Below are 56,519 nucleotides of genomic sequence, written 5' to 3'. Positions count from 1 at the left end.
CCGAGTAGCGGCCGCCGTGCAGCAGTTCCTGCCACTGGCGGACCATGCCCATGTACTGGTTGTTCAGGATGAAGACCTTGACCGGCAGGCGGTACTGCAGGGCGGTCGCCATTTCCTGGATGTTCATCAGGATGCTGGCCTCGCCCGCCACGTCGATGCACAGGGCGTCGGGATGGGCCACCTGGGCGCCGATGGCCGCCGGCAGGCCATAGCCCATGGTGCCGAGACCGCCGGAGGTCATCCAGTGGTTGGGCTTGTCGAAGGGCAGGAACTGCGCCGCCCACATCTGGTGCTGCCCGACCTCGGTCGTGATGTAGACGTCGTCCCGGCCGGAGATGGCGGCGCGCAGGCGTTCCAGCGCGTACTGCGGCTTGATGATCTTGGGCGTCTTGTCGTAGCGCAGGCAGTCGCGCGCCCGCCAGAACTCGATCTGCTCCCACCACTCGGCCAGGGCCGCCTTGTCCGGCTGCTTGCCGCGCGCCTTCCAGATGCGGATCATGTCCTCCAGCACATGGGCGGCATCGCCGATGATAGGCACGTCCACCCGGACGTTCTTGTTGATGCTGGACGGGTCGATGTCGACGTGGATCTTGACCGAATTGGGCGAGAATTCCGAAACCTTGCCGGTGACGCGGTCGTCGAAGCGGGCACCGATGCAGACCATGACGTCGCAGCCGTGCATGGCGAGGTTCGCCTCGTACGTGCCGTGCATGCCCAGCATGCCCAGCCACTGCCGGTCGGACGCGGGATAGGCACCCAGCCCCATCAGGGTGGTGGTGCAGGGATAGCCCGTCATGCGCACGAACTGGGTCAGCAACTGGCTAGCCACGGGGCCGGCGTTGATGACGCCGCCGCCAACGTAGAATATGGGCCGCTTGGCCTTGGCCAGCAGGTCGATGGCCTCTTCCACCCGGTTCAGGTCCGGCTTCACCTGCGGGCGATAGCTCTTGGGCATGCTGTCGGCCGGGGAGCGGTAAGCCCCTTCCGCGAACTGCACGTCCTTGGGGATGTCGATGACGACGGGACCCGGGCGGCCGTTCTTGGCCACGTAGAAGGCCTCGTGCAGCGTACGCGCCAGGTTGTTGACATCCTTCACCAGGTAGTTGTGCTTGGTGCAGGGGCGGGTGATGCCCGTGGTGTCGCATTCCTGGAAGGCGTCGTTGCCGATCAGGTGCGTGGCGACCTGGCCCGACAGGCAGACGATGGGAATGCTGTCCATCAGCGCATCGGCCAAGCCGGTGACGGCGTTGGTGGCGCCGGGGCCGCTGGTGACCAGCACGACGCCGACCTTGCCCGTGGACCGGGCATAGCCCTCGGCCGCGTGCAAGGCCGCCTGTTCATGGCGGACCAGGATGTGGCGGATATCGTTCTGCTGGAAAAGCGCGTCATAGATGGGAAGTACCGCACCGCCCGGATAACCGAAAATGACCTCTACGCCCTGGTCCCGCAACGCCTTCAGGACGATGTCGGCACCGGTCAGACTGGTCTCGTTCGTGGCAGCACTCATTTCCCAAAAATCCTGGTTTCCAGTCACCCCGTCAGGCCCGCTCACCGGACCCGCTCGGGAATACCCCAGCCCCCTTCGCAAACGCGAAAGCCGGGCGGATCGGGACCGTAGACGGAACTGTACCTAGGGTCAACCGGTTTTGCGAATTATCGCAAAGATTTCACTCAACAGACTTTCGATTAATTTCTCATAACCGGTATGCGTCTGACTGAAACCGGGATCAACCCGGCGGGCTTCCGCCATTTGGTGACGGAACCACGTGGTCTGTCGCTTGGCGTAATTGCGCGTGTGGCGCTGCGCCAAGGCCACCGCCTCATCCAACGACAGCGCACCGGAAAGATGGGCCGCCAGCTCCGGCACGCCCAGCGCCTTCATGGCCGGCAGGTCGGGACCGAGGCCCAGATCCAGCAGGGCCCGCACCTCGTCCAACGCCCCCCGCTCCATCATGCCCAGGAAGCGCGCGTCGCCATTGGCGTAGAGCCGGTCGCGCGGTGGGTCGACGACGATGGTGTGGAAGGCCAGGTCGGCCGGCGCCGTGGCTTCCGCCGCGCGCTGCCACTCCCCCAGGGTGCGGCCCGTGCCCACCACCACCTCCCACGCCCGTACCAGGCGCTGGGTGTCGCCGGGGGCCAGCCGGGCCGCCCCCTCCGGATCCCTGGTCGCCAAATCCTGGTGGAAGGCGGGGCCGCCCAGTTCCGCATGCAGGGCCTTGGCCCGGTCCCGCACCGCGCCGTCGATGGCGGGGATGTCGGCGATGCCGCTCATGAGGGTGCGCAGGTAGAGGCCGGTGCCGCCCACCAGGATGGGCCGCTCGGCCGCCCGCACCTCCGCCAGCGCCAGGTCGCGCCAATGCGCGGCGGACATGCGCAGCGACGGCGGCACGGCGCCATAGAGGCGGTGGGGCGCCTGGGCCAGGTCGTCCGGGCCGGGCTGGGCGGTCAGCAGGGCGAGACCCCGGTACACCTGCATGCTGTCGGCGTTGATGACGGTGCCGCCCAGGCGCACCGCCAGGTCCAGGGCCAGGCGCGACTTGCCCGAAGCTGTCGGCCCACCGATCACCACAACGAGTTTGGGCGCCCCCTCGGGTTCATTTGTTACAAGATCCGGGGCCGCAACAGCACTGATCGCAGGGGCCGGATGCCCCACTGCGTCTTGCCTGCCGCCTCCGCCCCCCGTATCAAGACCGGCGGAAGCCCCCTCAAACCCTTCGGACATGCCATGACCCATGTGGTGACCCTGATCGCCGGCGCCCCCCTGACAGAGGCGGAGGCCGCGGCGGCGACGCTGGACGATAGCATGGTCCGGGCGGCGCGCGCCGCCCTGCAGGCGCTGGGGGCGGAGACCAGCACGCCCGATTGGCTGGCCCCGGGCCGCGCCTGCGACATCGCCTTCGCCGGCTTGCATCCCGACCAGGCACAGGCGGCCTGCGCCCAGGCCCTGTTGGGTCAGCCGGTGGACGCCATCACGCAGGAGTCGGCCGGCCGGCGCAAGGCCGTGCTGGTGGCCGACATGGAATCGACCATCATCCACCAGGAGATGCTGGACGAGCTGGGCGCCCTGATCGGGCGGCGCGACACCATCGCCGAGATCACCCGCCGCGCCATGAACGGCGAGATCGACTTCAAGGGCGCGTTGCGTGAGCGCGTGGCACTGCTGGCCGGCATGGACGCCACGGTGATCGAGGACCTGAAGGGCATCGTCACCCTGATGCCGGGGGCCAGGTCCCTGGTCGCCACCATGCGCAAGCACGGCGCCCATTGCGCCCTGGTGTCCGGCGGCTTCAAGCCGTTTACCGCGTATGTGCGCGGCATCCTGGGCTTTGACGAGGACCAGGCCAACGACCTGGTGATCCAGGAGGGCAAGCTGACCGGCCAGCCGGTGGAACCTATCCTGGACAAGGATTCCAAGGCCGCGGCCCTGACCCGCATCTGCGCCCAGCGGCGCGTGCCCTTGACCGCCGCCGTCACCGTGGGTGACGGCGCCAACGACCTGCCCATGCTGCTGGCCGCCGGCCTCGGCATCGCCTTCCACGCCAAGCCGGCGGTGGCGGCGGCCGCGCGGGCCAAGGTGGACCACGGCGACCTGACGGCCCTGCTCTACGCCCAGGGCTACCGCGAGAGCGAGATCGTGGCCGGCTGACGTCCGGCGCGGCTTATTCCAGCGGCAGGGCCACGAACAGCAGGTCGCCGGCCCGCTCCACCAGCAGCAGCACCGCCTTCTGGCCGTTGTCCTTGGCCTTGGCCACGCGGGTCGCAACGTCGTTGGGGGTGCTGACCTCCTCTTGGCCGACCTCGACAATCAGGTCGCCGGCCTTGATCTCGCGCTTGGCGGCCGGGCTGTTGGGGGCGACGCGCACCACGGCCACGCCCTGGGCATCGTCGCGCACGCTGAACTTCTGCCGGACCTTGGGGCTGAGCGCGTCCAGGGTCAGGCCCACGCTGTCGATGGTGCCCTCGGCCTCGGCCGGCCCGTTGCCGGTGGCCGCGGTCGCCGCCCCGCCCTCGGTATCCTCCTTCAGCTCACCCAGCGACACGGTCACGTTGGTCTTGCCGCCCTTGCGCAGCACCACCAGGGCCGCCTTATGGCCCACCGGCTCCTCCGCCACGATGCGGGGCAGCATGCGGCCGTTGGTGACGTCCTTGCCGTCGATGCTGATGATGACGTCGCCCTGTTTCAGGCCGGCCTGCTCGCCCGGCCCGCCGGGGCTGACCACGGCCACCAGGGCCCCGCGCTGCTGCTTCAGGTTCAGGGTGTCGGCGATGTCGGGCGTCACGTCCTGGATCTGCACGCCCAGCCAGCCGCGCCGCACCTTGCCGGTCTCACGCAGCTGCTGCACCACGTTCTTGATCACCACCGCCGGGATGGCGAAGCCGATACCGACCGACCCGGCCTCCCCCTCGTTGGAACCCGGGGAGAAGATGGCGGTGTTCATGCCGATGACCTCGCCGTTGAGGTTGATCAGCGGGCCGCCCGAATTGCCGAGATTGATGGAGGCGTCGGTCTGCAGGAAGTCGTCGTACTTGCCGGCGCCGATGTCGCGGCCGCGGGCGGAAATGATGCCCGCGGTCACCGTGCCGCCCAGGCCGAAGGGGTTGCCGATGGCCACCACCCAGTCGCCCACCTTCAGCGCGTCGCTGTTGCCCCACACCATGGCGGGCAGCTTGGACGACGGTTCCACCTTCAGCAGGGCGATGTCGGTGGCCTTGTCGGTGCCCACCAGCGTCGCCTTCATCTGGGTGTCGTCCTGCAGACGCACCGTGATCTCGTCGGCGCCCTCGATGACGTGGTTGTTGGTCACCACATAGCCGGAAGCGTCGATGACGAAGCCGGAGCCCAGCGAGGTGGCGCCGCCCTTGTCGTCACCGCCGCCCTGGTCATTCTCCTTCTGCCGCTGCTGATAGTCGCGGAAGAAGTCGCCGAAGGGCGAGCCGGGCGGGAACTCAGGCATGGGCAACTGCCCCTGCTTCTTGTTCTTCACCGTCTGGGTGGTGGAGATGTTCACCACCGCCGGCAGCATCTTTTCCACCAGGGGCGCGAAGCTGTGGGGGGGCGGCTCCGCCCGGGCGGGGGCGGGGTCACCGCAGGCCGTGGGCAGCAGCAGGACGCCCAGCACCATCAATGACCGGCGCAGGGCCGGGAACCGGCGGAGCCCTTCCTTCTTGGCAGAGGAAGCCGTCGGCGAAGATGCTGTGAAGGCGGGGGACGTCACTGTGGGGCCACTCCTGGCAGGGGGACGCCTTAAAAATGGCATCCGCCCGTCATCATTCCATGTTCCCGTTTCGGGGCCCCCACTATAGGGGGGTGAAGTCGCGCCTGTTAAGGGGAATGGCTCGTGTTATCGCAAGGGGATAGGGCAATGGGCCGCCGATTTGTCCCCTTAGCGGCGCGCCAGCCACACCAGGCCGACGCCGATGCAGGCCCCCGCCAGCCCCGCCCAGCGCAGGCGCTCCGCCGATGTCTCGGCCATACGCGCCGCCAGCCGGCGCATGGTCCCGGGCATGAGGGCATAGCACACGCCCTCCAGCACCAGGGCCAGCGCGGCCCCCGTCCATAAATCATTCAAAAGCTTAGGTTCCCTGCCATCGCGCGTCTTATTTGTCCGGCCGGCGGCGATCACCGGCTCCCCCATTGGCGCCCAGGTACTTGAAGAAGTCGGCGCCGGGCGACAGCACCAGGGTGGTGTCGTCGGGTTTCAGCGTGTCGCGGTAAGCCTGGAGGCTGCGATAGAAGCTGTAGAATTCGGGGTTGCGGCCGATCGCCTCATTCATGATGCGAATCGCCTGGTTGTCGCCTTCGCCCCGGGTGATCTGGGCCTGGCGCTGCGCCTCGGCCAGCAGCACGGTGCGGTCGCGGTCGGCGCGGCTCTTGATCTGCTGCGACAGTTCCTGGCCCTGGGCGCGGGCCTCCGCCGCCTCGCGCTCGCGTTCGGAGCGCATGCGGGCGAACACCGCCTGGCTGGTCTGCTCCGGCAGATCGGCCCGGCGCAGGCGCACGTCCACGATCTCGATGCCCAGGCGCTGCGCTTCCTGGTTCACCTGGCCCTTGATGTCGGCCATGACCTTCTCACGCTCCTGCGACAGCACGGCCGGCAGGGCGACGTTACCCAGGACACGGCGCATGGCGGAGTTCACGATGACCGACAGGCGCAGGCGGGCCTGCTGCTCATTGCCCAGGGTCTGGAAGAACATCAGCGGGTCGGCGATGCGGTAGCGGGCGTAGGCGTCCACCTCCAGCCGCTTCTGGTCGGCCAGGATGGCGCTTTCCACCGGCGGGTCGATGTCCAGCACCCGGCGGTCCAGCACCACGACGTTCTGCACGAAGGGGATTTTCGCCCACAGGCCGGGCTCGCGGATCACGCGCTTGGGCTCGCCGAACTGCAGCACCAGGGCCTGCTGTGTCTGGTTGAGGGTGAAGAAGCTGCCCTGCAGCAGGATGGCGGCCAGCACCAGCAGGCCCAGGGGAAGGATCCAGCGTTTTTCCATGATGCCGTCCCCCTCACTTGGCCGACGCGGCCGGGGCGGCCGTCGGGGTGGCGGGATGCGTGGGCGTCTTCAGCATGTCGTTCAGGGGCAGATAGGGCACGGCGCCGCCGCCGGCCTTGTCGTCCAGCAGGATCTTGTGGGTGCCCTTCAGGATCTGCTCCATGGTCTCGATGTACAGGCGCCGGCTGGCGGCGTCGGGGGCCTGGGCATAGGCCTCCAGCACCTGCTGGAAGCGCTTGGCGTCGCCCTGGGCCAGGTCCACCACCTGGTCGCGGTAGGCCTGCGCCTCCTGGTTCAGGCGCTCCGCCTCGCCGCGGGCGCGGGGGATGATGTCGTTGCGGTAGGTTTCCGCCTCGTTGCGCAGGCGTTCACGGTCCTGGCGGGCGCGCTGCACGTCGTTGAAGGCCTCCACCACCGCCGGCGGCGGCTCCACCCTTTGCAACTGCACCTGGGTGATCTCGATACCCGCCTGGTACTGGTCCAGAATGGTCTGCAGCAACTGGCGGCTGTCGTTCTCGATACGCTGGCGGGCATCGGTCAGGGCCGGCTGGATCTCGGTGCGCCCGATGATCTCGCGCATGGCGCTTTCCGCCACCTTCTTCACCGTCTCTTCCGGTTCGCGGATGTTGAACAGGAACTTGGCCGGATCCTTGATGACCCAGAAGACGGCGAAGTCGATGTCGACGATGTTCTCGTCGCCGGTCAGCATGGTGCTTTCGTCGGCCACGTCGCGGTCGCTGACGCTGCGCCGGCCGTCGCCCTGGCTGCGGTAGCCAATCTCGATGCGGTTCACGCGCGTGACCTGGGGCAGCAGCACCTGCTCGATGGGGGCCGGCAGGTGATAGCGCAGGCCCGGCTGTTCCACCCGCACCGGCTTGCCGAAGCGCAGGACCACGCCCTGCTCATCCGCCGCCACGCGGTAGACACCTGTGGCCAGCCACAGCGCCGCCACCGCCGCCACACCCACGCCGATGACGCGGCCGGTGCTCCAACCGTTCAAGGTGAAGGGACTGCCCGAGGGAGCGCCGCCTCGCGGCCGGCCATTCCCGCCTGGGCCACCGGCGCCGTTCCGCCCCCCGCCACCGCCCAGCAGGACGCGCAGGCGCTCTCCGCTCTGGCGCACGGCGTCCTCCAGCCCCGGTTGGGGGCGGGAGCCGGGCTTGCCGGCGGATGATTTGGACGACGACGAGCCGCCGGCGATGCCCTCGCTCTGGCCCCAGGGGTTGTGGGGGGCGGATCCGCCCGAGGCGGGCTTATCCGAGGATTTGTCCTTGGGGGCGTCCTTGCCGGGACCATCCCCCGATCCGTTGTTGCCGCCGTTCGACCCTTGATTGGACCAGGGCATGTTCGCCTTTCCCGCTTCCCACAAGATCTGTTTGGAAGATCTGATTATTCGGAAACCGATACCCTATATGAAGGGCACCCTAGACAGAGGGCGGCGGCCTCATGGCCGCCATGGCGGCCATCTCTCCCCCGGGCTTCCCCCCATTTCGGCGGCACCGTATATAGTCGGGCGTTCGCAGGGAAGCCCGACACGGGCGATATGACCCCCCGCCCCCCACTTTACAAGATGAAGGCGTTTGATCATGGCGGTTACCGAGTCCCAGGTGTTGGAGGCCCTCCGGCAGGTGGCGGACCCCGATCGCGGGTCTGACATCGTCAGCCTCAAGATGGTTTCCGGCGTCGCGGTGAAGGACGGCCATGTCCACTTCACCCTGGAGGTCGACCCGGCACGGGGTGCCGCGCTGGAGCCGCTGCGCCAGGCCGCGGAGAAGGCGGTGGACCGCCTGCCCGGCGTGCTGTCGGTGACGGCGGTACTGACCGCCCACCGCCCCGCCCCCAAGGCCGTTTCCGGCGGCGGCGCCCCGGGAACGGGTGCGCCGGGTGCCGGCAAGCAGCCCAAGGCCGGGGTTCCCGGCGTAGCCGCCATCATCGCCGTCGCCTCAGGAAAAGGTGGGGTGGGCAAGTCCACCACCTCCACCAACCTGGCGCTGGCCATGGCCGCCAATGGCCTGAAGGTGGGCCTGCTGGACGCCGACATCTACGGCCCCTCCATGCCGCGCATGATGGGCCTCAGCGGCAAGCCGGACAGCGCCGACGGCAAGCGCCTGGACCCGCTGGTCAACTACGGCATCAAGGTCATGTCCATGGGCTTCCTGGTGGCCGAGGACACGCCCATGATCTGGCGCGGCCCGATGGTGATGAGCGCCCTGACCCAGATGCTGCGCGACGTGAACTGGGGCGAGCTGGACGTGCTGGTGGTCGATATGCCGCCGGGCACGGGCGACGCCCAGCTGACCATGGCGCAGAGCGTGCCGCTGGCCGGCGCCGTCATCGTCTCCACCCCGCAGGACATCGCCCTGCTGGATGCCCGCAAGGGCCTGAACATGTTCCGCCGCGTTGACGTGCCCGTCCTGGGCATCATCGAGAACATGAGCTATTTCTGCTGCCCCAACTGCGGCCACCGCAGCGACATCTTCAGCCACGGCGGTGCCAGGGCCGAAGCGGACAAGCTGGGCATCGACTTCCTGGGCGAGGTGCCGCTGGACATCGCCATCCGCGAGACCAGCGATGCCGGCACGCCCATCACCATCCACCAGCCGGACGGCGTGCACGCCCGCACATATCGCGCCATCGCCGCCCGCGTGGCGGAGAAGATCAAGGCCGGCGGCGGCCGGGCAGCCCCCCGCTTCGTGATCGAATAACTCTATCGCCTCATAGGTAAACCCTTGGAAAAACAGCGGGACGCGGGTGCCGCAGGGCGAACGGAATGCGAAAACGACGTTCTGTTGCGTCATTTCTGTGTCCGCTGTTTTTTCCTTTCCAATGTCACGCCCCCATGATACATAAAGTTCCGTTTTGCGAAGCCGAGTGGAAATCATGCGTCGGGTTGACACGGTTCAGGTTGCCTATGCGTTCCGGAACGGGGCCCATTCCTTCCAGGTGGAGGATCCGGCCACGGGTGCCATCGCGGTATCCCACGGCGTCCCGGAAGTGGCGTACGAGCAGGTGACCCGTACCCTTTCCGAACGCGCGACCGGCCTGTCCGGCCGCCGGGTGGTGGCGCGTCCCGCCCTACCCTTCGATGATTTCTTCAACTGGCTGCGCCAGAACCCCATCGCCAGCGTCGCCGGCGCCCCGGTGAAGGTTGAATTCGCCTGGGAACTGCGCTGACCCGTCTTAGAATTCGAACGGCCCCACCGGCCGTTCCAGTGAGAGTGCCGCCCGCAAATCCGGGAAAACACCGGACGGGCGAACAGGGATAGAGGAAACACCAAGCAACGCGTGGCCCCGAAGGGGCCGAAGCGAAACGCCCGGAAGGCCATCCTTCCGGGCGTTGTCGTTTTGGATCATCGGCCACATTGGCCGCATGAGAAGGCTCTATTCCAATATTATCCCATTCAGAAGTCTACAGTCATTTCTGGCTATATAAACTCGGAACACGTCATCCTCTATCGAGGAACCTGCCCATTCAAGAACGGAACGGCCATTCGCAAGCCCATTCTCAGATAAATATTGCCTGACTGTGGAGGCATAAGGCCCCTTTCCTTGCTTTAGTCGGAAATTGAGCAGTTCCCCTTCGACGTTTGTACAAATCCAGAAACTGGGGTAAATTGGATCTGCCTCATCGTTATTTATGAAATCAAAATCTTGAAGAGAAACCATCACTAAGCAATTATCAATTCCAGCCAAAGAAATATGTTTGATGATGCTGTCGAGATGCCTTGTTGCATGCAGAGTCAGAAACTCAGATTTCTGCTTGACGGGCAAATGAGACAAAAAAGATAATTTTTTATACCTGGAATACAAAGGAACTTCGTCTAATGATCGCCGCCGGATGAGGCGTTCAAAATCAAAAAGACGCTCCGATTCCATCATATTTTTAAGACTATCATTAATATCAATGACCATATAGCCCTCCATCGCCCCAAACTTTCGATAGGCCCAATGTCATCGAAGCGACCTCACAGGGATGAGGTCGAGACAGGGTTGACGCAAAAGCCGCTCACCGCCGGCCGAACAGCCTCTCGATGTCCGCCAGCTTCAGCTCAACATAGGTGGGGCGGCCGTGGTTGCATTGGCCGCTGTGGGGCGTGGCCTCCATCTCGCGCAGCAGGGCGTCCATCTCCCCCACCGTCAGCACGCGGCCGGCGCGGACGGAGCCGTGGCAGGCCATGGAGGAACACACCTCCTCCAGCCTTTCCTTCAGCGCGTGCTGGTCACCCAGTTCCGCCAGCTCATCGGCGATGTCGGTGACCAGGGCCTTGATGTCGGCCTTGGCCCCCAGCAAGGCCGGAATCTCGCGCACCACCACGGCGCCGGTGCCGAAGGATTCCAGGCACAGGCCCAGTTCCGCCAGCTCGTCCGAGCGTTCGGCCAGGCGGGCGGCCGCGGCCTCCTCCAGCTCCACCACCTCGGGGATCAGCAGCATCTGCCGCTTCACGCCCTGGGCCACCATGGACTGCTTGATGCGCTCATAGACCAGGCGCTCATGCGCCGCGTGCTGATCGACGATGACCATGCCGTCGCGGGTCTGCGAGACGATATAGGTCTGGTGCACCTGGGCACGGGCGATACCCAGGGGAAAGTCGGGCACGTCGTCGGCATCGGTCTGTGCCAGGGCCGCCACCGCCGTGGCCAAGCCGGGGCTAAGAGGGCCGGGACTGATGGCGCCGGGGACCGCGTCGGCGTAAGCCGGCGCCTCCGCCAGGACCGACGACGGATAAGCGGGCGCTGCCGGCGCTGGGCCCTCCCACGCGGTGACAGGCGCCTGGAAGGCGCGCGCGGCCTCGACCTGCCCGGCTGTGGGCCGGGTGATGCCGGGCCAGCTACCGCCACCGCCGGAATGGGGTTGCGGCTGCCACTGGAAGGCGGTCTGGGGGATGGGCTTGGCGCCGTCGGCGCGGAAGCTGGCCAATGCTGCCTGGCCCACGGTGGTGGAGGCGCGGTGGCCGGCGCCGGCGAGCGCATGCTTCAGCGCCCCCACGATCAGGCCGCGCACCAGACCCTGGTCGCGGAAGCGCACCTCCGTCTTGGCCGGGTGGACGTTGACGTCCACATCCTCGCACGGGATGTCCAGGAACAGGGCCAGCAGGGGATGGCGGTCGCGGGCCAGGAAGTCGGCATAGGCGCCGCGCACGGCGCCCAGCAGCAGCTTGTCGCGCACCGGCCGGCCGTTCACGAACAGGTACTGGCCGGCGGCGGTGTTCTTATTCAGGGTGGGCAGGCCGATGTGGCCGTACAGCCGCACGCCCTCGCGCCGCGCGTCGATGGGCAGGGCGTTCTCCTGGAATTCCCGCCCCATGATGGCGCCCAGGCGGGCCAGCAGCGGATCCTCACCGTTGAGCGTAGCGGTTTGGGCCGGCAGGCGCAGGGGTGTGCGCCCCTCGTCCGCCACGGTGAAGGCGACGTCGGGATGGGCCATGGCCAGGCGCTGCACCACGTCGACGGCGTGGTCCGTCTCCGTCCGCGTGGTCTTCAGGAACTTCAGCCGCGCCGGGGTGGCGTAGAACAGGTCCCGCACCTCGATGCGGGTGCCCACCGGGTGGGCCGCCGGCACCGGCCGGCCCTTGGCCCCACCCTCCACCGTCAGGGCCCAGGCGCTGTCGCTGCCCGGCTGGCGGCTGGTGATGGTCAGGCGGCTGACGGCGCCGATGGAGGGCAGCGCCTCCCCCCGGAAGCCCAGGGTATGGATGTTTAGCAGGTCGTCGCCCGGCAGCTTGGAGGTGGCGTGGCGTTCCACCGCCAGCGACAGTTCCTCGGCCGTCATGCCGCCGCCGTCGTCCACCACCTGGATCAGGGCCTTGCCGCCATCGCGCAGGGTGACGTCGATGCGGCGGGCGCCGGCGTCCAGCGCGTTCTCCACCAGCTCCTTCACGGCGGCGGCAGGACGCTCCACCACCTCGCCGGCGGCGATGCGGTTGACCAGGGTTTCAGGAAGCAGGCGGATAGGCATGATGGTGGCATTGTAGCGGGGGGCCGGGCCGGCGGGCAATGCGCGCGGTCACTTGCTCCGTCCCTCAATCGCCGGTGCGCTCACTCATCCGCCACATAGCGCACGTGCCAGGTGCGGGGCAGGCCGCGGGCGCCGGTGAAGTCCACGGCCCGCATCTGTTCCTCCTGCACCAGGGCACCGCTGAGGTTGGCGCCGCGCAAGTCCGCCTCGCGGAGGTCGGCGCCCCGCAAGTCGGCGTGGCTGAGGTCGGCCTGGGCCAGGCGGATGCGGCGCAGGCGGGCGCCGCCGAGGTCGGCGTTGCGCAGGATGGCACCGGTCAGGTTGGTGCGCACATGCCGCTCGGCATCGATCTGCAGGTAATCCAAGGTGGCGTGGCGCAGGTTGGCGGCGTTGAAGTTGGCGCCCTGGAAGCTGCCGCCGCGCAAGTCCGCCTCCGCCAGGATGGCGGTGCGGAAGTCGGCGTTGTCGAACTGGCCCACCTGCATCTGGATACCGGTGAGGTCCATGCCGTAAAATACGGCGCCGCGACCCACGCCCCGGGTCAGCATGGCCCGCGACAGGATGCCGGACCCGCGCAGGTCGACGCCGCTGAGGTCCAGGGCCATGCCCTCCTTGGCCGCTGTGCACACCCAGGTGGCGTGCAGGTTCAGCAGCTCGGCCATGGAGCGGCCCAGCTCCGCCGCCGGGCGGCCCTGCGGCTTTTCCGTCAGCACGCCGGTCATGTCGGCGCCGCCCAGCTCCGTCAGGTTCATGACGGTGCCGATCAGCACCGCACCGCGCAGGCTGGCGCCGCGCACGTCGGCGCCCGACAGATCCGCCCCCTCCAGATTGGTCCCGTCCAGCTTGGCGTGGCGCAGGTTGGCGCGCACCAGCTTGGCATTGCGCATGATGGCGTCGGTGAAGTCGGTATGCATGGCGACCGAGCCCGACAGCTTGGCATTGGTCAGGTTGGACCCGCGCAGATTGGCCTCGGCCAGGTCGGCATTGGTGGGGTCCACGCTCATGATCTGCAGGCTGCCGTCGCGGGCGCGGGCGGCCAGGGTGCCGTCGCGCAGGTCGGCGTCGAACAGGTCCGCACCCGACAGGTCGGCCCCGCGCAGGCAGGCGCCGCGCAGATCGGCCTTCACCAGCCGCGCGTTGCGCAGGTTGGCGCCGCGCAGGTCGGTGACGAACAGCGTGGCGCATTCCAGCAAGGCACCGCTGAGGTCGACATCGCGCAGGATGGCGTGGGTGAAGTCGGCATGGCTGAGGTCGCGGCCGGCCATGGTGAGGCCCGACAGGTCCATGCGGGCCAGCACGGCACGGGCCCCACCCACCTTGGCGTTACGGAACATGGCGTGGCGCTTCAGCACCAGGTCCAGCTGTTCCTGGGTCAGGCGCACCGCCCCCGGTCGGTCGGAGGCGGTTCCACCAAGGCCACGCGTGCCGCTTTCCATGTCATCAACCTTGCCGGCGGACGATACCAGGGAGTCTGGATACGCCGCCGTTCCTCGGCAAGCTTACGCCTGTAGGAAAAAAGTGGTTACGGGAAAGCCCGGACGCCCCCGGGCACCTCCAGGGGGACGTCCGGCCTTCCCTTCCCGCACGGCGGTCAGCGCAGACCCTCGCGCACCACGCGGATGAGACCGGCAGTGGAGCAGTCATGGCCCCGGCGGGCGCCCCCCTCCAGCTCCGGCAGGATGGCCTTGGCCAGCTGCTTGCCCAGCTCCACCCCCCACTGGTCGAAGGAGTTCAGGTTCCACAGGATGCCCTGCACGAAGATCTTGTGCTCATAAAGGGCGATCAGCATGCCCAGGGTGTGCGGATCCAGCTTCTGGAACAGCAGGCTGTTGGTTGGGCGGTTGCCCGTGAACACCTTGTGCGGCACCAGGGCTTCCAGCTCCTCGCCATCCAGGCCCTGGCCGGCCAGCTCGGCCCGCGCCTCATCCTCGGTCTTGCCCAGCAGCAGGGCCTCGGTCTGGGCCAGGAAGTTGGCCAGCAGCAGGGTGTGATGGCGGCCCACCGGGTTCTGCGTCTCGACGGGTGCCAGGAAATCCGCCGGGATCAGCGGCGTGCCCTGGTGGATCAGCTGGTAGAAGGCGTGCTGGCCATTGGTGCCGGGCTCGCCGAACAGCGCCGGGCCGGTGGCATAGTCCACCGGCCGGCCGTCGCGGTCCACACCCTTGCCGTTGCTTTCCATGTCGGCCTGTTGCAGATAGGCCGGCAGGCGGGCCAGGTACTGGTCATAGGGCAGCACGGCGTAGGACTGGGCGTCCCAGAAGTTCACGTACCACAGGCCGATCAGACCCATCAGCACGGGCATGTTGGCGGCCAGGGGCGCGGTGCGGAAATGCTCGTCCATCGCGTGGGCGCCGGCCAGCAGCTCGGCAAAGCGGCCGGGGCCGACCATGAGCATGATGGGCAGGCCGATGGCCGACCACAGGCTGTAGCGGCCGCCCACCCAGTCCCAGAAGCCGAACATGTTGTCGGTATCGATGCCGAAGGCCGCCACCTCCTTGGCGTTGGTCGACACGGCCACGAAGTGCTTGGCCACCGCCTCCGCCGGCGCCCCTTGGGCCAACAGCCAGTCGCGCGCCGTGTGGGCGTTGGCCAGCGTCTCCTGCGTGGTGAAGGTCTTGGAGGCGATGATGAACAGCGTCGTCTCCGCGTCTACCTTCTTCAGCACCTCTGCGATGTGGGTGCCGTCGACGTTGGAGACGAAATGGGCCTGCAGATGCGGGTGGTGGTACGGGGTCAGCGCCTGGGTCACCATGACGGGGCCCAGGTCGGACCCGCCGATGCCGATGTTGACGATGTCGGTGATGGGCTGGCCGGTCCAGCCGCGCCATTCCCCGTCCCGCACGGCGGTGGCGAAGGCGCCCATGCGGTCCAGCACGGCGTGCACGTCCGGCACCACGTTATGGCCGTCGACCAGCACGGTGGCGCCCTTGGGCTGGCGCAGGGCCGTGTGCAGCACGGCGCGGCCTTCCGTCAGGTTGATGGGCGATCCTGCAAACATACGGTCGCGCCAGCCTTCCAGGTCGCGGGCGCGGGCAAAGCCCAGCAGCAGGGGCAGGGTCTCGTCGGTCAGCCGGTTCTTGGAATAGTCCAGCAGCAGGGTGCCCAGCTTCAGGGAGTATTTGTCGAACCGCTCCGGATCGGCGGCGAACAGGTCGCGCATGTGCACGCCATCCAGCGCCTGGCGATGCCGGGCCAGCGCCTGCCAGGCGGGTGTCTCAACCAGAGGCGTGTCCACGGGGGTCGCGTCCTGGGTGGGGGTCTGCGTGGCGGACATCGTTCTCTCCTGACCTGTGGCCAGGGGCGACCGGATCCCATTATCCCGCCCCTGGAAAGCCCCAGGGGTGTAACACGGCTGAGGATGGTTAAGCAGCGTTTCGGATGGGGATTTCGTCCATTTGACGCGAATTTGTCTTCGTTTTTGACGTCTGGCGCGGCGGGCCCGGCCGGACCGCATGGGGCCACTTGGCGCGCGGCGGCCGCCCGGACCGGTTCCATCGCCCGCTACGTCCTTGATCGCCACAGCGGCGCGGTGACAATGGGGACAATGCCGCAACCATAGACGAGTCCGGTCCCATGTCCCGTTCCCGCCGCATCGCCCTCGCCCTGCCCCTGTCGCTCGCGGCATTCGCTGCCGCGGGCGCCGCCTCAGGCACCGCCTGGGCGGGGGAGCGCAGCTGGGCCTTGGAGGGGCAGGCACTGCGGATAACCACGCCCTGCGCCCGCACTGTGGACATCACCGCGTCGTCCAGCGCGCGCGATGTGCGCATCCAGGCCACGGCGGATGATCCCAATGAACTGGACCAGCTGACGGCCAGTGGTGGCCAGACGGCCCAGTTGGGCATCAGCGGCCGCCGCTGCTACCGCGAGAGGGACGATTGGAAGCGCTGGCAGCCGACGCTGCGCATCGCCATCACCGTGCCGGCCGGCGTGCCCCTGGAGGTGCAGGAGGGTGGATCGACCGATTACCAGGCCAGCGGCGGCTTCGGCGCCCTGGCGCTGACGATCGACGGTTCCGGCAATTTCAAGGCCGACCGGGTGGCCGGCGGCGCCCAGGTCCGCATCCACGGGTCGGGCGACACCCAGCTGGACCGTCTGGAGGGCGCGCTGAAGGTGCGGGTCGCCGGATCGGGCAACGTCGGCATCATCCAGATGACAGGCCCGTCCATCGATCTGGACAGCAGCGGCAGCGGCACCATCACCATCGGTGGGGGCAGCGGCGGCAGCACCCAGGCCAAGCTCAGCGGGTCGGGCAACGTCACCCTGCCGGCCGTGCAGGACCTGCGTCTGACCATCGACGGGTCGGGTGACCTGGTGGTGGCCAAGGCCCAAGGGGCGCTGTCGGCCCACCTGGGCGGCTCGGGCGCGTTGACCATCCACGCGGTGTCGGCCACCACCGCCCAGCTGAAGCAGTCGGGCAACGGCGACATCACCATCGATGGCGGGGAGATCGGTACCCTGTCGTCCGCCATCAGCGGCAGCGGCGACCAGATGCTGCGCGTCAAGGTCACCGACGCCACCCTCTCGCTGAGCGGCAGCGGCGACGTGAAGATCGACCAGGTGACCGGCCGGCTGGACCAGTCGCACAGCGGCAGCGGCAGCGTCCACGTGGGCGGACGCTGATCAGGGCGGACGCTGACCCGCTGGGCCCCTTCCTACCGCGCCTGACGACGGGCGGGACGCACCATGGTCCGGGACCGGGGCAGGCGCACCGGTTCCGCCTTGGCGGCCGGTTCATCCTCATCCACGTCGAACAGGCTGTCCTTGGCCCCCACCGCCGCTATCTCGGGAGCCGGCACGGGCGCCCGCAGGGCGTTGGGCATGACGGTCAGGGGCAGGCCGATGGCGCTGCCCAGGGCCTCCGCCATCTCCTTGGGCAGAGGACCGCCCGCCATGGTCTTGGCCGCCAGGGAGGGAGTGACGCCCTGGGGCAGGATGGCGTCGTCACTGAGGGCGCGGTATTCCCGCACCAGTTCCTGCAGCGTGGCCCATACGGAACGGATTTCCCCCTCGAGCACCTCGCGGCGGCGGTGCAGGGCGGCAGGATCCGCCTTGATGGCGGCAAGGATTGCCGCGATGGGAATGCCGTCGATGTGATCGGGCGCGGGGGCGGCGCGGGAACCGCCACGGCGCCGGTCTAGGCCGTTGGGCACCGGGTTGTCCTGCAAAGCCACAGGCGCGGGGCTTTCCGAAGCGGCGCGGCCCGTGAGGGCGGCGGCCGGGAAGAAGCGTGCCTTGAAATCCTCGAACGTGAACGTCATCGGAAACCCCCAGCTGCCAAGATCGCGGACGGGGATACCTCAGCAACTCCTATGCCAAAGGTTAGCCGGCGAACCGTTGCTCAACGCAGCGGGCCGGTGGCCCCGCCGACCACCACCGTGGCCATGGCATCGGGACGCAACAGCCGCGCCGCCACTCGCCGGATATCGGCCAGTGTCACCCGGCGCAGCAGCGCGTCGCGATGGTCGAGGAAGCCGGCGGGGTAGCCATCGCGGCGAATATCCAGCAAAAGCGCGGCGATGGCGCGGTCGTTGGTGAATTGCAAGGGAAAGGAGCCGGTCAAATAGGTCTGGGCGTCGCGCAGTTCCCGCGCGGTCACCCCGTGGGCGGCCACCTCCGCCAGGGTGTGGCGCACCAGACCCAAGGCCTGCCCCACCGTGGCGTTGGCGGTGGAGCCGGTGACGATGAACAAGTCGGCACGGGCGTAGGATTGCAAATTGCATTGCACATCGTAAGACAACCCCCGCCGAGTCCGCACCGCCTCCGCCAGACGCGATTCCAGACCCTCTCCGCCCAGGATATGGCTCAGGAGCAGGGCGGCGGGCCAGTCGGGGTCGCCGGGGGGAATGCCCGCGCCCGCCTGCACAAACAGGCTCTGCGGCCCCGGCCAGGGCACGGCGACCGGCCGCAGGTCAGCAGAGGGAAGCGCGTTGGGGAGCGCGTCAGGATAGGCGGCGGGCGCGGGCTCGGCCGGCAGGGCGCCGAAGATCCAATCCACCGCCGCCGCCAGCTCCGCCGGGTCGATGTCGCCCGCCGCCGTCACCAGCAGGCCATTGCGCGCCAGACGCCGGGCGGCGAAGCCCCGCAAGTCGCCGATGGTGATGGCGGCCAGCGTGTCGGTCGTGCCGCGCAGGGGGCGGCCATAGGGGTGGTCCGGGAACAGCTGGCGGGCCAGGGCGTGATAGGCGACCGTAACGGGATCCGCCTCCTCCCGCCGCACCGCCACCTGCAACTGCCCCCGGATGCGCGCGACCGCGTCGGCGTCGAAGCGCGGCGCGGTCAGGGCCAGCCGGGCCAGGGTGAACGCCTCCTGGCGATTCTCCCGCAGGGTCAGCAGCGCGCCGGAGAACCAGTCGCGGCTGGCGTTGAAGGCCAGGCCGACGGAGTGGTCGGCCAAGCGATCCTGGAAGGCGGCGGAGTCCAGCTCGGCCGCCCCCTCGTCCAGCAAGCCCGCCGCCATGGCGGCCAGACCCAGCCGATCGATGGGATCGGTGGCGGCCCCGCCGCGAAAGGACCAGTCCAGCGCGATGATGGGGTTCTTGGCATCGCGCACCAGCCAGACCTCGATGCCGCCGGGGCTGACCACGCGCTCCACCAAAGAGGCCTTGGCCGTGGATGCCTTGGCCACCGCGGCGGCCCGCGCCGGCTGGCCGAGCACCACCAGCGCCAACAACAGCGCCCACTGGAACGCCCACTGGAACGCCCACTGGAACGCCCATGGGGCCTTCATCGGACGGCCCCCCGCGCCATGCCTTGCGCTGCCGCCACATCCTCCAATTCCTCCTCCGGCGTCGGCGCGTCGGGGTCGGGCAGCAGCAGGGCGGTGACGGAACCCTGGCCGCCCAGCACATCGCGCAGGACGCGGTCCACATCCTCCACCGTCACAGCGGCGATGCGGTCAGGCCAGGCCTCGACATCGGCCACGCTTTGCCCCGTGGTCAGCGCCACGCCGAATTCCGAGGCGGGACCCTGCAGGCTGTCGCGGGCGTAGATGGCGCCGACCTGCAGGCGCCGGATGGCGGCCGCCACCTCCGCCGCGCTTACCCCGTCATGCAGCAGGCGGGCCAGCTCGGCGTTCAGGCCGGCCTCGGCGTCCGCCACCGCCACGTCCGGCCCCGGCACAACGCCCAGGCTGAACTGCCCCGGCCCCAGCGCATCGGCCAGGTAATCGACGCTGACCCCGGCCGCCAGGCCCTGGCGCACCACCAGCGCCTGGTAGAGGCGGCCGGTTGCGCCACCGCCCAGGATGGTCTGCAACACCTCCAGCGCGTAGACCTGCGCCGGCTCGGCGGCCCAGCCGTGAGAGGGCGCCACCCACACCCGGCTCAGGGATGGCTGGCGCACCTGGGCATCTTTCAGTTCGATGCGACGATCCTGATCGCTGGCCAACGCCGCCCCCCGTGCCACCACCCGGTCGGGCACCGGGCGGGCGGGGATGCGGCCGAAGGTGGCCTCCGCCAGGGGGCGCAGGGTCCCGGCGCTGATGTCGCCCGCCACCACCAGCACGGCGTTGTTGGGGGCGTACCAAGCCAGGTAATAGGCCCGGGCGTCGGCGGGGGCCAGGGCCGCCAGCTCCGCCGGCCGGCCCACCACCGGCCGGGCATAGGGATAGGCCTGGAACAGGGCCGCCTGCACCTGTTCCCGCAGGCGGGCGGCGGGGCTGGCCTCCGTCCGCTGCCGCCGCTCGTTCAGCACCACCGCCAGTTCCGGCGCCGCCGTTTCCGGCCGGATGCGCAGGTTGGCCATGCGGTCGGCCTCCAACCGCAGGGTCAGGGGCAGCTGGTCGCGGGCGATGGTCTGGAAATAGACCGTCTGGTCCTGGTTGGTGTAGGCGTTTTCAACCCCGCCGTGCGCCGCGACCTCGCGGGAAAAGGCGCCGGAGGGGACGGTTGCCGTGCCCCGGAACATCAGGTGCTCCAGGTAATGCGCGACACCGGACTTGCCTGCCGGCTCATCCGCGGCACCGGCCTTATAAAACAGCATCTGAGTGACGACCGGGGCGCGGTGGTTGGGCACCACCACCACCTGCAGGCCATTGGCCAGCGTGAAGGTCTCGGGATCGAAGACCCGGGCCGAGGCCGCCGCCGGCACCATGAGGGCAAGCGCCAGGGCCGCGAACCGCACCCCCCAGAAAGGCCGCCAAAAGACGCCCAAGCCCCCGCCACTCCCGCTACATGCCGCCCCGTATCCCAAAGGAATAACATGGGTACGGCGGGGCCCCAAGGGAAGCTGGCCGTTGGGATGGGCGCGCGCCGGCATCGCCTTGCCACCCCGCGCTCACGCCCATGATAAAAGGCCCGGGCGGGAGGGCATCCCGTCCGGGCCTTTGAATCCTGGTCCCTTAGCGGGAACCGGCCGAGCTGCTGTCGCGCTGCACGGTCGGGCCGTTCGCTGCCGGCTTGTCATCGCCCTTCCAGAACATCAGGCCGTCCAGGAAGCCGCGGTCGCCGACCACGGTGCCCGGCCATTCCTTGTCGATGATCCTGCGGATCTGGGGATCGGCCTGATCGCCGCCGGCCTTGGCCACCAGGGCGGCCTCGCCCTTGCTTTGGTTCGCGGTGGCGGAAGCCACGGCCGTCGCCTCGGTGGTGGCGGCGCCGAACACGGTGCTGGTGGCCCGCGTCTCCTTCACGATTTCCTGCGGGCGCGGGCTGCCCGGCTGCGGCGGACGCAGGTTGAAATCGGGCGGCACCTCCAGCGGCGCGCGCGCCAGCACCCGAAACTCGTCCGGAGTCGGCCGCGACCCGCCGAACAGGTAGTCCAGGCTGTCACACCCCGTCAGGGCTGCCAAACCGGCCGCCGCGAGCATCAGCCGCGCGCTAAACACCTTAGAATTCTCGCCCATATCCTCGTCCGTCGAATGTAGGCCCCGAACCTCGGGACCCCCGTGAACCTGACCCAAAAACGGAACCAACCCCATCGCCGGGCGCCGCCCCCCACGGCGGCGTCCCCAATGACGGCGACACCCTACCGCGTCGCGGGCTTGACGAACAGCCCATCCACGACCAGCACCAGCATGCCGACGACGATGCCGCTATCGGCAACGTTGAATGCCGGCCAATGCCACGCCGCGATGTGGAAGTCCAGAAAATCAACGACGGCGCCCAGGCGCAGCCGGTCGATCACGTTCCCCAAAGCCCCGCCGATCACCATGCCGGCGCATACCGCCTCGATCAGGCGGGCCGCGCGGCGCATCCACACCGCCATGGCGGCGGTGATGACCAGGGCTAACACGATCAACAGGGCCGTGCCCGTCGCGCCGCCCTGATTAAACAGGCCGAAGCTGACGCCGTGGTTCCACACCAGCACCAGGTTGAAGAAGGGCAGCAGGGTCACGCCGTCGCCAGCCTCGGCGAAGCGGCCCAGGATGGCGGCCTTGCTGGCCTGGTCGGCGGCCAGGATCACGGCCACCGCCAGCAGGCCCGGAACGCCGAACCGCCCCAACACGCGGGTCAGCATGCTCATGCGTGGTGGCCCCCCGCTGGACCAACCGCGTCGTCGCAGCGATGGCACAGCTGCTCCACGCCCTCAGCCGCAGCCGGCACCTCCGGCAGGATGCGCCAGCAGCGCTCGCACTTCTCGCCTTCAGCCGGGCCGAAGACCACGCCCACGCCGGCCACGTCGGCCAGGGTGAAGGCGCCCTCGGGCGCCACCCCCACCATCACGGTGATGCCGGAGGTGATGCTGATCTCCGCCAGGTCCAGGCCGGCCAGGGCCGCGTGGTGGGCCTCCTGCACGTACACCGTGGGGTGCGCCTGCAGGGAAGAGCCGATGGTCTTGTCGGCGCGCTTCAGTTCCAGGGCGCCCGTGACCGCGCGGCGCACATCGCGCACGACGGTCCAGCGGGCGGCCAGGGCATCGTCGCGCCAATCTGCCGGTATCTCGGGGAACTGGCGCAGGTGCACGCTTTCCGGCCAGGCGGCGCGGCGGGCGTCGTCGCCCTCCGCCAGGAAGGCCAGCCAGGCCTCTTCCGCCGTGAAGCACAGGATGGGGGCCAGCCAAGCGGTCAGCGCCACGAACAGCCGTTCCAGCACCGTGCGCACGGCGCGGCGGCGGGCACTGGCCGGCGCGTCGCAGTACAGGCTGTCCTTACGGACGTCGAAGTAGAAGGCCGACAGGTCCACCGCGCAGAAATTATGCAGCTCGGTGATCAGGCGGTGCAGATCGTATTCCTTGGTGGACTGGCGCACGATGGCGTCCATCTCCGCCAGGCGGTGCAGCACCCAGCGCTCCAGATCCGGCATGGCGGCCGGTTCCACCCGCTCCGCCTCCGTGAAATCGGCCAGGGCGCCCAGCAGGTAGCGCAGGGTATTGCGCAAGCGCCGGTAGAGATCGGCGTTGCTCTTCAGGATCTCCTTGCCGACCTTCAGGTCCTCCGAATAGTCGGAGCCCACGACCCACAGGCGCAGGATGTCGGCGCCGTATTCTTCCATCACCTGCTGCGGCGCCACCACGTTGCCAAGGGACTTGGACATCTTGCGGCCCTGCTCATCGAGCGCGAAGCCGTGGGTCAGCACCGCCTTGAAGGGCGCGCGGCCCCGGGTGCCGCAGCTTTCCAGCAGCGAGGAATGGAACCAGCCGCGATGCTGGTCGGACCCTTCCAGGTAGAGGTCGGCGGGCGAGGACAGGTCGTTGCGCCGCTCCAGCACGAAGGCGTGGGTGGAGCCCGATTCGAACCAGACGTCGACGATGTCGAACACCTGGTCGTAGTCGGCCGGATCATAATCCGGACCCAGGAAGTCGGCGGCGGGCCGGTTGTACCAGGCGTCCGCCCCCTCGGTCTCGAAGAAGCTGGCGATGCGGTTCAGCACGCCCTCGTCCTTCAGGGGCTGGCCGTCCGCCTTGGACAGGAACAGGGCGATGGGCACGCCCCAGGCACGCTGGCGGCTGATGCACCAGTCGGGGCGGCTTTCCACCATGGCGTGGATGCGGTTGCGTCCCTGCGGCGGCACCCACTGCGTCTCGTCGATGGCCGCCAGCGCCCGCGCCCGCAGGTCGTTAGTGTCCATGGAGATGAACCACTGCGGCGTGGTGCGGAAGATCAGCGGCGCCTTGGAGCGCCAGCTGTGCGGGTAGCTGTGCTTCAGGTTGCCCTTGGCCAGCAGCGCCCCTTGCGCGATCAGGGCGCTGATGGACTTGCCGTTGGCGTCGCCCGGCTTGCCTTCCGGCGTATAGACGCGGGCACCGGCGAACAGCGGCACATGGGCATAGTAGCTGCCGTCCGCGTCCACGGTCTGCGGCACCTCCAGCCCGAACTTGCGGCCCAGGTCGAAGTCTTCGGCACCATGGCCGGGCGCGGTGTGGACGAAACCGGTGCCGGCATCGGACGTGACATGGTCGCCCGGCAGCAGCGGCACGGCGTAGTCGTAGCCGCCATTGGCCTCCGGATGGCCCCGGAAGGGATGGGCCAGGATGGCGCCATTGAGGTCGGCGGCGGTGACGTCCGCCCCCTTCTCGAAGGTCGCCTTGGCCGATGCCGCGACACCCTCGGCCAGGGCCTGGGCCAGGATGAGCTTCTCACCCACCTTGGCCAACGAGCCTTCTTGGGCATCGGTGACGGTGTAGACGGCGTAGGGGATCTCCTCGCCATAGGCCACGGCACGGTTGCCCGGCATGGTCCAGGGGGTGGTGGTCCAAATGACGACCGCGGCACCGTTCAGCACCGGCGTCGGCGCCGTCACCACGGGGAAGCGCACCCAGATCATGGGCGAAGTCACGTCCTGGTATTCGACCTCCGCCTCGGCCAGGGCGGTCTTTTCCACCACCGACCACATGACGGGCTTGGCGCCCTTGTACAGGCCGCCGTTCAGCAGGAACTTATGGATCTCGCGCACGATGGCGGATTCGGCGTCGAACGCCATGGTCAGGTAGGGGTTCTGCCAGTCGCCTTCCACGCCCAGGCGGCGGAACTCGGCGGCCTGGATGCCCACCCACTCGGCGGCGAAGTTGCGGCACTCGGCACGGAACTGCAGGACGGGCACCTCGTCCTTGTCCTTGCCGGCCTTGCGGTACTTCTCCTCGATCTTCCATTCGATGGGCAGGCCGTGGCAGTCCCAGCCGGGGACGTAGACGGCGTTGCGACCCTGCATCTGCTGGCTGCGGATGACCACATCCTTCAGGATCTTGTTGACCGCGTGGCCGATGTGGATGTTGCCGTTGGCGTAAGGCGGGCCGTCATGCAGCACGAAGGGCGCGCGCTCCGCCCCATCCTGGCGCAGCTTGCCGTAAAGGTCGATGGCCGCCCAGTGGGCCAGCAGCTCCGGCTCCTTCTTCGGCAGGCCGCCGCGCATGGGGAAATCGGTGCGCGGCAGGAAAACGGTGTCTTTAAGATCGCGGGTCATGGCGGGTCAGGAAATCCGGTGTTCGGATGGCGGCCTTGCCCTTGTCCGGAGGCGGATGCGGGCGCCCCGGGGGTAAGGCCGGCGGGATAGTCGGCGGTGGTGGTACGCGGATGAGCGCGCCCTGGTCCCGGCCCCCCTCAGGAGACCGGGTCGATAATTCGCAGGTCCATGACCCTGATCTGGCGCGTTGGCAACATGGGGGCGGATGTTAGCAGCCGGCCCCCGTGGGTCAAGGGAGATGGGACGAGACCGGGGGATGTCAAGACGGTGACCAGGTTCACGCTTTGAGGTTCACGCTTTGGGCAGGGTCGCCAGGCGCGCGCGCGCCTCATCGGCGTCCCGGGCGATCTGGTCCCTCAGTGCCTGGAAGTTCTCGAACTTCATCTCGGGCCGGATGAAGTCCAGCAACTGCACGCGGACATGGCGGCCGTAGAGATCACCGTCGAAGTCGAACAGGTGGGCTTCCAGCCGCTCCACGGTGCCGCCCACCGTGGGCCGGCGGCCCAGGTTGGCCACACCGTCGTGCCAGACGGTGCCCGCCCCCTCGTCCACGCCGGCGCGCACGGCGTAAACGCCGAAATGGGGGCGAAGGTAATCGTGGATTTCGATGTTGGCGGTGGGGAAGCCGATGGTGCGGCCCCGCTTGTCGCCATGCTCCACCCGGCCCTCGATCTCGAAGGGGTGGCCCAGGATGGCGGCCGCTTCTTGCGGCCGGCCCTCCTGCAGGTGACGGCGGACGGCGGTGGAGGAATAGGGCTCGCCCGCGCCGTTGGCCACCGGCCGCGCCTCGGTCACGCCGAAGCCGTGGCGGGCGCCCAGGGCGCGCAGCAGCGCCATGTCGCCGCTCCGGTTGTGACCGAACAGGAAGTCGTAGCCAGCCACCACATGGCGCACGCCTAAACCCTGGACCAGCACCGTCTCCACGAACTCCTCCGCCGTCATGCCCGCCAGGGCGGCGTCGAAGTGCAGCACCACCATGGCGTCCATGCCCAAGGCCTCGATCAGGTGGGTCTTGATGCGCAGGGGCGTCAGGCGGAAGGGCGGATCGTTTGGGCGGAAGAAGCCGCGCGGGTGCGGCTCGAACGTCACCACGGCCGCCGGGCGGCCCAGATCGTCGGCCAGCGCGCGGGCCTGGCCGATGACGGCGCGGTGGCCCTGATGCACGCCATCGAAATTGCCCAGGGCCACGACGGCCCCACGCAACTCGGCGGGCGCATCCTCATAGTGGCGCAGTAACTTCATGACCGGCGGCTTTCCGTCGACTTGAGGTGGGCCGTGAACAGGCGGGGGATCCGACGTGTCCGGATATAGGCGCTAACGCCCCGCGGTGCAAAGCCCTTCCCGCGCATGCGCCCCGTCCTCAGGCCGCATGCGCGGGTTCAGAATGAAATCGCAGCCGGGCGTTCAGGGCGGCGCTGGCGAACAGCAGGACGGCGGTGACGATGAACACGGCGCGCATGCCAACGTGGCCGCCGATGAACCCGCCCAGCAGCGGCCCCGCCACCTGCCCCGCGAACTGGGCGGAGGTGGAATAGCCCAGGATGGCGCCGGCCACCCGGTCGGGCACGGCATGGCGGATCAGGGTGGTGATGGCCGGCAGCAGGCCGGCCAGGGTCAGGCCCATGAGGAAGCGCAAGGCCACCAATTGCCAGGTATGGGTGACGAAGGCCTGCGGAATCATCAGCAGGCCGGTAGCAGCCAGGCAGGCGATGACCACGGTGCGCGGCCCCAGCCGATCGGTCAGCCGGCCCACACGGGGTGCCGCCAGCATGCTGGCCAGGGCGCCGCCCGCCATCACCAGGCCGGACAGGAAGGCGATGTCGCTGCCCGGGGCGGCGATCTGGCCGACATAGACGGTGATGATGGGTTCGATCGACATGTTGGCCACCATCAGCATGCAGGCGGTCAGCAGCATGGCGTAGACCGGCCGCCGGTCGGGAATCTGGCGCCAGGGGCTGCCGGTTAGGTGGGGATCGGCGGCCCTGGCCCGCGGTTCCTCCCGGATCAGGGTGGCGGTGGCGATGAAGGTCAGGAAGATGACGCCGGCGGCGGCGAAAAAGGTCTGGCGCAAGCCGATGAGGCCGGGCAGCGCCCCACCGATCAGCGGCCCGGCCAGGCTGCCGGCCAGCATGCCGGTGGACAGGATACCCAGCGCCCAACCGGAGCGGGCCTTAGGCGTCTGGGTCGCCACCAGCACGATGGAGCCGGAGGCGTAACCACCCAGCAGGCCCGCCAGCAGGCGCAGGGCCACCAGCTGATAGACATCCTGGAGCAGGCCGGTCAGGGCGATGGCCACCGTCATGCTCAAGCTGGCACGGATCAGGATGAGCTTGCGGCCATAGCGGTCGGCGAACTTGCCCCACAGGGGGGCGGTGGCGCCCGCGCCAAAGAAGGTGGCGCCATAGGCGATGCCCGACCACTGCACGATGGCGGCATGCCCCGCCACCCCCAGATGCTCCACGTACAGCGGCAGGAAGGGCAGGATCAGGCTGAGGCCCGCGATGGTGGTGAAGGACCCGAATAGGCAGACGTAGAGGTTCCGCCGCCAATGCAGGGATTCCATGATGGCCATCCTTAAAAACAACAGTTCACCCTGAAAACTGGCGCGGCCGAGGTCAGAGGTCCAATATATGGCACAGGCGAAGGTGATCGCTTTTAGCAATGGCGCTGCCAGGAACCGAGGCCAGGAACATGGAACTGCGCCACATCCGCTATTTCCTGGCGGTGGCCGAGGAAGGCAACTTCACCCGCGCGGCGGCCCGACTGGGCATCGGCCAGCCGCCGTTGAGCCAGCAGATCAAGGACCTGGAGCGCGAGGTGGGCGCGAGGCTGTTCCACCGCGTGCCCCATGGCGCTGAACTGACGGAGGCCGGCCGCGCCTTCCTGGATCGCGTGCGCCCTTTCCCCGCCTTGGCGCAGCAGGCGCTGGATGGCGCGCGGCGGGCGGCGCGGGGGGAGCTGGGCAGCCTGCGGGCGGGCTTCACCTCCTCCTCCGCCTTCAACCCGGCGGTGGCCGGCGCTATCCGGTCCTTCCGCCGGGCCTACCCCGAGGTGGATTTGGGCTTGGTCGAATCGAATTCCATTCCCTTGCTGGCGGCGCTGGAAGGGGGTGAGGTCGACATCATCTTCCTGCGCACCGATCCGCCCCCGGGCGGCCCGGTGCAGACCCGCCTGCTGGCGGTGGAGCCCATGGTGGCCGTCCTGCCCGCCGGCCATCCGGCGGCGGGCGCCCCTGTGCTGGACCTGGGGCGGCTGAGGGACGACCCCTTCATCCTGTTCCCCAAGGGCGCCGGCCCCAGCATGTTCGAGACTACCCTGGCCGCCTGCCACGCCGCGGGGTTCGAGCCGCGGCTGTACCAGACGGCGCCGCAGATGAGTTCCATCGTCAACCTGGTGGCCGCCGAATTGGGCGTGTCCATCATGCCGGCGTCGATGTCCCAGGTGCGGGTGGCGGGCGTGGTCTTCCTGCCCCTGGCCCCGTTGCCAGGCATTCCCCAGCCGACGGCCCGGCTGGCGCTGGCCTGGCGGCGGGGTGATACGCGTGTACTGGTCCGTAACTTCATCAACCACGCGGGCCCCGCCGTGGCCGAACCCAAGGGCATGGATGAAACTTTTCCACCCGCCCTGTGAGCACGCGCATAGCAGGAAGCGCCACTTGGCTAATAATCTGACAAAATGTGCAAATATGGATCGGCGACTTGATCGCGGCCCCGAATCGCGCCGACAATGCGGACAATAACGCCGAGAACTATGCGGGCCGGAACCGTCGCTGTCATGGACAACGCAGTCGAAACAACCCCTGGCGAAACATCCGCCGGCGCCGAGCCGGCGGGCTGGATCTATCCATCGGGCGGCGCCGGATGGGCCTGCCTGTATCTGGACCGTCCGGACGGCGCGCGGTTGCGCCTGGGCTGCTGGCAAAGTGGAAAGAGCGAGGGCCGCCGCGGCACTTGCCTGCTGGTCAACGGCCGCAGCGAATTCCTGGAAAAGTATGCGGAGCAGGCGGCGGAGTGGGCCGCCAGGGGCTGGCGGGTCGTGTCCTTCGACTGGCGCGGCCAGGGCCTGTCCACCCGGCCGCTGCCCAACCGCCAGCTGGGGCACATCGACGACTTCTCCACATACCTGGAGGATCTGGAGGCCATCATGGCCGCCCTGTGCCCGCCCACCGGGCCGGTCGTCGCCTTCGCCCATAGCATGGGCGGCCATCTGATGCTGCGTCATGTGCTGGACTGCGACACGGCGATGGAGGTACCGCGGCTGAAGGCCCTGATCCTGTCAGCCGCCATGGTGCAGATCAACACCGCCCCGCTGCCCGGCCGCGTCGCCGCCCTGATCGCCAATCTGGCCTGCCGCCAAGGCAAGGCTGAGGCCTATGCCCCCGGCCAGCGCGATTTCGACCCCGACGCGCAACGGTTCGAGGGCAACCCCCTGACCAGCGATCCGCGCCGCTTCAAGGTGGCGCTGGACGCCTGCCGCCAGCAGCAGGACCTTTGCCTGGGCGGCGTGACCTATGGCTGGCTGGCGGCCGCCTACCGCTCCACCGACTATCTCGCCCACGCCACCATGTCGGGCCTGGATCTGCCCATCCAGATCCTGGCGGCCGGGGCCGACCGGATCGTCAGTTCCCCAGCCTTGCGCGCCCTGGCCCGCCGCCTGCCCGACGCCCGCTTTCACAACTATCCCGGCGCCCGGCATGAACTGATGATGGAGAACGACGCCATCCGCCGCGCCGTGTGGGAAGATGTGGACCACTTCCTGGAGGAAACGGGGTTGTAGTTAGCCCTGGTCCGGCGGCATCAGCATCAAGGGCTGCAGCGCCGGGGCCAGGACACGGAGCAGCTGGGCCGGCAGGGCGCTGGTGAAGTGGTAGTTGGCGGCCTGGGGCCCATGGACATGGGCGGTGATGACGCCGAAGAAGCGGTCGCCGGCGTAAAAGACGAACGTGGCGGTGCGGTTCACCACCCGTGATTCCAGCAGCACCCCGCCGGGCCCGAAGCGGTCGAAGCGCTGGTCGCCCGTGCCAGTCTTGCCGCCCAGGGGCAGCGGATTGCCGTCGGCGTCATGGAAGGCGCCCTTGGCGCGCTGGGCCGTGCCGTTCTGCACCACGTCCAGCAGGTGGGCCTTCACCACCTCAACCAGGTCATGGGACAGAACGCGCTCCCCCTTCATCTGGTCATCCAGGCCCACCACCGTCTCATAGGGCGTTCCGGCGGCGAAATGCAGGCGGGTGACGCGGGCGGTGGGCAGGCGGACGCCGTCATTGACGATGATGCCCATCAGGTCGGCCAGCGCCCCCGGCCGGTCGCCCGAACTGCCGATGGAGGTGGCGTAGGACGGCACCAGCGCCTCGAAGGGATAGCCCAGGCGCTTCCAATCGGCATGGATGCGGGCGAAGGCCTCCTCCTCCAGCACGATGCCGATGCGCGTGTCCTGGGCATGCTTGTAGCGGGTGGAGAATAGCCACTGATAGCTTTCCTGGCGCGAGGTGCTGCTTTCCTTCAGCATCTGACGCTTGGGCGCCTTGGGGCTGTCCTGAAGATAGGCCACCAGCCACAGCTCCAGCGGATGGACGCCCGCCATGTAGCCGCGGTCGTTCAGGCTCCACTTTTCCGGATCGGCCTTCTCGAACAGGGCAGCCACGGTGGCCGGCTTCAGCGGCTGGGGCTTGGCACCGGGTCGGGTGTCATTTTCCACCGCGCCATGGGCGGCCAGGAAGCGGGCCAGATCCTCCGGCGTCGAATTCGGACGGACGGAGCGGTAGATGACGGCCAGCCGCTCCTCGCGCGTGCCGGCCTTGGCCGCCAGCTTCTCCAGCGCCTTGTCGGGGCTGAGGCCGCCATACTCGTCCCAGAAATGGTTCAGGAACGTGCTGCCTTCCCGGTCCGCGAACTGGGCCAGATAGGTCTGGCGGGCCGGATGGTGCGGGTCGTCCAGGACGTCGTCCTTCCGCGCCGGCCCCTCGGCGATATAATGGTTCACCACGTCGCGCATCAGGCGGATGAACACCAGGTTCACCGAGCGGCGCAACGCCTCCGACACCGTCAGGATGCGGTGGTCGTCCGACTTTTCGAAATTGTTGAAGCTATGCAGGCCACCACCGGTGAAGAAGCGCTCGCCCGTGCCGGCGGAATAGGTGCGCTCCATGGCCGCGTTCAGCATGGCCGGCAGGCCCTGGTCCCCCGTCTGCGCCAACGTGTCGGTCACCCAGCGCGTCAGGTTGTCGTCCGCCGCCGCCGAAATATCGCGCAGGGAGGCAGCGTCGCGCTGGTGATAGTCGCGGTACAGCTTTTCGATGATCTCAAGATAAGAGATCAAGGTGCGCAGCTTGGCGGTGGACCCCAAATCCAGCCGCGCCCCCTCGTTCAGATCCAGCGGCTGGTCCAGGGTGTCGACCTGCACCCGCACCAGGTTGGCGTGGGGAGCCCGTTCATACAGCGTGACGGAATAGACCACCTTGGCCGGATCGGCGCCGGTCAGCAGCCGGTCGCCGGTCAGGCCCAGTTCCGCCGTCGCCGCCGGATCCGCCAGGCGCTTCAGCACCCCGGTCACCCGCTCCTGCGCCGCCTGGTCCAGCGTCGTCTCGGTGGTCAGGTCCAGCCGATCCAACTGGTACAGCGTATGGGCGCCCAGCATGGTGGTCAGGCGGTTACGGATGGCGTTGACCGCCTTCTGCTCCACATACGACACGTCGGGCGGGTCCGGCGTTTCCTCGCGGAAGCGCAGTTTGAAGTTCTGCGCCGCGTCGGCCAGCGCCGGCGGGATGACGCCTGCCTTCTCCAGCACCCGCAGATGCTCGTTGCACAGGGCGTCCAGCGCCGTGCGGTTGGTGGTGAGGTAGAAGGATGGCCGCCGCTGGGCCAGCAGCAGGCTCAGCACCTGTTTGTAGACCACCGCCTGGGTCGCCAAATCCTCTTCCGTTTGGGGCGTCGCCCGCAGGATCTGGTTGGCGGCGGCGAAGTCGGTGCCGTACCAGGCCCACAGGCCGTCGCCCAGGCCGTTGATCTCGCCAATGCCGGGCCGCGCGGACAGGGGTGTGGAATTCAGATAGTCCACCAGGATGCGGTAGCGGGTCTGCGTGGTGTCGGCACCGTCCATATAGGCGCGCATGCTGGCCGACGCCATCTGGCGCAGCTTCTCCACCCCGTCCGCCGTCTGCCCGCCGGCGGAATGGCGGTACTTCTCCGTCTGGGTCGCCAGCGTGCTGCCGCCGATGCGCTGGGCACCCGGGTTGACGACCTGCAGGGGGATCTGCAGCAAGGCCAGGCCGAATCGGTCCCAATCCACCGCCGGGTTGCGGTAGGGATGGGCCGGGTCCAGCAGCTGGCGATTCTCGATGAACAGCAAGGTGTTGGCCACCAGGGGCGGGACGGAGGCGTAGCTGGTGAACACCCGCTCCGGATAGCTGGCGCCGTAGAGCAGCGTGCCGCCCCGGTCCAGCACCTGCAGCCCGGCCGAGGTCTTCTCCGCATAGGGCGGATAGAAGCTGAGGTCCAGGTAATCCAGTAGCGTGGGCGACATGCGTGCCTGGGCGGTGACGCGATAGGGCCCAGCCGTCAGCCGCTCCAGGAAGCTCGGCATCTGGGTATAGCCCAGCCGCTCGTCATACGGCCCCGCCGTGGGATAGCGCACGGCCGTGGTGGGGCCGGGGTAGACGGAATAGCGCAGGTCACGCCCGACCCGGGCCAGCAGCACGGATTCGAAGCCCGACGTCTCCGTTTCCAGCCAGGCGGCGCCGCCGATGCAGCCCATAATGACCAGGCTGGTGGTCCAGCCCAGGACGCGCACCCACACCGGCGTGCCCCGCCGGCGGACTTTTGGCGGCTTGGGCGCGGCGTCAGCCCTGCCCGCCCCGGGCGCCAGGCGGGAGACGGGCGGACGCAGGGCGGCCAAGGTGTCGGCCCGCCCACTAACACCCGTCAACGGTCCCCCGCCCAAGCTGTTGTCGGTGCTGGTCGTCATCGCCCGCGTATGCGGTCCCCCCTCAGCGCAGACCCGTCATGGGCCACCGGGCAGAGGCTCACCCCCCATCCCAACTAAGCGGCCTATCCTGCCCGCGATCAAGCGATATCAGGATCAGCCCCCTGTTGGGGGTAGCTTTTGCCGGCATCGTGGCCAAACACGGCCCTTTAACGCACGGTCCGTGCCGGTTCCGGTGATCTCAGCGGGTCCGGCCGAACGCCGCCAGCAGATGGCCAGCCAAGTCGGCGCGGGCCACGGCGGCCTGCTCGCCGCTGGCCAGGCGCTTCACCGTCACGGTGCCGGCGGCGGCCTCGTCCGGGCCCATCATCAGCACCACCGGGATGCCGGCGCGATCGGCATATTTCATCTGCTTGGCAATTTTTGCCGGTTCCAGGTGCACCTCGACGTTCAGGCCGGCGGTGCGCAGCTCACCCGCCAGGGCCAGGTAGTCGGGCAGCAGCTCGGGCGCGAACTGGGTGACCAGCACGTCGATGGTGCTGGTCTGGTCCTTCACCAGGCCGGCCTGGTCCAGCACGTAGAACAGACGGGTGGCGCCGATGGAGATGCCCACGCCCGGCAGCTTGCTTTTGGTGTACTGGCTGGCCAGGTTGTCATAGCGCCCGCCGGAGCAGACGCTGCCCATCTGCGGGAAGTCGGTCAGGAAGGTCTCATACACCGTGCCGGTGTAGTAATCGAGGCCGCGGGTGATGGAGAAATTGACGCGGAAATGGCTGTCCGGCACGCCCAGGGCGCGCAGCCCCGCCACCACCTGGGTCAGCTCCCCCAGGCCTTCATGGGCCAGGGCGCTGGTGCCGCCCAGATCCTTGGCCTTGGCCAGCATCTCATCCGTGGTGCCATCGATGCTGACGAAGGCCAGAATGGCATCGGCCGTCTCGGCCGGCAGCGCCTGCTCCCCCGTCAGGGTGGCGCGCACGGCATCCACGCCCACCTTGGGCAGCTTGTCGATCTCGCGCAGCACGGCGGCCTGAGCCTCGCCCTCGCTCAACCCCAGGCCTTCCAGGAAACCGCGCAGGATCTTGCGGTTGGACAGGTTGATCTGGAAGGGGCCGACGTCGATGCCCACCTGCGCCAGATCGCGGAACACGGTGTAGATGACGGCCGGCATCTCGGCGTCATAGACGATGGACAGGCTGTCCTTGCCGATGACGTCGATGTCGCACTGATAGAACTCGCGATAGCGTCCCTTCTGCGCCCGCTCCCCACGATAGACGCGCTGGATCTGGTAGCGGCGGAAGGGGAAGCTCAGGTCATGCTCATGCTCCGCCACATAGCGGGCGGTGGGCACGGTCAGGTCGAAGCGCAGGGCGATATCGGGCCGCTTGGCCTGTTCCAGGGCGCCGGTCGACTGTACGAAATAGATCTGCTTTTCCGTCTCGCCGCCCGACTTGGTCAGCAGCACATCCACGGTTTCGAACACCGGGGTTTCGATCTGCAGGAAGCCGAAGCGCTCAAAGCCCCGCCGGATGGTGTCCAGCATGCGCTGGAAGGCGATCTGCTTGGACGGCAGCAGTTCCATCGTGCCGGGCGGCGTGCGGGGGGCGATCAGGGCCATGGGATCGAACTCGGAATCTAAGAGACGGACAAGACGGGCTTCATACCCGATTTGCCCGGTGGCGCGCCACAGGCATGGGCAACCCCAAACCCACGGGGGTTGAGCCCGCGCGCCTGAGCGCGTACCACTGGCGCCCGGACATCATAAGCCGGACCCTGCCCCATGAGCGCGACCCCCGCCGCCCGCCTGATCCTGCGACGCCCCGACGACTGGCACTTGCACGTCCGCACCGGCGCCATGCTGCGCGCGGTGCTGCCGCATTCCGCCCGCCAGATGGGCCGGGCCATCATCATGCCCAACCTGGTGCCGCCGGTGACCGACCGCGCCGCCGCACGGCGCTACAAGGCGGAGATCGATGAGGCCTTGGGAAGCTTGCCGGAAAACGGCGGTGCCCGCTTCCAGCCGCTGATGACCGCCTACCTGACGGACGGCAGCAGCGCCGATGAGATCGCCGCCGGCTATGAGGAAGGCCTGTTCCGGGCGGTGAAGCTGTACCCCGCCCACGCCACCACCAATTCCGCCCATGGCGTCACCAACCTCGCCAATGTCGCCGGCGTGCTGGCGCGCATGCAGGACATCGGCATGCCCCTGCTGGTCCATGGCGAGGTGACCGACCCCGCCATCGACATCTTCGACCGCGAGGCGGTGTTCATCGAGCGCGTGCTGCTGCCGCTGATGGATCGCTACCCGGCCCTGAAGATCGTGCTGGAACACGCCACGACGGAAGAGGCGGTGGCCGTGGTGGAGGCGCACGGGGCCAGCGGGCGCCTCGCCTGCACCATCACCGCCCACCATCTGATGATCAACCGGTCGTCCATCTTCGCGGGCGGCATCCGGCCCCACCTCTATTGCCTGCCCATCGCCAAGCGGGAGAAGCACCGCCTGGCCCTGCGCCGCGCTGCCACCAGCGGCCAGCCGTGGTTCTTCCTGGGCACCGACAGCGCGCCGCACCCCACCAGCGCCAAGGAATCGGGCTGCGGCTGCGCCGGCATCTACACGGCGGCCAGCGCCATCGAACTCTACGCCCAGGTCTTCGACGAGGAAGGCAAGCTGGACGCGCTGGAGACCTTCGCCAGCCTGAACGGCCCGCGCTTCCACGGCCTGGCGCCCAACGAGGACACCATCACCCTGGTGCGCGACGGCTACACCGTTCCCGATCTGGTGGACGCCGGCGGCAGCAACGCTGTCCTGCCCTTCCGCGCCGGCGAACGGCTGGACTGGCGCCTGCTGCAGGACTAATACCTCCACCAATTTATCTTCCGCCCGAGGTCCCCATGATCGACGCCCAGACCGCCGCCAGCCTGACCGCCCGCATCCTCCTGGACATCAAGGCGATCCACTTCAACGCCGCCCAGCCCTTCATCCTGACCTCGGGCAAGGCCAGCCCGGTCTATATCGACTGCCGCAAGGTCATCAGCTTCCCCCGCGCCCGCTCGGCCATCATCGATTACGCCGTGCAAACAGTAATGCGCGACGCCGGATTCGAGGCGTTCGACGGTGTGGCCGGCGGTGAGACGGCCGGCATCTCCTACGCCGCCTGGATGGCCGACCGCATGGGCCTGCCCATGCAGTACGTGCGCAAGAAGCCCAAGGGCTTCGGCCGCAACGCCCAGATCGAGGGCCAGTTCGCCGAAGGCGACCGCATCCTGCTGGTGGAGGATCTGACCACCGACGGCGGCAGCAAGGTGGGCTTCGTCAACGCCCTGCGCCAGGCGGGTGCCGTTTGCGAGCACGCCTTCGTCGTCTTCCACTACGGCATCTTCCCCAAGAGCGTGGAGACGATGCGCGAGATCGGCGTCACCCTTCATGCCCTGACCACCTGGTGGGACGTGCTGAAGGTGGCGCGAGACCACAACTATTTCGATACCGGAACGATGCTGGAAGTGGAGAAGTTCCTGCACGCCCCGGCCGAATGGTCGGCTGCCAACGGCGGCAAGGTGGAAGGATAAGCCTTCCACCAGGCGGATGTTTACCGCAGCGGCATGGGGCGACCCATGCCGCTGTTTGTTTATCAGGCAGACGCAGCCGCCAGCGCCTTGCACCGCTCCGCCGTACGCTCGTCGGCCGGGAACATGCACTCGATGCGCAGTTCCTCCACCGTCACATCGCGGGCGGAGCCGAAGGTGGTGATGGTGGAGAAGAAGCGCAGGGGGTGGCCCTCACCGTCCAAGGCACCGCCGGCGAACACCGTGGTGCACAGCGGCAAGGGGTAGGCGTCGGGATCGCGCGACCGCCAGCGGGCGGGCACGCCGGGATAGGCCAGCACATCGTCCAGCAAGGTGCGCAACCCCTGGTCCAGCGGGGTGGCCGCGAGTTCGTTGTGCAGGTGGCAGATCAGGTCGCCGGCCAGGCTTTCCCAATTGCCCATGACGGGCCGCATGTCCTCCGGATCGAACACCTGGCGCAGGATGTTGTTGTGCCGGGGCATGCCGCCGCGCGCCAGGCTGACGATGCGGGCGGTGGCCCGGTTGATGCGCACCACGTCCCAGCGGCGGTTCATCACCACGGCCGGGTAGGGTTCCTGCTGGCCGATGATGAAGTCGATGGCCTGGCGCACCGGTGCCATGGCCGGGGTGGCCAGCGTCGCCTCGCTGTAGCGCGGGGCATAGCCCGCGGCCACAAGCAGGGCGTTGCGCTCGCGCAGGGGCATGTCCAGCGTATCGGCCAGTCGGGCCAGCAGTTCACGGCTGGGCTGGGCCTTGCCGGTTTCCACACAGCTAAGATGCCGGGTTGAGACACCAGCCTCCAGCGCCAAGTCCATTTGGCTCATGCGCCGTGCCGCCCGCCATTCGCGCAGCAGCAGGCCCAGCGGCGTCGGCTGGGAGGGAAGGACGGTCACGGTCGCGGCGGCGGCATGGGTCATGGTGCGGGAATGATACGGCGTCCCCGGGCAAAAGCCATGACCTCGGAGGTCAAGAAACCATGACCTGGCGGGTTATCGACCGCGAATAAGGCCCGGGCGTATCCCTGGGGCATCCGAACAACCTTCCCTTGAGGGATGAGAGATGCTTTCCGCACCGTTCGACCGCCGTCATTTCCTGCAGGGCCTGGCCGGGATCGGCGCCACCGTGGCGCTCGGGACCCCCGGTGCCGGCGCCGCCGCCCTGTCCGGCACCGGGCCGCTGAACGCCGCCGCCTACCGCAGCTTGCGCCGCTATGCCGGCACCCCCTTCGGCCATGTCGCCTACATGGACCAGGGCAACGGCCCCGACGCCCTGTTCCTGCACGGCTTCCCCCTGAACAGCTTCCAGTGGCGGGGCGCCATCGACCGGCTGTCGGCCCATCGCCGTTGCCTGGCACCGGACTTCCTGGGCCTGGGCTACAGCCGGGTGCCGGACGGCCAGGCGGTGACGCCGGATGTCCAAGTGCGCATGTTGGCTACTTTCCTGGACAGCGTGGGCGCCAACACGGTGGACATCGTGGCCAACGACAGCGGCGGGGCGGTGGCCCAGCTGTTCGTTACTCAATACCCCAAGCGGGTGCGCAGCCTGCTGCTGACCAACTGCGATACCGAGCCCGACAGCCCACCCCCGGCCCTTCAGCCAGTGCTGGAGATGGCGCGGGCCGGCACCTTCGCCGACCGCTGGCTGGCGCGCTGGGTGGCGGACAAGGATTTGGCGCGCAGCCCCACAGGCCTGGGCGGCCAGACCTTCAGCGACCCCGCCCGCCCCACGGACGAGGCCATCGACTATTACCTGGGTCCGCTGGTCAGCAGCCCCCGGCGCAAGGACCTGGTGCATGCCTACACCCTGGGCCTGGACCCCAACCCCCTGGCGGGGATCGAGAAGGAGTTGCGCCGGGTGACGGCGCCCACGCGGATCGTCTGGGGCACGGCCGACACCATCTTCGACCCCGCCGGCGGCGACTATCTGGCCGGCATCCTGCCTAACTGCCAGGGCGTGCGCCACCTGCCCCAGGCCAAGCTGTTCTTCCCAGAGGAATATCCGGACATCATCGCGGAGGAGGCCCGGAAGCTGTGGGGGGTGACAGCCTGAGAACTTGCCGCCCCCTTCCAATAAAAAACCCCGCAGGATCGCTCCTGCGGGGTTTTCGATGCACCAGACCGACTTAGGCGGCGCGGACCTGCTGCAGGAAGCGGTCCACCTGGCCGGCCAGGGTGTCGGACTGCTGGGCCAGGCCGGTGGCCGCGCCCAGGACTTGGGTGGCCGACTTGCCGGTGTCCTCGGCTGCATGCTGCAGCGAGCCAATGTTGCGCGACACTTCCATGGTGCCCATGGAGGCCTGCTGGACGTTCCGGGCGATTTCCTTGGTCGCCGCGTCCTGCTCTTCCACGGCGCCCGCGACCATGTCGGAGATGTCGTTGATCTCGGCGATGGTCCTGGAAATCGTGATGATGGCGTCAACCGCGTCGCGGGTGGCGTCCTGCATGGTGGAGATCTGGGCGGAGATTTCCTCCGTCGCCTTGGCCGTCTGGTTGGCCAGGCTCTTCACCTCGCTGGCCACGACCGCGAAGCCCTTGCCGGCTTCACCGGCGCGGGCCGCCTCAATGGTGGCGTTCAGCGCCAGCAGGTTGGTCTGGCTGGCGATGTCGGAGATCAGCTTCACCACGTCGCCGATGCTTTGGGCGCGCGAGGCCAGCGACTGCACGGTCTCGTTCGTCTTCTCGGCGGTGGAGGCGGCCGCCTTGGCGATGCGGGCCGAGGTGTTGACCTGGTTGGAAATCTCAGCGAGGGAGCCGGCCAGTTCCTCGGTGGCGCTGGCCACCGACTGCACGTTGGCCGAGGCCTGCTGCGTGGCGGCGGCGACGGCGCCGGCCTGGCTGCGGCTCTCGTCGGCCGAACCGGACAGCGTCTGCGCGCTGGACTGCATGCGGGTGGCGGCCTCGGACACCTGGGCCACGACGCCCTTCACGGTGCTCTCGAACTCGTCGGCCAGGCGGTTCATGGTGCGGCGCTTCTCTTCCGCCGACTCCCGCTCCGCCTGCTCCTGCACCTTCTTCAGGCGCTCCACTTCCAGGGCGTTGTCCTTGAACACCTGGACGGAGGCGGCCATGGCGCCGATCTCGTCGCCCCGCTCCGTGCCGGTGATGTCCACGGTCAGGTCGCCGCTGGCCAGACGGCCCATGGCGGTCTGCAGGGTGGTCAGCGGACGGCTGACAAGGAAGTGCAGCAGCACGGCCAGGCCGCCGACCAGGATCGCCAGCACGATGATGGCGGTCAGCAGCGAGCCCTTGACGGTGGAGGAGATGGCCTCGTTCAGGCCCTGGCGGCTCCACGCCACGACCAGGGTGCCGACCTGGTCGTGGTTGGCGCCGGCCTTCACCGGCGACATGACGATCAGGTGGTCGCCGCGATCGAAGGCCTTGGTCTCGGTGACCTTCTTGGGCAGGTCCTTGTCCTTGTCGATGGCGTAGGTCGGCAGGGTCTTGCTGTCGAAGCTGTCCAGGGATTCGCCATCGCCGTCGTTCACGCGCACGCCCGCCAGGCTGCCGCCCGCGCGGGTGCTGAGGTCGGCATAGGCGTCTGCGATCGAGTCCTGCTGCTTGAAGCGGACGGCGGCGCTCATCTGCTGCGCCAGCATTTCCGTTTCCTGGCGCTCAGACGCCACGGACTGGGCCAGCATGGCCTTATGCATCTGATTGGCGCTGAGCCAGATGACAGCACCCAGGCCGATAATCGTGGGAATGGCGACCGCAGGGGCGATCTTGCGCCCAATGGTAAACCAGCTTCTCGAATTTTCCGGCTTCTTCACCAGGCCACTGACACGCCCCAAAAACCCATCTGCCTCATACGACATTATTTACTACCCCTGCTTTGTTCATTGCCCCGCGCCGCTGTCGTCGCCAAGACCGACAACCACCCTATCAAACCGGTGCGCGCCCCCGAACCCCTCGCCCACAGTGCGATCGCGGCTCGGCCCAGGCCCTGGGCTAATACCTAGACATGCTTTTGCAGACCTGTAAACTGACTTATAACCTCAACTACAGTTAACGCCGCCGAGGACCATGACGACTGAAATTTATCTTTCGCAATGCGGAAAGGATTTCAGCCTGGATCCATTAGCGTCAGACTCTGGTTAAAACCCCGGAATCCAAAGCGCTAACGGGGTGAGATAAACGAAACGGGGGGAAAGGGGCTGGGCCCCGGAGTTCTTCTTAGCATTTTAAGTAATAAAAATTCAGCAGAGGTGACAAAAAACGTCACCACTCCGTCATATCGGATCACGACCCGGCAGCGGCTGGGCGACCGGGACGGTGGCTGATCGTGAACAGGGCTCGGGCCCGCAACGGACGGGCCCGAAGTGAAGACAAACGTAGGTAACAATCCGTAAACCCTTGACGGATAGTCTTTTTTAGACCGTGTACTTACTGGACTCTGGGAGGTTGGTGCAGATGAAGAAGCGGGTGGCAGCCATCGTCCTGATGGCTGGTTTGGGGGTTGCGGGCGTGGCGCGGGCGGAGTGCTCGCTGGGCACGCCCCCCGCCGTGCCGGACGGCAGCAAGGCGGCGGAAGCGGAGATGCAGGCGGCATCCGCAGCCGTGAAGAAGTTCATGGCAGAGACCCAGGACTACATGAGCTGCGTCGAGTTCGAAGGCAAAAATGGCAACGGCAACTGGCAGAAGAAGTACAACGACGCCGTCGACCAGATGCAGAAGCTCGCGAGCGAATTCAACAAACAGTTGAAAGCCTTCAAGTCCAAATAATGCCTAACGCCCGCCATTCCGCCGCGCCCCTCCCGGGGCCGGCGGACAGACGGCAGGGATTCCACTCCGAAGCACCACTTCCAGTGGCGGATAATGGTTAAGGCGCCTCACCGCCGGTGCGGCGTTTTGTCCGCCGGCGGCGATCCTATGCCCGGCTTGCCGGGAGCGCCTCCCGGCAAGCCGGGGGCGATCGGCAAGGCCGGCTGGGCATCCTTTCCGCGGGAAGGGACCGCGTCCAGCGGCACCGTCACCACCGTCGGCGGCTTGCGCGGCGTGACGATGGGCGGCATGGCCAGCCCTCGCGGCTGGACGGCGATGGAGGAATACGGCGTGCGCTTAGGCTCCGGCGGACGTTCCAGGTGGCGCGTCACCAAGTTCACCAGCGTAGCATCATCCCAAGGCTCGACCGCGCGGCCCAGGCGCAGGATCACCAGGTCGGCCGCCTTCGACACGTAAAGCCGCTGGCCACCGGCGCCCGCCATGAAGACGGTGTCAGGCTCGGCGAAGGCTTCGGCCGCCTTGATGGGGCCGCCTTTTTCCCGCGGCCAGGCGAGGCGCACCCGCATGCCCTCGTTACGGGCGAACAGCGTAGGCCGCTGCATCTCCTCCACCCAGGGCATGGGCAGGACCGGACGGTTTTCCACCTGGCCGCCATCCTTCAACAGCAGGCCCAGGCGCAGCCAGTCGCGCGCCGTTGCCTTGACGCAGCAGCCCACCAGGGTGGCGCGGCCGCTGTCATCCAGCAGCATCTCCGCCGGGCGGGCGCCGATCGGAGCCCACAGCGCCTGCGACAAATAGGCCGCCAGCGGCTGCCTGGTCGCCTTTTCCAGCACCAGGGCCAGCACCTGCAACTCACCTTCCGCCGGCTTGTAGCGGGTGCCGGGTTCCGCCTCCAGCGCCAGGCCTTTCAGCCAGACGCCGGCATCGGCCGCCGCCGCGCCGCCTGGGGTGCCGTTATCGGGCGGGAAGCCGAGGCCGCTGCTGCCCACCAGCAGGTCGCGCACGGTGATCCGACCCCGCGGATCGTCCTTCCAGTCTGGGAAGATCTGGCCCAGCGTCTGATCCGCAGAGGTGAAGAAACCATCCTGGATGGCCTTGCCGGTCAGGAAGGTCAGCAGGCCCGCCTGCAGACCGGCACCGTCCATCAGGTCCGCCGGTCGGGTGCCGGGACCGTAGTCCTCCACCTGCAGGGCGCCGCGATACCAGACCAGCAGGGCCGTGGTGCCGGTGTTGGACTCGAAAGTGTGCAGGGCCTTCAGGCCCTCATCCGAAATCTGGCGGTCATCGGGCGAAGCCACCGTCAGGATCGGACCGTCGCCGCCCGCCACCTCCACCGTCACCGGACCGCGAGGGCTCGGGGGCTCCGCCGCCGCCGGCGGTGAGGGTGGCGGCGTTTCCACATGCCTGCCCCAATGGGCCAGCAGCAGGCCGCCGCCGATGGCCACCACCGCCACCGGCGCCAGCAGCAGGGCCACCCGAAGGTAGCCGCTCCGGGGCTCACCGGGCCTGGCGGTGCCGGGCCTGGAGGCGCCGGGCTTGGGCGGGGTGGCCCCCGATTTCGGTGACTGGGACATCAGTACGCAACGCTCCCCGAAGGCGGACGGGTCCGCCCGGGCGCCGGCCCGGCACGAACTCCGGCATAAGCCTTGGCCGTGACTGTGGCACGGCCAAGGCAGCGAGAGTCGGCGGGGGCCGCCTTACTTGCGTTCGCGGACCGGGTAATCGACGCCATCAACCACTTCCCAGCTGCCGTCGGGCTGGCGGCAGATGAAGCCGGTCTGGTGGCGGAACAACTGGCCCTGGAACACCACCGAGTGGAATTCGCGGCACGGGCGGTTTTTGGCGTCGAAGCCGTCACGCAGCATCTTCACGGTGCCCTGGCGGCCCGTCTGCGGGTTCGTCCAGTTCACGGTTTCCTGGATGGGCTTGCCCGTGGCTTCCTTCAGCGCCGTCTGCAGCGCGGTCAGGTCGCTGGCGTCCAGCGTGATGTCCGTGGGTGGCGGCTTGGGCGCCTCCACCGGCGGCGGCTCGGCCGGCGCCGCGGGCTTCTCCTCGGGCTTGGCGGCACAACCCGCCAGCGCCAGCAGCATCAGTCCGGCGACCGACAGCTTCATCTTCATCCCTTTGGCTCCTGCATCCCCTGGTAAACGCCCCCCAAAATCGACGGCGCCCCGATTGAGCGCCCCTTTTGCCAAAGGTGACGCCCGCCGCGCAATCCCTGCCGAAGCCCGACCCCCGAAAGCCAGAGCCCGAAAGGCGGTATCCCGCCGAAGGGCCGAGCCCGGTGGGATGCGACGGATCGTTCGTGAAACCGCTCCCCTTCACGGGCGCAACTGGCATAATGCCGCCCGTTATTCGTGCCAGTACCGAAAGCCTGCATCGTATGACCGACATGAAAACCGGCGTAAATCCCCTGTTCCTGCGGGAGGAGGAGCTGCGGCAGGCGATGGAGATGCTGTTCTACGCCTACCGCGACTTCACCGCCGAACCCGACACCATGCTGGAGAAGATCGGCCTGGGCCGGGCGCACCACCGCGTCATCTACTTCGTGGGGCGCCATCCCCACATCACGGTGACCGACCTGCTGGGCATCCTGCGCATCACCAAGCAGAGCCTGTCGCGCGTTCTGCAGGATCTGGTGCGTGAGGAGTATATCGTGCAGCGCCAGGGCACCCGTGACCGGCGCCAGCGCCTGCTGGACCTGACGCCCAAGGGCCAGGAACTGGAACGCCAGCTGTCCGAGCCCCAGCGCCAGCTCATTGCCCGGGCCTACCGCCGGGCAGGGGCGGAAGCGGTGGAGGGCTTCCGCAAGGTCATGGTCGGCATCATGGACGACAGCGACCGGGACACGTTCGCCCAGGCCCGACCGGCCGTGGCGGCGCTGGCGAAGCGCTGAGCCCGCATTATGTTATGCTGCCGCCCCGCGACCGTTAGGGAGAGCATTCGGCCATGACGATGACGCAGCAGGCCCTGCCCGAGGAGCAACCCCACATCCTGGTGGTGGACGACGACGACCGCCTGCGCGAGGCGCTGCGGCGCTATTTGTCGCAGAACGGCTTTATCGTGTCGGCCGCGGCGGACGCGGCGGCGGCCCGGCGCATGCTGGCCTCCCTGCACTTCGACCTCATGGTGCTGGATGTGCGCATGCCCGGCGAGTCGGGGCTGCAGCTGACCCGCAGCTTGCGCGCCGATGGCGGCCTGCCCATCCTGCTGCTGACGGCCAACGGCCAACCGGACGACCGCATCGCCGGGCTGGAGGCCGGGGCCGACGACTACCTGCCCAAGCCCTTCGAGCCGCGCGAGCTGGTGCTGCGCATCACCTCCATCCTGCGCCGCCTGCCCAAGCCGGCGTCGGTCGCGGCGGAGGTGCGCCTGGGCCGTTGGGTGTTCGACGCCGAACGGGAAGAACTGCGGTCGGGCGAGGAGACCGTGCGCCTGACCAGCGGCGAGGCCAGCCTGCTGCGCACCCTGGCCGCCCAGCCGGGAGTGGTGTTCACGCGGGAGGATCTGGGGCGCGCCGGCATCGACAGCAACGCCCGCGCCATCGACGTGCAGGTCACCCGCCTGCGCCGCAAGATCGAGACCGACCCGCGCCAGCCGCGCTATCTGCAGACGGTGCGTGGCGAAGGTTATGTGCTGCGGCCCGACTGAGGCCCCCTTTTTAGTCGCTGAAGGACGCCCCATGAGCATGACGCGTGAACAGGCGCCTCGGCGCCAGGGTTTGGGGGCGCCCCCGGTGATCAACCCGTCCGGCGTCGTGAAGCGGCTGCTGCCGCGCACGCTGTTCGGCCGGTCGCTATTGATCATCACCACGCCGGTGATCCTGGCTCAGGCCATCGCGACCTTCTACTTCTATGACCAGCACTGGGAACGGGTGACCAACAACCAGGCCTTCGGCGTGGCGGGCGAGATTGCCATGGTCATTGAGCAGCTGGGCCGCGACCAGACGGAGGAGGACCAGAGCGCGACCCTGGACATGGTGACCCGCACCACCGACCTGATGGTAACCTTCCGCCCGGGCGAACGGCTGCCCAACTGGCACCGCCAGCACCTGTTCGGCATCCTGGAGCACACGCTGGGCCGGGCCCTGGATGAGAAGGTTGGCCGCCCCTGGACCATAGACACCCACGTGGCCCACGAATGGTACGGCATCAACGTGCAGCTGCCCGACGGCGTGCTGCACGTCCTGTCGCCGGAGCGGCGGCTGTTCAGCTTCACCAGCTGGGTGTTCATCCTGTGGATGGCGGGTAGCTCGCTGCTGCTGTTCACCATCGCCATCATGTTCATGCGCAACCAGATCCGGCCCATCCGCCGCCTGGCCATCGCGGCGGAGGCCTTCGGCAAGGGTCGCGACACCCCCTTGTTCAAGCCGGAGGGCGCATCGGAAGTGCGGCAGGCCGCCACTGCCTTCCTGCAGATGCGGGAACGTATCCAGCGCCAGATCAGCCAGCGCACGGAGATGCTGGCCGGGGTCAGCCACGATCTGCGTACCCCCCTGACCCGCATGCGTCTGCAGCTTGCCATGCTACCCGAGGCCCAGGAGGTGGAGGAGCTGAAGGCCGACGTGGCCGAGATGGAGGGGATGATCGAGGCCTACCTGGCCTTCGCCCGGGGCGAAGGCGCCGAACCGCCCGCCCCCACCGATGTGGGCGCCTTGCTGAGCGACGTGGTGGCCAACGCCCTGCGCGAGGGCCGGTCGGTGGAATTGAGCCTGCCGGACGCCACCATCATCGTGCCGCTGCGCGCCAACGACTTCCGCCGCTGTGTCGCCAACTTGGTGGGCAACGCTGTGCGCTACGCCGGCCGCGCCTGGGTGACCCTACAGCGCCAGGGCGGCCACCTCTATGTCCTGGTTGACGATAATGGGCCCGGCATCCCGGCGGAGATGCGGGAGGAGGTTTTCCGTCCCTTCCACCGCCTGGACAGCTCCCGCAACCAGGCCACCGGCGGTGTCGGCCTGGGCCTGGGCATCGCCCGCGACATCGCCAACCGTCACGGTGGCAACGTCCTGCTGGAAGACAGCCCCCGGGGCGGCCTGCGAGCGGTGATCAGGCTGCCTGTGTAAGCAGCGGGACAGCGGAAATGAAAACGGGCGGCACCCGAAGGTGTCGCCCGTCCATTTATCAGCGCGAGGCTGGAACCAGGCTTAGTGCTTGGTCTGGGCCTTGGCGATGGCGGCCTTCACTTCCTCGATGCTTTCCTTCACGCGGTTGGACAGCACGTCGGCGGCTTCGCTGTTGGACTTGGCGATCAGCTCGGCCAGTTCCTTGACGTTGGCCAGGGCCTTCTCGAAAGCGGTCTTCACCAGCTCGGCCTGCTTGGCGACCTTGTCTTCCGGAGTGCCGGTGGACAGGAAATCGGAAACCACGGAGGAGGTCTCCTCCAGGCTCTGACGCAGGATTTCGGCCTGGCGGCGCAGGACGGCCTGGATGCCTTCCACGGCCAGCTGGTTGGCGGCCGTCACGGCCTCGATGTTCTTGCGCTGGGCGGCGACGAAGGCATCGACGTCGATGCCCGGCACCTTGTAGTCAGCCAGCGTCTTGCTGAAGTCCACCTTGGTGAACTCCGCGAACTTGGACGGGTCGAAAAACTTCGTCATGTCGAAGTCGAGGAACGGATTGGTCGCCATAGTGTTCAGATCCCTATACGGCTTGCGCCGCTGCGGTGCGGCAATTCCGGGGGGGATAATGCTTGGGGTAAGCCAGCCGGTCAATCGTTTTTGTGCACCGCACAATAAACTCTTTTGGCTAGTACAGGCCGGCCAAGCACCGCCATAGGTCGAACCGGCTAAGACACCGGTGGCACCCGGTCCTTCCGCCTAGGCGACGTCCACCACCCGGGCGCCGCTCAGCCGGGCCAGCACATCGGGGGCGATGGCGAATACGGCATTGGGGGTGCCGGCCGCCGCCCAGACCGTGGGAAATGACAGCAAACGGCGGTCGAATAATGTGACAGGCGTCACCGCGTGGCCCAGCGGCGGAACGCCGCCTATGGGAAAACCCGTGGTCAACCGCACATACTCTGGATCAGCGCGCAGCAGCCGGTCGCCATTCAGCGTGTCGGCCAGGGCCTTGGCCACCAGGGCCTCGTTGATGCGGGTGGCGCCCGACGCCACCACCAGGACGGAGGCGTTTTTTTCGCGTGTGCGAAAAACGATTGACTTGGCGATTTGTGCCGCATCGCAACCAATCACCGCCGCGGCCTCCGCCGCCGTGCGGGTGGTGGCCGCGAATTCCACGACGTGGATGGGCTGGCCCAGATCGTTCAGCAGGTTCTGGATCTTCTGCGCGCTGGGGCTGAGGGGTCCGGCCATGACGCGTCAGCCCGCCAGTTCCCGCGACCGCCGGTTGGCGGCGGCGACCGCGCGGGTCATCAGCGGCGCCAGGCCTTGCCCCTCGTCCATCAACACGTCCAGCGCCGCCTGGGTGGTGCCCTTGGGGCTGGTGACGTTGATGCGCAGCTGGGTGGCCGTGGTATCCGGATTGCGGTACAGCAGCTCGCCCGCCCCCGTCACCGTGGCCCGCGCCAGGCGCAGCGCCAGGTCCGGCGGCAGGCCCACGGCGGCGCCGGCGGCGGCCATGGCCTCCACCAGGTGGAAGACATAGGCGGGGCCGCTGCCCGACACGGCGGTGACCGCGTCGATCAGCCCCTCATTCTCCACCCAGACCACCTCGCCCACGGCGCTCAGCAGCCCCTGGCACAGGTCGCGCTGGCTGGCCGAGACGGCCGGCGTGGCATAGGCGCCGGAGATGCCCCGGCCCACGGCGGCCGGCGTGTTGGGCATGGCCCGTACTAGGGCGGCGCCAGCGCCTAGTACCTTCTGGAAATAGGCGATGGTCTTGCCGGCGGCAATGGACAGGAAGACAGCGCTGCCGCCATACGCGGCGTAGGCCGGCAGCGCCTGATCCATCATCTGGGGCTTCACGGCCAGCACGACGGCGGTGGGACTGAAATCCGCCGGGATGGCGGCGGGATCGGACACCAGGACCGTCCCCTCCGGCGCGGAAGCGGCAGGGGCCACGGGGTCGACGATGACCACGCGGCGGACGGTGCCCGCCGCCTGCCAGCCGGCAAGCATGGCGCCGCCCATCTTGCCGAAGCCCACCAACAACAAATTCACAGCCGTCATCCCCGCACCCAATTTATGACATTCCAACGGAGGTCCCGGGGTGTGGGCTGTATCAAGCTTCGCCAAGCGTGTCCAGAATGGCGGCGGAAACGGCGTCCGCGGCACTTTTGCCGCCCCAGATGACGAACTGGAACGCGGGGTAGTAGCGCTCGCACTCCGCCACCGCGATTTCGACCAGATCCTCGATCTGTTCCACGCTGGCGGCCCGCGTGCCCCGCAGCAGCAGCGTCTGGCGGAACATGGGCGTGTGCTCTTCACTGCACACGTCGAAGTGGCCCAGCCACATCTTGCCGTTCACTTCGGCCAGCAGTTCGGTGACGGCGAGCTTGCGCGCCGGCGGCACCTTCATGTCGAACTGACATGAGAACTGCATGGCGCTGACTTCGTTCTGCCACACGAAAAACAGCCGGTAGTCGCACCACCGGCCGTTGATCTCGACGATCATCTCGTCTTCGCTGGCGCGCTCGAACGGCCATTCGTTGGCCGAGACGATCTCCTCGACGATATCAAGGGGATTGTGTGTGGTGCTGCTAGTCTCGACGGCAAGTGCCGACATGATACGCCCTCCTGTCGCGCGCGATGGCAAGGGACGACCCATCCCACCCGGCGCCGGACCGAAAACGTCCGATCCGCTCAAAAACAAAATCTGGTGCTGCCGGGCGTGGGAGCTACCAGGGGTACGGTGCCAGAGGACAACCGCCCTCGCAACCGTCTTCTACCCGGCCGCCGGGCCCGTTCGGTGCCCACCCCTTGTGAGCAGGGCCGGAAGCCCGGGATCCCTTGGGTTTCGGCCCAAGGCACCCCTTTCGGCCAGGGAGGTGCACGCTCAGGCCGGCTTATCCGCCTCGGCCGCGGCCTTGGCCACAACCGACTCAAGATGGGCGACGCGATCCAGCAGCGCCTGCTGCAGGACCATCAGCCGGTTGATCTCATCCTCCTGCGCGCGGGCGCGGGCCGCCATTTCCTTCACGGCCTCGAACTCGTCCCGGCGGACCATGTCCAGGCCGCTGAGAACGCGTTCCAAACGCTGGCGCACATGGCCCTCGACCTCGTTCTTCAGCCCGGCCACGGCGCCGACGGCGCCCCCGGCCACACGGGCCAAATCGTCCAGCACCTTGTTGTCCACCTGCATCGCCTCGATCCTCAAAGCAGTACCGCCGACGCCCCGGTACCGTTGCGGCGGGACCCGGAAAGCGAACGGCCATCAAGCCGCCATTATCGCGCCCCACGTTCGCACGTGCAACAGCACCTTCGAAGCGCCCTCGGGAGCGCCCCGGGGGAGCGTTACGGGGCATGCCGCAGGGCCCGGATTCCGGCCGCTGGTTGCGACCGGGGCCTGGGGCCCCTATAAAGCCGGACAGCCGAGTCCATTTCTTTCATACGGTCGGCCATGTGGGGGCGGACGCCCGCCGGGACAAGGGCGCGCCGATGTGCCCGGCACCCACCGCATGACAGGCCGGAAGAAGACGTCCACGGGGATATCCGCAGCATCATGGCCCTCGCCTTTCCCAACATCAGCCCGACGATCGTCGAGATCGGCCCCTTCGCCCTGCGCTGGTACGCGCTGGCCTACATCGTGGGGGTGACGCTGGGCTACCGCCTGGCGCTGGGCATGGCCCGGCGCGTGAACGGCCGCCCCACCCCGGCGGAGCTGGATGACTTCCTGGTCTGGGCCGTGGTCGGCGTGCTGGCCGGCGGGCGCCTCGGCTTCATCCTGTTCTATAATCTGGATTTCTACCTGCAACATCCGCTGGACATGCTGAAGGTCTGGAACGGCGGCATGTCCTTCCACGGTGGCATGACGGGCGTGGCCCTGGCCGTGCTGCTGTTTGCACGGCGGCGCGGCTTCAACCCGCTGTTCCTGGGGGACCTGGCCGCCGTGGCCGCCCCCATCGGCCTATTCCTGGGTCGCCTGGCCAATTTCGTGAACGGGGAACTGTGGGGCCGTCCCACCGACGTGCCCTGGGGCATGATCTTCCCCCATGCCGACGACCTGCCCCGCCACCCCAGCCAGCTGTATGAGGCGGGGCTGGAGGGCATCGTGCTGTTCACCGCGCTGTTCCTGCTGTCACGCATCCCGTCGGTCCGGGACCGCACCGGCACGCTGACCGGCGCGTTCCTCATCGGCTACGCCCTGTGCCGCATCACCGCCGAATTCTTCCGCGAGCCCGACGTGCAGGTCGGCTTCCTGCTGGGCGGCGGCGTCACCATGGGCCAGATCCTGTCGGTGCCCATGCTGCTGATCGGCGTGATCCTGGTCGCCCTGGCCCGCCGGCGCGTGCCGGCAGCGGCCTGATGTCCGGCGCGACCCCGGCCACCGCGGCGCCGGCGACCCTGGCTGAACACCTGATTCGCCGCATCGGCGGCGAAGGCCCCCTACGCCTGTCCACCTTCATGGCCGAGGCGCTGGGCCATCCCACGCTGGGCTATTACACCACCCGCGACCCGCTGGGCGCCGCTGGCGACTTCACCACCGCGCCTGAGATCAGCCAGATGTTCGGGGAACTGCTGGGCCTGTGGTGCGCGCAAGCGTGGCTGACCCTGGGCTCCCCCACGCCTCTGCATCTGGTGGAGCTGGGCCCCGGGCGCGGCACGCTGATGGCCGACGCGCTGCGCGCCATGGCCCGGGTTCCCGGCCTGACCCAGGCCCTGCGCGTCCACATGGTGGAGACCAGCCCGTCCTTGCGCGCACGGCAGCGTGCGACGCTGGCAGCCCTGCCCACCGCCGCACAGCCGCCCCAACCCATCGCCTGGGCCGACAGCCTGGAGGCGGTGCCCGACGGGCCGATGCTGCTGCTGGCCAACGAATTCTTCGACGCCCTGCCCATCCGCCAGATGCAGAGGACGGCGCGCGGCTGGGCCGAGCGCTGCGTCACCTGGCTTGAACCGGAAAGCCGTTTCGCCTGGACGCTGGACGCCAGCGGCGGCGCCGAACTGCTGGTGCCGCCTGAGCTTCGGGACGCGCCCCTGGGCGCGGTGGTGGAGCTGTGCCCCGCCGCGCTGACCGTGGCGGGGGAGATCGGGCGCCGCCTGGCCACCTACCCGGGCGCCGCGCTGGTGGTGGACTATGGCTATGACGCGCCGCCCCTGGGCGACACGCTGCAGGCGGTGCGCAGCCACGCCTACGCCCCCGTGCTGGACGCCCCTGGCCAAGCCGATCTGACCGCCCATGTGGATTTCCGCACCCTGGCCGCAACGGCGGTGGCGGTCGGCGCCCAGTCCCATGGCATCGTCGGACAGGGAGTCTTGCTGCACCGTCTGGGCATCCAGCAGCGCGCCGCCACCTTGAAACGGGGCGCCATGCCCCCGCAGGCCCGTGTCATCGACCTGGCGCTGGACCGCCTGACCGCCCCCGACCAGATGGGCCGCCTGTTCAAGGCCCTGGCCCTGACCAGCCCGGGCGCGCCGCCGCCCGCCGGCTTCGAACCCAGCGAAGGCTGATCCATGACACCGTCACCCCCCGCCGCCCCGATCCCTGAAGACCGCCCCTACCTGACCTTGGACGCCCTGGACCTGCCCGGCGTGCGCCATGGCTATTTCACCCGGCGTGGCGGTGTCTCCACTGGGCTCTATGCCGGGCGCAATGTTGGCTTCGGCTCCAACGACGCAGCGGCCGCGGTGGCGGAAAATCGGGCGCGGTGCGCCGCCGACCTGGGCCTGCCGGCGGACAGCCTGGTCACCGTCTACCAGATGCACAGCCCCACGGTGGTGACGGTAGAGCACCCCTGGGCACGGGATGACGCGCCCCAGGCCGATGCCATGGTCACCCGCCGGCGGGGCATCGCCCTGGGCATCCTGACGGCGGATTGCGTGCCCGTTCTGTTTGCCGATTCGACCGCCGGGGTGATCGGCGCCGCCCATGCCGGCTGGAAGGGCGCCTTCACCGGCGTGCTGGAGGCCACGGTGCGGGCCATGGCGGATCTGGGCGCCGATCCCGCCCGCATCGTCGCCGGCGTCGGCCCGCATATCGGCGCCGCCTCTTATGAAGTGGGGCCTGAGTTCGAGGCCCGTTTCCTGGAGGACGACGCCGGCAACGCCCGCTTCTTCCATGCCGGCCAGCGGGCGGACCACCCCCTGTTCGACATCGGGGCCTACGTCGGGCACCGGCTGTCCGGATGCGGCTTGGCCAGCGTGGCGCATACTGGTCATGATACGGTTGAGCGGGAGGATCTGTTCTTCAGCTACCGGCGGTCCACCCTGCGGTGCGAGGTTGATTATGGCCGCCATATCAGCGTCATAGCCCTGGAATCTTTCCCTTGAGACCGTCCCCGGCGGGGGTCCGGCCACCTATTATCAGCGCATGCCCCCCGTGCCCAGACAGCGGGGGGCGGCGGTTTACAGCCTAGGCCTTGCTTGATATGGTCCGCGCGCCTTTATGAAGGTATGAAGACGCCCCGGCGTCGCCCACTTCCTATTATTAAGAGCGACCCCATGAAGCTCATCGCCGGCAACAGCAATCGCCCGCTTGCCGAGGCCATTTCGGTCTGCCTGAAGGTTCCGCTGACGAAGGCCAGCATCCGGCGCTTCAGCGACATGGAAGTCTTCGTGGAAATTCTGGAGAACGTCCGCGGCGAGGACGTGTTCGTCATCCAGTCCACCTCTTATCCCGCCAACGACAACCTGATGGAATTGCTGGTCACCATCGACGCCCTGCGTCGCGGCTCGGCCCGGCGCATCACGGCTGTGCTGCCCTATTACGGCTATGCCCGCCAGGACCGCAAGACGGGTCCCCGCACCCCCATCTCGGCCAAGCTGGTCGCCAACCTAATCACCACCGCCGGTGCCAACCGCGTGCTGACCATGGATTTGCACGCCGGCCAGATTCAGGGCTTCTTCGATATCCCCACCGACAACCTGGTGGCCGCCCCGGTGTTCGTGCAGGACATCGAGGCCACCATGGGCCGTGACAACCTGATGATCGTGTCGCCGGACGTGGGCGGCGTGGTGCGCGCCCGCGCCATCGCCAAGCGGCTGGACGCCGACCTGGCCATCATCGACAAGCGGCGTGAGCGCGCCGGCGTGTCGGAGGTGATGAACGTCATCGGTGACGTCAGCGGCCGCGACTGCATCCTGGTCGACGACATCGTGGACAGCGCCGGCACCCTGTGCAACGCCGCGGTTGCCCTGAAGGAGCGGGGCGCCAAGTCGGTGCGCGCCTACGTCACCCATGGCGTGCTGTCGGGCGGCGCCGTCGCCCGCGTGGCCCAGTCCCCGCTGGAGGCACTGATCACCACCGACAGCATCCAGGCGACCGAGGCCGTCCGCGTCTCGCGCAACGTGCGCCACCTGACCGTCGCCCCCCTGATCGCCGAGGCCATCGAGCGCATCAGCAACGAGAAGTCGGTGTCTTCCCTGTTCGACTGAACCTACGGTCAGCCGCGCCGGCCTGTTCGACTGAACCTTCCCTCGACCAATGCCAAGTGCCTCGAAGGCGGCCTCATGGCCGCCTTCGTGACTCTATGGCTTGACTCCGGGCCGTCGCGCGCATACACCCGCGCATTCCGACCGCGTCAGCACCCCTGGAGGCTGGCGCATTTTCTTAAGGAGAGTACCAATGACCCAGATTATCGCGCTCGCCGCCGAGGCGCGGAACGGGGCAGGCAAGGGGACCGCCCGTCAGACCCGCCGCGATGGCCGCATCCCTGCCGTGATTTACGGCAACAAGGAAAAGCCGGTGACGATCTCCCTGGAGGCGGTCACCTTCACCCGCGTGCTGCACAAGCCGGGCTTCTTCACGCACCTGTACGACGTGACCGTCGACGGCGTGACCACCCGCACCCTGCCGCGCGACGTCCAGTTCGACCCGGTGACCGACCGTCCCCTGCACGTCGACTTCCTGCGCGTCAGCGACACCACCGAAATCGTGGTGAAGGTTCCGGTGGAGTTCACCGGCCATGACGCCAGCCCCGGCCTGAAGCGTGGCGGCGTGCTGAACATCGTCCGCCACGAGGTGGAGATGCACGTCCGCGCCAACGACATTCCGGAACACCTGACCGTGTCCCTGGAAGGCTTCGACGTGGGTGCCTCGATCCACATCAGCGCCGTGAAGCTGCCGGAAGGCGCCCGCCTGGTCGTCACCGACCGCGACTTCACCGTCGCCACCATCGCCGCTCCCTCGGGCCTGAAGTCCGAAGAGAACGCGGCGGCGGCTGCCGAGGCCTGATAGACGATGCGGCTGGTGGTCGGTCTGGGCAACCCTGGCCCGGAATATGCGCACCACCGGCACAACGTCGGCTTCATGGCGGTGGACGAGATTGCCCAACGCCATCGGTTCGGCCCCTGGAAGAAGCGCTTCCAGGGGCTGATCACCGAGGGGCAGATCGGCCCCGAAAAGATCTACCTTCTGAAACCGCAGACTTTCATGAACCTGTCCGGCCAATCGGTCGGGGAGGCGATGCGGTTCTACAAGATGACGCCGGACCAAGTCATCGTCCTGCATGACGAACTGGACCTGCCCCCGGGCAAGCTGCGCGCCAAGAAGGGCGGCGGCCACGGCGGGCACAACGGCCTGCGCTCCATCGACGACCATATCGGCAAGGATTACTGGCGCGTGCGCCTGGGCATCGGCCATCCGGGGGACAAGAACCTGGTGCACGGCTGGGTGCTGTCCAACTTCGCCAAGGCCGAGCAGACCTGGCTGGTCCCCTTCCTGGACGCGGTCGTGGGCGATTTCAGCCTGATGACCGAGGGTGAGCCTGAGAAGTTCCAGAGCCGCGTCGCCCTGGTCACGCAACCGCCCAAGCCGGCCAAGCCCCCTGCCGCCGACAAGGCGCCCAAGGCCTGAGCAAAGGCACCCTGGCCGCACGAAGCGCCGACGTCACCCCTGATTTCCGAATAATACTATAGCGGCACGAGATGTTGACTCGTACCGGTGTAGCCCGCGACTGCGGGCGCCGGAGCGAGCACCGTAGGGCGCAGCGAGGAAGCCAAGGGGCGGATGCCCAGCCGGCGTTTGAGGGGCATTTGAGCGGTCACGATCAAATGCCACGCGTATAAGCCGCCTCAGGCGAAAATGTCCAGCAGGCGCTTGCTGTTGTCGTCCACCGTCTGGGCGACCTTGGTCAGGGCCTTGAAGGTCAGGGCGTCGCTGCTGAGGCTGACCACGTCGGTGGGATTGATGTCCCCGCCCTTGGACGCCGTGATGGCCGTGGCGTCCCGGTCCACGCGCGCGCTGCTGGACTGCAGGCCGGCGGCCACGGTGGCGTAGGGGTTGGGGGCGGAGATGCTGGTCATGTCCCCGAATATAGCATCGCCACCGGCCCTGGCACAGGGGCCGCGTCGGAAAGGCGCGGAGCTCAGCTTTGTGGCGGCACCACCAGCACGGTGACGGTGGCCGCCGGGCTGTTGGACAGTTGCAACCGATAGGTGCCGGCGGCCAGACCAAAATCCACCACCTTGTGAATGCCGGAGCAGTTGGGGCCGTGCTTGTGGCTGGTGCTGTCCAGCGACTTGCCGTCCGCCACCACGTCGATCCAAGCTGCCCCATCGATGGCGATGCGGTAGGGACCTGCGGCGGGCACGGTGAAGGCCACGGTGCCGGCGTAGGTCTTCTCCCCCGCCGGCTTGGGTGGGGTGACGGCCAGGGTCACGCCTTCCTTGGCCACCAGAGTCACTCGCGCCGGCGTTCCGGGGGTCAGGGCGGGGGCGACGCCCGGGGCGGTCGCGGCCGTCACCGGCACCGCCGCCAGTCCCCAAGCCTTGAGGTCGGCCGGCCATTCCACGGCGACACCCTTGCAGGAGGGGTCGGCCGGGCCACCCATCTGGGCCCAGGCCGGCGCCGCCAGCGCCATCATCACCGCTACCACCCCGATCGCAGTTCTCCACAGCATGACCGATCCCTTCCCTGACACGCCGCTATATTCAATCTGATATAGCGCCCGTGTGTCCCCGCCTGACAAGGAAATCGCGCGGCGGCCCGCAGCGGCAAGTCGGCGCGACCACTAAAATTGACCGCCAACCGGCCCTATACTCGCCCCAATCACAACCCTTAGTAAGAGGGCGGCCGATGGGGGCCGGTGATGGACAGGACGGGGATATCCTTGAAAGCCATACTTTATGGGCGGGCGGTGCTGATCGCCCTGGCCTTGGGGTGCGCCGGCGCAGCCGGTGCCCAAACGACGGGGCAGCCAGCGGTGGATCAAGCAGCGACGGCACATACCGAACCCCCGGCGGAAGCGGTGCCGGAAATGGTAGTGACCTCGCGGGAGCAGTTCGGCAAGACCTCTTACACCAAGCTGGCGGAGGCCCTGAAGGTGCTGGACCGCATGGAGGGCGCCAGCGGCCGGCACCTGCGCATGATCTTCAAGGTGCAACTGGACAAGGACAAGTCCGGCCCGCTGCCTATCCAGCTATGGGCCGTCTACAACGGCAAGGAGGAGGCCATCGAATCCACGCCCGACGGCTATTTCTAC

The 56,519-nt window shown here is 68.2% G+C and carries 51 protein-coding genes (2 of these 51 only partly in view); 20 read left to right on the top strand and 31 right to left on the bottom strand.

Annotation, left to right across the window (positions count from 1 at the left end; translation table 11 throughout):
* Both P5F91_RS10710 and miaA read right to left on the bottom strand, forming a co-directional pair.
* A protein-coding gene (locus P5F91_RS10710) for an acetolactate synthase 3 large subunit (RefSeq protein WP_145613260.1) crosses the window boundary here: on the bottom strand, positions 1–1,507 show its 5' portion. 269 nt of this gene lie to the left of the window's left edge; the window shows 1,507 of its 1,776 coding nt (coding positions 1–1,507); it begins with the start codon at positions 1,505–1,507; the stop codon falls past the left edge of the window.
* Positions 1,508–1,636: 129 nt separating this feature from the next.
* On the bottom strand, positions 1,637–2,566 hold the full coding sequence (miaA, locus tag P5F91_RS10705; RefSeq protein WP_338424073.1) for a tRNA (adenosine(37)-N6)-dimethylallyltransferase MiaA: 930 nt from the start codon (positions 2,564–2,566) through the stop codon (positions 1,637–1,639).
* A gap of 159 nt (positions 2,567–2,725) precedes the next feature.
* Here miaA and serB point away from each other — a divergent pair, with 159 nt between their 5' ends.
* Positions 2,726–3,646 (top strand): phosphoserine phosphatase SerB, encoded by a 921-nt coding sequence (gene serB / locus P5F91_RS10700; RefSeq protein WP_277907175.1) that lies wholly within the window; start codon positions 2,726–2,728, stop codon positions 3,644–3,646.
* Positions 3,647–3,659: 13 nt separating this feature from the next.
* Here the strand turns inward: serB and P5F91_RS10695 are convergent, their stop codons facing one another.
* The 4 genes from P5F91_RS10695 to hflK form a co-directional block, all read right to left on the bottom strand.
* Positions 3,660–5,216 carry a DegQ family serine endoprotease gene (locus P5F91_RS10695; protein WP_277907174.1) on the bottom strand — a complete coding sequence of 519 codons (1,557 nt, stop codon included), beginning with the start codon at positions 5,214–5,216 and terminating at the stop codon, positions 3,660–3,662.
* Between the two features lie 168 nt (positions 5,217–5,384).
* The gene (locus tag P5F91_RS10690) at positions 5,385–5,570 is read right to left on the bottom strand and encodes a DUF2065 domain-containing protein (protein ID WP_145613264.1); all 186 of its coding nucleotides are present in this window, start codon (positions 5,568–5,570) and stop codon (positions 5,385–5,387) included.
* Positions 5,571–5,598: 28 nt separating this feature from the next.
* The gene (gene hflC, locus P5F91_RS10685; protein ID WP_145613265.1) at positions 5,599–6,489 is read right to left on the bottom strand and encodes a protease modulator HflC; all 891 of its coding nucleotides are present in this window, start codon (positions 6,487–6,489) and stop codon (positions 5,599–5,601) included.
* Positions 6,490–6,502: 13 nt separating this feature from the next.
* Positions 6,503–7,834 carry an FtsH protease activity modulator HflK gene (gene hflK / locus P5F91_RS10680; protein ID WP_338424072.1) on the bottom strand — a complete coding sequence of 444 codons (1,332 nt, stop codon included), beginning with the start codon at positions 7,832–7,834 and terminating at the stop codon, positions 6,503–6,505.
* Positions 7,835–8,072: 238 nt separating this feature from the next.
* Here hflK and apbC point away from each other — a divergent pair, with 238 nt between their 5' ends.
* The gene (apbC, locus tag P5F91_RS10675; protein WP_145613352.1) at positions 8,073–9,194 is read left to right on the top strand and encodes an iron-sulfur cluster carrier protein ApbC; all 1,122 of its coding nucleotides are present in this window, start codon (positions 8,073–8,075) and stop codon (positions 9,192–9,194) included.
* A gap of 175 nt (positions 9,195–9,369) precedes the next feature.
* A complete protein-coding gene (locus tag P5F91_RS10670) occupies positions 9,370–9,663 on the top strand; it encodes a hypothetical protein (protein ID WP_145613266.1) in 294 nt (97 codons plus the stop codon).
* 207 nt (positions 9,664–9,870) lie between these two features.
* Here the strand turns inward: P5F91_RS10670 and P5F91_RS10665 are convergent, their stop codons facing one another.
* The 4 genes from P5F91_RS10665 to pgi all read right to left on the bottom strand — a co-directional run bounded on the left by P5F91_RS10665 (position 9,871) and on the right by pgi (position 15,719).
* Complete coding sequence (locus tag P5F91_RS10665) at positions 9,871–10,401, bottom strand: Imm15 family immunity protein (protein ID WP_277907173.1); 531 nt, start codon at positions 10,399–10,401, stop codon at positions 9,871–9,873.
* A 94-nt stretch (positions 10,402–10,495) separates the two neighbouring features.
* On the bottom strand, positions 10,496–12,445 hold the full coding sequence (mutL, locus tag P5F91_RS10660) for a DNA mismatch repair endonuclease MutL (protein ID WP_277907172.1): 1,950 nt from the start codon (positions 12,443–12,445) through the stop codon (positions 10,496–10,498).
* Positions 12,446–12,525: 80 nt separating this feature from the next.
* The gene (locus P5F91_RS10655; RefSeq protein WP_145613268.1) at positions 12,526–13,881 is read right to left on the bottom strand and encodes a pentapeptide repeat-containing protein; all 1,356 of its coding nucleotides are present in this window, start codon (positions 13,879–13,881) and stop codon (positions 12,526–12,528) included.
* Positions 13,882–14,036: 155 nt separating this feature from the next.
* Entirely contained in the window at positions 14,037–15,719 is a 1,683-nt protein-coding gene (pgi, locus tag P5F91_RS10650) for a glucose-6-phosphate isomerase (protein ID WP_277907171.1), read from the bottom strand.
* 299 nt (positions 15,720–16,018) lie between these two features.
* Between pgi and P5F91_RS10645 the strand changes: the two genes are divergently transcribed.
* Positions 16,019–17,065, top strand: a complete 1,047-nt coding sequence (locus tag P5F91_RS10645; RefSeq protein WP_277907170.1) for a GIN domain-containing protein — start codon at positions 16,019–16,021, stop codon at positions 17,063–17,065.
* A gap of 32 nt (positions 17,066–17,097) precedes the next feature.
* On the opposite strand, the gene P5F91_RS10640 is transcribed toward P5F91_RS10645, so the two are convergent.
* From P5F91_RS10640 to P5F91_RS10605, 8 genes are all read right to left on the bottom strand, one after another.
* The gene (locus tag P5F91_RS10640; RefSeq protein WP_277907169.1) at positions 17,098–17,703 is read right to left on the bottom strand and encodes a hypothetical protein; all 606 of its coding nucleotides are present in this window, start codon (positions 17,701–17,703) and stop codon (positions 17,098–17,100) included.
* An 80-nt stretch (positions 17,704–17,783) separates the two neighbouring features.
* Positions 17,784–19,172, bottom strand: a complete 1,389-nt coding sequence (locus P5F91_RS10635) for a M16 family metallopeptidase (protein ID WP_145613271.1) — start codon at positions 19,170–19,172, stop codon at positions 17,784–17,786.
* The gene (locus P5F91_RS10630; RefSeq protein ID WP_246134583.1) at positions 19,169–20,596 is read right to left on the bottom strand and encodes a M16 family metallopeptidase; all 1,428 of its coding nucleotides are present in this window, start codon (positions 20,594–20,596) and stop codon (positions 19,169–19,171) included. Before P5F91_RS10630 ends, P5F91_RS10635 begins: the two co-directional genes overlap by 4 nt.
* Before the next feature lie 187 nt (positions 20,597–20,783).
* On the bottom strand, positions 20,784–21,287 hold the full coding sequence (locus tag P5F91_RS10625) for a DUF3035 domain-containing protein (protein WP_186291244.1): 504 nt from the start codon (positions 21,285–21,287) through the stop codon (positions 20,784–20,786).
* A gap of 122 nt (positions 21,288–21,409) precedes the next feature.
* Positions 21,410–21,907: a signal peptidase II gene (gene lspA, locus P5F91_RS10620; protein WP_145613273.1), complete on the bottom strand. Its 498-nt coding sequence runs from the start codon at positions 21,905–21,907 to the stop codon at positions 21,410–21,412.
* The gene (ileS, locus tag P5F91_RS10615) at positions 21,904–24,783 is read right to left on the bottom strand and encodes an isoleucine--tRNA ligase (protein ID WP_145613274.1); all 2,880 of its coding nucleotides are present in this window, start codon (positions 24,781–24,783) and stop codon (positions 21,904–21,906) included. The genes lspA and ileS overlap by 4 nt, the downstream gene beginning before the upstream one ends.
* Before the next feature lie 291 nt (positions 24,784–25,074).
* A complete protein-coding gene (locus tag P5F91_RS10610) occupies positions 25,075–26,025 on the bottom strand; it encodes a bifunctional riboflavin kinase/FAD synthetase (RefSeq protein WP_145613275.1) in 951 nt (316 codons plus the stop codon).
* Between the two features lie 118 nt (positions 26,026–26,143).
* Positions 26,144–27,346 (bottom strand): MFS transporter, encoded by a 1,203-nt coding sequence (locus P5F91_RS10605; protein ID WP_211107174.1) that lies wholly within the window; start codon positions 27,344–27,346, stop codon positions 26,144–26,146.
* A gap of 128 nt (positions 27,347–27,474) precedes the next feature.
* On the opposite strand from P5F91_RS10605, the gene P5F91_RS10600 reads away from it, so the two are divergent.
* Together P5F91_RS10600 and P5F91_RS10595 are read left to right on the top strand one after the other, a co-directional pair.
* The gene (locus tag P5F91_RS10600) at positions 27,475–28,413 is read left to right on the top strand and encodes a LysR family transcriptional regulator (protein ID WP_277907168.1); all 939 of its coding nucleotides are present in this window, start codon (positions 27,475–27,477) and stop codon (positions 28,411–28,413) included.
* A gap of 144 nt (positions 28,414–28,557) precedes the next feature.
* Complete coding sequence (locus P5F91_RS10595) at positions 28,558–29,559, top strand: alpha/beta fold hydrolase (protein ID WP_186454964.1); 1,002 nt, start codon at positions 28,558–28,560, stop codon at positions 29,557–29,559.
* Here P5F91_RS10595 and P5F91_RS10590 read toward each other — a convergent pair whose 3' ends face one another.
* Entirely contained in the window at positions 29,560–32,742 is a 3,183-nt protein-coding gene (locus tag P5F91_RS10590; protein WP_277907167.1) for a transglycosylase domain-containing protein, read from the bottom strand.
* 199 nt (positions 32,743–32,941) lie between these two features.
* Positions 32,942–34,315: a histidine--tRNA ligase gene (gene hisS, locus P5F91_RS10585; RefSeq protein ID WP_145613279.1), complete on the bottom strand. Its 1,374-nt coding sequence runs from the start codon at positions 34,313–34,315 to the stop codon at positions 32,942–32,944.
* Between the two features lie 162 nt (positions 34,316–34,477).
* Between hisS and pyrC the strand changes: the two genes are divergently transcribed.
* Both pyrC and P5F91_RS10575 read left to right on the top strand, forming a co-directional pair.
* Entirely contained in the window at positions 34,478–35,554 is a 1,077-nt protein-coding gene (pyrC, locus tag P5F91_RS10580) for a dihydroorotase (protein ID WP_277907166.1), read from the top strand.
* Positions 35,555–35,589: 35 nt separating this feature from the next.
* The gene (locus tag P5F91_RS10575) at positions 35,590–36,264 is read left to right on the top strand and encodes an orotate phosphoribosyltransferase (RefSeq protein WP_145613281.1); all 675 of its coding nucleotides are present in this window, start codon (positions 35,590–35,592) and stop codon (positions 36,262–36,264) included.
* A gap of 62 nt (positions 36,265–36,326) precedes the next feature.
* On the opposite strand, the gene P5F91_RS10570 is transcribed toward P5F91_RS10575, so the two are convergent.
* On the bottom strand, positions 36,327–37,178 hold the full coding sequence (locus P5F91_RS10570) for a helix-turn-helix domain-containing protein (RefSeq protein WP_145613282.1): 852 nt from the start codon (positions 37,176–37,178) through the stop codon (positions 36,327–36,329).
* Between the two features lie 142 nt (positions 37,179–37,320).
* Between P5F91_RS10570 and P5F91_RS10565 the strand changes: the two genes are divergently transcribed.
* Positions 37,321–38,310: an alpha/beta fold hydrolase gene (locus tag P5F91_RS10565; RefSeq protein WP_145613283.1), complete on the top strand. Its 990-nt coding sequence runs from the start codon at positions 37,321–37,323 to the stop codon at positions 38,308–38,310.
* Positions 38,311–38,383: 73 nt separating this feature from the next.
* On the opposite strand, the gene P5F91_RS10560 is transcribed toward P5F91_RS10565, so the two are convergent.
* Positions 38,384–39,898 carry a methyl-accepting chemotaxis protein gene (locus tag P5F91_RS10560; protein ID WP_277907163.1) on the bottom strand — a complete coding sequence of 505 codons (1,515 nt, stop codon included), beginning with the start codon at positions 39,896–39,898 and terminating at the stop codon, positions 38,384–38,386.
* Positions 39,899–40,667: 769 nt separating this feature from the next.
* On the opposite strand from P5F91_RS10560, the gene P5F91_RS10555 reads away from it, so the two are divergent.
* Positions 40,668–40,979: a hypothetical protein gene (locus P5F91_RS10555; RefSeq protein ID WP_145613285.1), complete on the top strand. Its 312-nt coding sequence runs from the start codon at positions 40,668–40,670 to the stop codon at positions 40,977–40,979.
* Between the two features lie 107 nt (positions 40,980–41,086).
* On the opposite strand, the gene P5F91_RS10550 is transcribed toward P5F91_RS10555, so the two are convergent.
* Together P5F91_RS10550 and P5F91_RS10545 are read right to left on the bottom strand one after the other, a co-directional pair.
* Positions 41,087–42,553, bottom strand: coding sequence for a serine hydrolase domain-containing protein (locus tag P5F91_RS10550; protein WP_277907162.1), 1,467 nt, complete (start codon positions 42,551–42,553; stop codon positions 41,087–41,089).
* Between the two features lie 123 nt (positions 42,554–42,676).
* On the bottom strand, positions 42,677–43,099 hold the full coding sequence (locus P5F91_RS10545) for an RT0821/Lpp0805 family surface protein (protein WP_145613287.1): 423 nt from the start codon (positions 43,097–43,099) through the stop codon (positions 42,677–42,679).
* Positions 43,100–43,362: 263 nt separating this feature from the next.
* On the opposite strand from P5F91_RS10545, the gene P5F91_RS10540 reads away from it, so the two are divergent.
* Genes P5F91_RS10540 through P5F91_RS10530 form a run of 3 tightly spaced genes read left to right on the top strand, consistent with a single transcriptional unit; the run spans position 43,363 to position 46,044 of the window.
* Positions 43,363–43,875: a MarR family winged helix-turn-helix transcriptional regulator gene (locus P5F91_RS10540; RefSeq protein ID WP_145613288.1), complete on the top strand. Its 513-nt coding sequence runs from the start codon at positions 43,363–43,365 to the stop codon at positions 43,873–43,875.
* Positions 43,876–43,928: 53 nt separating this feature from the next.
* Positions 43,929–44,630, top strand: coding sequence for a response regulator (locus P5F91_RS10535; RefSeq protein WP_145613289.1), 702 nt, complete (start codon positions 43,929–43,931; stop codon positions 44,628–44,630).
* A gap of 31 nt (positions 44,631–44,661) precedes the next feature.
* Positions 44,662–46,044 (top strand): ATP-binding protein, encoded by a 1,383-nt coding sequence (locus tag P5F91_RS10530; protein ID WP_145613290.1) that lies wholly within the window; start codon positions 44,662–44,664, stop codon positions 46,042–46,044.
* Between the two features lie 81 nt (positions 46,045–46,125).
* On the opposite strand, the gene P5F91_RS10525 is transcribed toward P5F91_RS10530, so the two are convergent.
* The 5 genes from P5F91_RS10525 to P5F91_RS10505 all read right to left on the bottom strand — a co-directional run bounded on the left by P5F91_RS10525 (position 46,126) and on the right by P5F91_RS10505 (position 49,240).
* Positions 46,126–46,608 carry a phasin family protein gene (locus P5F91_RS10525; RefSeq protein ID WP_004272223.1) on the bottom strand — a complete coding sequence of 161 codons (483 nt, stop codon included), beginning with the start codon at positions 46,606–46,608 and terminating at the stop codon, positions 46,126–46,128.
* 189 nt (positions 46,609–46,797) lie between these two features.
* Positions 46,798–47,292 carry a YbaK/EbsC family protein gene (locus P5F91_RS10520; RefSeq protein WP_145613291.1) on the bottom strand — a complete coding sequence of 165 codons (495 nt, stop codon included), beginning with the start codon at positions 47,290–47,292 and terminating at the stop codon, positions 46,798–46,800.
* Between the two features lie 6 nt (positions 47,293–47,298).
* Entirely contained in the window at positions 47,299–48,108 is an 810-nt protein-coding gene (proC, locus tag P5F91_RS10515) for a pyrroline-5-carboxylate reductase (RefSeq protein WP_145613292.1), read from the bottom strand.
* A gap of 52 nt (positions 48,109–48,160) precedes the next feature.
* A complete protein-coding gene (locus P5F91_RS10510; RefSeq protein ID WP_088870881.1) occupies positions 48,161–48,664 on the bottom strand; it encodes a type III secretion system chaperone family protein in 504 nt (167 codons plus the stop codon).
* 270 nt (positions 48,665–48,934) lie between these two features.
* A complete protein-coding gene (locus P5F91_RS10505; protein ID WP_145613293.1) occupies positions 48,935–49,240 on the bottom strand; it encodes an accessory factor UbiK family protein in 306 nt (101 codons plus the stop codon).
* A 360-nt stretch (positions 49,241–49,600) separates the two neighbouring features.
* On the opposite strand from P5F91_RS10505, the gene lgt reads away from it, so the two are divergent.
* From lgt to pth, 6 genes are all read left to right on the top strand, one after another.
* Positions 49,601–50,404, top strand: a complete 804-nt coding sequence (gene lgt / locus P5F91_RS10500) for a prolipoprotein diacylglyceryl transferase (RefSeq protein ID WP_145613294.1) — start codon at positions 49,601–49,603, stop codon at positions 50,402–50,404.
* Positions 50,404–51,549 (top strand): class I SAM-dependent methyltransferase, encoded by a 1,146-nt coding sequence (locus P5F91_RS10495; RefSeq protein ID WP_145613295.1) that lies wholly within the window; start codon positions 50,404–50,406, stop codon positions 51,547–51,549. Before lgt ends, P5F91_RS10495 begins: the two co-directional genes overlap by 1 nt.
* A 3-nt stretch (positions 51,550–51,552) precedes the next feature.
* Positions 51,553–52,368 carry a peptidoglycan editing factor PgeF gene (gene pgeF, locus P5F91_RS10490; protein WP_145613296.1) on the top strand — a complete coding sequence of 272 codons (816 nt, stop codon included), beginning with the start codon at positions 51,553–51,555 and terminating at the stop codon, positions 52,366–52,368.
* A 171-nt stretch (positions 52,369–52,539) separates the two neighbouring features.
* Entirely contained in the window at positions 52,540–53,472 is a 933-nt protein-coding gene (locus P5F91_RS10485) for a ribose-phosphate pyrophosphokinase (protein WP_145613297.1), read from the top strand.
* 190 nt (positions 53,473–53,662) lie between these two features.
* Complete coding sequence (locus tag P5F91_RS10480; protein WP_145613298.1) at positions 53,663–54,271, top strand: 50S ribosomal protein L25/general stress protein Ctc; 609 nt, start codon at positions 53,663–53,665, stop codon at positions 54,269–54,271.
* 6 nt (positions 54,272–54,277) lie between these two features.
* Positions 54,278–54,892 carry an aminoacyl-tRNA hydrolase gene (gene pth, locus P5F91_RS10475; protein ID WP_145613299.1) on the top strand — a complete coding sequence of 205 codons (615 nt, stop codon included), beginning with the start codon at positions 54,278–54,280 and terminating at the stop codon, positions 54,890–54,892.
* A 218-nt stretch (positions 54,893–55,110) separates the two neighbouring features.
* Here the strand turns inward: pth and P5F91_RS10470 are convergent, their stop codons facing one another.
* A complete protein-coding gene (locus tag P5F91_RS10470) occupies positions 55,111–55,341 on the bottom strand; it encodes a hypothetical protein (RefSeq protein WP_145613300.1) in 231 nt (76 codons plus the stop codon).
* A 62-nt stretch (positions 55,342–55,403) separates the two neighbouring features.
* Positions 55,404–55,937, bottom strand: coding sequence for a hypothetical protein (locus tag P5F91_RS10465; protein ID WP_277907160.1), 534 nt, complete (start codon positions 55,935–55,937; stop codon positions 55,404–55,406).
* Between the two features lie 210 nt (positions 55,938–56,147).
* Between P5F91_RS10465 and P5F91_RS10460 the strand changes: the two genes are divergently transcribed.
* On the top strand, positions 56,148–56,519 hold the 5' end (the start) of the coding sequence (locus P5F91_RS10460) for a DUF2987 domain-containing protein (RefSeq protein ID WP_277907159.1). It continues 426 nt past the right edge of the window; the window shows 372 of its 798 coding nt (coding positions 1–372); its start codon is at positions 56,148–56,150; its stop codon lies beyond the right edge, outside the window.

It is taken from the genome of Nitrospirillum amazonense, from assembly GCF_029594735.1.
In the GTDB taxonomy this organism is placed as follows: domain Bacteria; phylum Pseudomonadota; class Alphaproteobacteria; order Azospirillales; family Azospirillaceae; genus Nitrospirillum; species Nitrospirillum amazonense.
This window is presented reverse-complemented; position numbering and strand designations above follow the sequence as displayed.

Bases quoted from the DNA above. Each gene is read 5' to 3' on its own strand.
- serB (WP_277907175.1), top strand. From the start codon at position 2,726: ATGACCCATGTGGTGACCCTGATCGCCGGCGCCCCCCTGACAGAGGCG.
- hflC (WP_145613265.1), bottom strand. From the start codon at position 6,489: ATGGAAAAACGCTGGATCCTTCCCCTGGGCCTGCTGGTGCTGGCCGCC.
- hflK (WP_338424072.1), bottom strand. From the start codon at position 7,834: ATGCCCTGGTCCAATCAAGGGTCGAACGGCGGCAACAACGGATCGGGG.
- P5F91_RS10670 (WP_145613266.1), top strand. From the start codon at position 9,370: ATGCGTCGGGTTGACACGGTTCAGGTTGCCTATGCGTTCCGGAACGGG.
- P5F91_RS10665 (WP_277907173.1), bottom strand. From the start codon at position 10,401: ATGGTCATTGATATTAATGATAGTCTTAAAAATATGATGGAATCGGAG.
- mutL (WP_277907172.1), bottom strand. From the start codon at position 12,445: ATGCCTATCCGCCTGCTTCCTGAAACCCTGGTCAACCGCATCGCCGCC.
- P5F91_RS10655 (WP_145613268.1), bottom strand. From the start codon at position 13,881: ATGGAAAGCGGCACGCGTGGCCTTGGTGGAACCGCCTCCGACCGACCG.
- pgi (WP_277907171.1), bottom strand. From the start codon at position 15,719: ATGTCCGCCACGCAGACCCCCACCCAGGACGCGACCCCCGTGGACACG.
- P5F91_RS10645 (WP_277907170.1), top strand. From the start codon at position 16,019: ATGTCCCGTTCCCGCCGCATCGCCCTCGCCCTGCCCCTGTCGCTCGCG.
- P5F91_RS10640 (WP_277907169.1), bottom strand. From the start codon at position 17,703: ATGACGTTCACGTTCGAGGATTTCAAGGCACGCTTCTTCCCGGCCGCC.
- P5F91_RS10635 (WP_145613271.1), bottom strand. From the start codon at position 19,172: ATGAAGGCCCCATGGGCGTTCCAGTGGGCGTTCCAGTGGGCGTTCCAG.
- P5F91_RS10625 (WP_186291244.1), bottom strand. From the start codon at position 21,287: ATGGGCGAGAATTCTAAGGTGTTTAGCGCGCGGCTGATGCTCGCGGCG.
- lspA (WP_145613273.1), bottom strand. From the start codon at position 21,907: ATGAGCATGCTGACCCGCGTGTTGGGGCGGTTCGGCGTTCCGGGCCTG.
- ileS (WP_145613274.1), bottom strand. From the start codon at position 24,783: ATGACCCGCGATCTTAAAGACACCGTTTTCCTGCCGCGCACCGATTTC.
- P5F91_RS10610 (WP_145613275.1), bottom strand. From the start codon at position 26,025: ATGAAGTTACTGCGCCACTATGAGGATGCGCCCGCCGAGTTGCGTGGG.
- P5F91_RS10605 (WP_211107174.1), bottom strand. From the start codon at position 27,346: ATGGAATCCCTGCATTGGCGGCGGAACCTCTACGTCTGCCTATTCGGG.
- P5F91_RS10600 (WP_277907168.1), top strand. From the start codon at position 27,475: ATGGAACTGCGCCACATCCGCTATTTCCTGGCGGTGGCCGAGGAAGGC.
- P5F91_RS10595 (WP_186454964.1), top strand. From the start codon at position 28,558: ATGGACAACGCAGTCGAAACAACCCCTGGCGAAACATCCGCCGGCGCC.
- P5F91_RS10590 (WP_277907167.1), bottom strand. From the start codon at position 32,742: ATGACGACCAGCACCGACAACAGCTTGGGCGGGGGACCGTTGACGGGT.
- hisS (WP_145613279.1), bottom strand. From the start codon at position 34,315: ATGGCCCTGATCGCCCCCCGCACGCCGCCCGGCACGATGGAACTGCTG.
- pyrC (WP_277907166.1), top strand. From the start codon at position 34,478: ATGAGCGCGACCCCCGCCGCCCGCCTGATCCTGCGACGCCCCGACGAC.
- P5F91_RS10575 (WP_145613281.1), top strand. From the start codon at position 35,590: ATGATCGACGCCCAGACCGCCGCCAGCCTGACCGCCCGCATCCTCCTG.
- P5F91_RS10570 (WP_145613282.1), bottom strand. From the start codon at position 37,178: ATGACCCATGCCGCCGCCGCGACCGTGACCGTCCTTCCCTCCCAGCCG.
- P5F91_RS10565 (WP_145613283.1), top strand. From the start codon at position 37,321: ATGCTTTCCGCACCGTTCGACCGCCGTCATTTCCTGCAGGGCCTGGCC.
- P5F91_RS10560 (WP_277907163.1), bottom strand. From the start codon at position 39,898: ATGCTGGCCCAGTCCGTGGCGTCTGAGCGCCAGGAAACGGAAATGCTG.
- P5F91_RS10555 (WP_145613285.1), top strand. From the start codon at position 40,668: ATGAAGAAGCGGGTGGCAGCCATCGTCCTGATGGCTGGTTTGGGGGTT.
- P5F91_RS10550 (WP_277907162.1), bottom strand. From the start codon at position 42,553: ATGTCCCAGTCACCGAAATCGGGGGCCACCCCGCCCAAGCCCGGCGCC.
- P5F91_RS10545 (WP_145613287.1), bottom strand. From the start codon at position 43,099: ATGAAGATGAAGCTGTCGGTCGCCGGACTGATGCTGCTGGCGCTGGCG.
- P5F91_RS10540 (WP_145613288.1), top strand. From the start codon at position 43,363: ATGACCGACATGAAAACCGGCGTAAATCCCCTGTTCCTGCGGGAGGAG.
- P5F91_RS10535 (WP_145613289.1), top strand. From the start codon at position 43,929: ATGACGATGACGCAGCAGGCCCTGCCCGAGGAGCAACCCCACATCCTG.
- P5F91_RS10530 (WP_145613290.1), top strand. From the start codon at position 44,662: ATGAGCATGACGCGTGAACAGGCGCCTCGGCGCCAGGGTTTGGGGGCG.
- P5F91_RS10525 (WP_004272223.1), bottom strand. From the start codon at position 46,608: ATGGCGACCAATCCGTTCCTCGACTTCGACATGACGAAGTTTTTCGAC.
- P5F91_RS10520 (WP_145613291.1), bottom strand. From the start codon at position 47,292: ATGGCCGGACCCCTCAGCCCCAGCGCGCAGAAGATCCAGAACCTGCTG.
- proC (WP_145613292.1), bottom strand. From the start codon at position 48,108: ATGACGGCTGTGAATTTGTTGTTGGTGGGCTTCGGCAAGATGGGCGGC.
- P5F91_RS10510 (WP_088870881.1), bottom strand. From the start codon at position 48,664: ATGTCGGCACTTGCCGTCGAGACTAGCAGCACCACACACAATCCCCTT.
- P5F91_RS10505 (WP_145613293.1), bottom strand. From the start codon at position 49,240: ATGCAGGTGGACAACAAGGTGCTGGACGATTTGGCCCGTGTGGCCGGG.
- lgt (WP_145613294.1), top strand. From the start codon at position 49,601: ATGGCCCTCGCCTTTCCCAACATCAGCCCGACGATCGTCGAGATCGGC.
- P5F91_RS10495 (WP_145613295.1), top strand. From the start codon at position 50,404: ATGTCCGGCGCGACCCCGGCCACCGCGGCGCCGGCGACCCTGGCTGAA.
- pgeF (WP_145613296.1), top strand. From the start codon at position 51,553: ATGACACCGTCACCCCCCGCCGCCCCGATCCCTGAAGACCGCCCCTAC.
- P5F91_RS10485 (WP_145613297.1), top strand. From the start codon at position 52,540: ATGAAGCTCATCGCCGGCAACAGCAATCGCCCGCTTGCCGAGGCCATT.
- P5F91_RS10480 (WP_145613298.1), top strand. From the start codon at position 53,663: ATGACCCAGATTATCGCGCTCGCCGCCGAGGCGCGGAACGGGGCAGGC.
- pth (WP_145613299.1), top strand. From the start codon at position 54,278: ATGCGGCTGGTGGTCGGTCTGGGCAACCCTGGCCCGGAATATGCGCAC.
- P5F91_RS10470 (WP_145613300.1), bottom strand. From the start codon at position 55,341: ATGACCAGCATCTCCGCCCCCAACCCCTACGCCACCGTGGCCGCCGGC.
- P5F91_RS10465 (WP_277907160.1), bottom strand. From the start codon at position 55,937: ATGCTGTGGAGAACTGCGATCGGGGTGGTAGCGGTGATGATGGCGCTG.